At 30.3% G+C, this 54,127-nt stretch carries 58 protein-coding genes (1 of these 58 only partly in view); 32 read left to right on the top strand and 26 right to left on the bottom strand.

The genetic code is table 11. The features are described 5' to 3' along the window. On the top strand, nucleotides 1-255 hold a 255-nt coding region (locus tag AJ936_RS03720), incomplete at its 5' end, for a methyl-accepting chemotaxis protein (RefSeq protein WP_032600453.1). A gap of 42 nt (nucleotides 256-297) precedes the next feature. On the opposite strand, the gene AJ936_RS03715 is transcribed toward AJ936_RS03720, so the two are convergent. The 20 genes from AJ936_RS03715 to AJ936_RS03620 all read right to left on the bottom strand — a co-directional run bounded on the left by AJ936_RS03715 (nucleotide 298) and on the right by AJ936_RS03620 (nucleotide 20,799). Continuing rightward, nucleotides 298-2,664 carry a flagellar protein gene (locus tag AJ936_RS03715; protein WP_070274073.1) on the bottom strand — a complete coding sequence of 789 codons (2,367 nt, stop codon included), beginning with the start codon at nucleotides 2,662-2,664 and terminating at the stop codon, nucleotides 298-300. 21 nt (nucleotides 2,665-2,685) lie between these two features. Then, a complete protein-coding gene (locus AJ936_RS03710; protein ID WP_044779863.1) occupies nucleotides 2,686-4,074 on the bottom strand; it encodes an NADH-quinone oxidoreductase subunit N in 1,389 nt (462 codons plus the stop codon). Continuing rightward, entirely contained in the window at nucleotides 4,064-5,551 is a 1,488-nt protein-coding gene (locus tag AJ936_RS03705) for an NADH-quinone oxidoreductase subunit M (protein ID WP_070274072.1), read from the bottom strand. The genes AJ936_RS03710 and AJ936_RS03705 overlap by 11 nt, the downstream gene beginning before the upstream one ends. A 1-nt stretch (nucleotide 5,552) precedes the next feature. After that, nucleotides 5,553-7,343: an NADH-quinone oxidoreductase subunit L gene (gene nuoL / locus AJ936_RS03700; RefSeq protein WP_044779864.1), complete on the bottom strand. Its 1,791-nt coding sequence runs from the start codon at nucleotides 7,341-7,343 to the stop codon at nucleotides 5,553-5,555. Nucleotide 7,344: 1 nt separating this feature from the next. Continuing rightward, complete coding sequence (gene nuoK / locus AJ936_RS03695) at nucleotides 7,345-7,641, bottom strand: NADH-quinone oxidoreductase subunit NuoK (RefSeq protein ID WP_002851490.1); 297 nt, start codon at nucleotides 7,639-7,641, stop codon at nucleotides 7,345-7,347. After that, nucleotides 7,638-8,156: an NADH-quinone oxidoreductase subunit J gene (locus AJ936_RS03690; RefSeq protein WP_002856161.1), complete on the bottom strand. Its 519-nt coding sequence runs from the start codon at nucleotides 8,154-8,156 to the stop codon at nucleotides 7,638-7,640. The genes nuoK and AJ936_RS03690 overlap by 4 nt, the downstream gene beginning before the upstream one ends. Beyond that, nucleotides 8,153-8,794 (bottom strand): NADH-quinone oxidoreductase subunit NuoI, encoded by a 642-nt coding sequence (nuoI, locus tag AJ936_RS03685; RefSeq protein WP_044779865.1) that lies wholly within the window; start codon nucleotides 8,792-8,794, stop codon nucleotides 8,153-8,155. The genes AJ936_RS03690 and nuoI overlap by 4 nt, the downstream gene beginning before the upstream one ends. Before the next feature lie 9 nt (nucleotides 8,795-8,803). Beyond that, nucleotides 8,804-9,802, bottom strand: a complete 999-nt coding sequence (nuoH, locus tag AJ936_RS03680; protein ID WP_002856570.1) for an NADH-quinone oxidoreductase subunit NuoH — start codon at nucleotides 9,800-9,802, stop codon at nucleotides 8,804-8,806. After that, the gene (locus AJ936_RS03675) at nucleotides 9,795-12,257 is read right to left on the bottom strand and encodes an NADH-quinone oxidoreductase subunit G (RefSeq protein ID WP_002862214.1); all 2,463 of its coding nucleotides are present in this window, start codon (nucleotides 12,255-12,257) and stop codon (nucleotides 9,795-9,797) included. Before AJ936_RS03675 ends, nuoH begins: the two co-directional genes overlap by 8 nt. Continuing rightward, entirely contained in the window at nucleotides 12,254-12,946 is a 693-nt protein-coding gene (locus AJ936_RS03670; RefSeq protein ID WP_002862215.1) for a hypothetical protein, read from the bottom strand. Before AJ936_RS03670 ends, AJ936_RS03675 begins: the two co-directional genes overlap by 4 nt. Then, nucleotides 12,943-13,170, bottom strand: a complete 228-nt coding sequence (locus AJ936_RS03665; RefSeq protein ID WP_002824979.1) for an NADH-ubiquinone oxidoreductase subunit E family protein — start codon at nucleotides 13,168-13,170, stop codon at nucleotides 12,943-12,945. The genes AJ936_RS03670 and AJ936_RS03665 overlap by 4 nt, the downstream gene beginning before the upstream one ends. Beyond that, nucleotides 13,167-14,393, bottom strand: coding sequence for an NADH dehydrogenase (quinone) subunit D (nuoD, locus tag AJ936_RS03660; protein WP_044778690.1), 1,227 nt, complete (start codon nucleotides 14,391-14,393; stop codon nucleotides 13,167-13,169). Before nuoD ends, AJ936_RS03665 begins: the two co-directional genes overlap by 4 nt. Before the next feature lies 1 nt (nucleotide 14,394). Then, a complete protein-coding gene (locus AJ936_RS03655) occupies nucleotides 14,395-15,189 on the bottom strand; it encodes an NADH-quinone oxidoreductase subunit C (protein WP_079396964.1) in 795 nt (264 codons plus the stop codon). Next, the gene (locus tag AJ936_RS03650; protein ID WP_002777888.1) at nucleotides 15,186-15,689 is read right to left on the bottom strand and encodes an NADH-quinone oxidoreductase subunit B family protein; all 504 of its coding nucleotides are present in this window, start codon (nucleotides 15,687-15,689) and stop codon (nucleotides 15,186-15,188) included. The genes AJ936_RS03655 and AJ936_RS03650 overlap by 4 nt, the downstream gene beginning before the upstream one ends. Next, a complete protein-coding gene (locus AJ936_RS03645) occupies nucleotides 15,671-16,060 on the bottom strand; it encodes an NAD(P)H-quinone oxidoreductase subunit 3 (protein WP_002824972.1) in 390 nt (129 codons plus the stop codon). The genes AJ936_RS03650 and AJ936_RS03645 overlap by 19 nt, the downstream gene beginning before the upstream one ends. Before the next feature lie 113 nt (nucleotides 16,061-16,173). Next, nucleotides 16,174-16,839 (bottom strand): ATP-binding cassette domain-containing protein, encoded by a 666-nt coding sequence (locus tag AJ936_RS03640; RefSeq protein WP_044778688.1) that lies wholly within the window; start codon nucleotides 16,837-16,839, stop codon nucleotides 16,174-16,176. After that, a complete protein-coding gene (locus AJ936_RS03635; RefSeq protein ID WP_044778686.1) occupies nucleotides 16,832-17,542 on the bottom strand; it encodes an ATP-binding cassette domain-containing protein in 711 nt (236 codons plus the stop codon). The genes AJ936_RS03640 and AJ936_RS03635 overlap by 8 nt, the downstream gene beginning before the upstream one ends. Next, nucleotides 17,539-18,333: an ABC transporter permease gene (locus AJ936_RS03630; RefSeq protein WP_074487149.1), complete on the bottom strand. Its 795-nt coding sequence runs from the start codon at nucleotides 18,331-18,333 to the stop codon at nucleotides 17,539-17,541. Before AJ936_RS03630 ends, AJ936_RS03635 begins: the two co-directional genes overlap by 4 nt. Next, nucleotides 18,320-19,264, bottom strand: a complete 945-nt coding sequence (locus AJ936_RS03625) for an ABC transporter permease (RefSeq protein WP_053872620.1) — start codon at nucleotides 19,262-19,264, stop codon at nucleotides 18,320-18,322. Before AJ936_RS03625 ends, AJ936_RS03630 begins: the two co-directional genes overlap by 14 nt. Continuing rightward, the gene (locus tag AJ936_RS03620; RefSeq protein WP_070274071.1) at nucleotides 19,264-20,799 is read right to left on the bottom strand and encodes an ABC transporter substrate-binding protein; all 1,536 of its coding nucleotides are present in this window, start codon (nucleotides 20,797-20,799) and stop codon (nucleotides 19,264-19,266) included. Before AJ936_RS03620 ends, AJ936_RS03625 begins: the two co-directional genes overlap by 1 nt. Nucleotides 20,800-21,094: 295 nt before the next feature. On the opposite strand from AJ936_RS03620, the gene AJ936_RS10560 reads away from it, so the two are divergent. From AJ936_RS10560 to AJ936_RS03600, 5 genes are all read left to right on the top strand, one after another. Then, nucleotides 21,095-21,883: a molybdopterin-dependent oxidoreductase gene (locus AJ936_RS10560; RefSeq protein WP_250578742.1), complete on the top strand. Its 789-nt coding sequence runs from the start codon at nucleotides 21,095-21,097 to the stop codon at nucleotides 21,881-21,883. 196 nt (nucleotides 21,884-22,079) lie between these two features. After that, nucleotides 22,080-23,363, top strand: coding sequence for a molybdopterin dinucleotide binding domain-containing protein (locus AJ936_RS10555; protein ID WP_350308163.1), 1,284 nt, complete (start codon nucleotides 22,080-22,082; stop codon nucleotides 23,361-23,363). 10 nt (nucleotides 23,364-23,373) lie between these two features. After that, nucleotides 23,374-24,030, top strand: a complete 657-nt coding sequence (locus AJ936_RS03610; RefSeq protein ID WP_022552454.1) for a DMSO/selenate family reductase complex B subunit — start codon at nucleotides 23,374-23,376, stop codon at nucleotides 24,028-24,030. Continuing rightward, entirely contained in the window at nucleotides 24,017-24,883 is an 867-nt protein-coding gene (locus AJ936_RS03605) for a DmsC/YnfH family molybdoenzyme membrane anchor subunit (protein WP_052858839.1), read from the top strand. Before AJ936_RS03610 ends, AJ936_RS03605 begins: the two co-directional genes overlap by 14 nt. Further along, a complete protein-coding gene (locus tag AJ936_RS03600; RefSeq protein ID WP_052834349.1) occupies nucleotides 24,883-25,446 on the top strand; it encodes a molecular chaperone in 564 nt (187 codons plus the stop codon). Before AJ936_RS03605 ends, AJ936_RS03600 begins: the two co-directional genes overlap by 1 nt. An 87-nt stretch (nucleotides 25,447-25,533) precedes the next feature. Here the strand turns inward: AJ936_RS03600 and AJ936_RS10315 are convergent, their stop codons facing one another. Then, entirely contained in the window at nucleotides 25,534-25,734 is a 201-nt protein-coding gene (locus AJ936_RS10315) for a hypothetical protein (RefSeq protein WP_180365767.1), read from the bottom strand. 365 nt (nucleotides 25,735-26,099) lie between these two features. Between AJ936_RS10315 and AJ936_RS03590 the strand changes: the two genes are divergently transcribed. The 3 genes from AJ936_RS03590 to cgb all read left to right on the top strand — a co-directional run bounded on the left by AJ936_RS03590 (nucleotide 26,100) and on the right by cgb (nucleotide 29,864). Continuing rightward, nucleotides 26,100-27,764: a DUF262 domain-containing protein gene (locus AJ936_RS03590; protein WP_070274070.1), complete on the top strand. Its 1,665-nt coding sequence runs from the start codon at nucleotides 26,100-26,102 to the stop codon at nucleotides 27,762-27,764. A 189-nt stretch (nucleotides 27,765-27,953) separates the two neighbouring features. Beyond that, nucleotides 27,954-29,333 (top strand): DUF2779 domain-containing protein, encoded by a 1,380-nt coding sequence (locus AJ936_RS03585; RefSeq protein WP_070274069.1) that lies wholly within the window; start codon nucleotides 27,954-27,956, stop codon nucleotides 29,331-29,333. A 108-nt stretch (nucleotides 29,334-29,441) separates the two neighbouring features. Then, nucleotides 29,442-29,864, top strand: a complete 423-nt coding sequence (gene cgb, locus AJ936_RS03580) for a single-domain globin Cgb (protein ID WP_044257687.1) — start codon at nucleotides 29,442-29,444, stop codon at nucleotides 29,862-29,864. A gap of 19 nt (nucleotides 29,865-29,883) precedes the next feature. Here cgb and AJ936_RS03575 read toward each other — a convergent pair whose 3' ends face one another. Then, nucleotides 29,884-31,515, bottom strand: a complete 1,632-nt coding sequence (locus AJ936_RS03575) for a multidrug ABC transporter permease/ATP-binding protein (protein ID WP_070274068.1) — start codon at nucleotides 31,513-31,515, stop codon at nucleotides 29,884-29,886. A gap of 48 nt (nucleotides 31,516-31,563) precedes the next feature. Then, nucleotides 31,564-32,859: an MFS transporter gene (locus tag AJ936_RS03570; RefSeq protein ID WP_052776792.1), complete on the bottom strand. Its 1,296-nt coding sequence runs from the start codon at nucleotides 32,857-32,859 to the stop codon at nucleotides 31,564-31,566. A 96-nt stretch (nucleotides 32,860-32,955) separates the two neighbouring features. Here AJ936_RS03570 and AJ936_RS03565 point away from each other — a divergent pair, with 96 nt between their 5' ends. The 15 genes from AJ936_RS03565 to hisIE all read left to right on the top strand — a co-directional run bounded on the left by AJ936_RS03565 (nucleotide 32,956) and on the right by hisIE (nucleotide 43,261). After that, entirely contained in the window at nucleotides 32,956-33,753 is a 798-nt protein-coding gene (locus AJ936_RS03565) for an MBL fold metallo-hydrolase (RefSeq protein WP_070274067.1), read from the top strand. An 87-nt stretch (nucleotides 33,754-33,840) separates the two neighbouring features. Continuing rightward, nucleotides 33,841-34,059, top strand: a complete 219-nt coding sequence (infA, locus tag AJ936_RS03560; protein WP_002781436.1) for a translation initiation factor IF-1 — start codon at nucleotides 33,841-33,843, stop codon at nucleotides 34,057-34,059. Between the two features lie 171 nt (nucleotides 34,060-34,230). Continuing rightward, the gene (gene rpmJ / locus AJ936_RS03555; protein ID WP_002781429.1) at nucleotides 34,231-34,344 is read left to right on the top strand and encodes a 50S ribosomal protein L36; all 114 of its coding nucleotides are present in this window, start codon (nucleotides 34,231-34,233) and stop codon (nucleotides 34,342-34,344) included. Between the two features lie 2 nt (nucleotides 34,345-34,346). Next, nucleotides 34,347-34,712 carry a 30S ribosomal protein S13 gene (gene rpsM / locus AJ936_RS03550; protein ID WP_002800121.1) on the top strand — a complete coding sequence of 122 codons (366 nt, stop codon included), beginning with the start codon at nucleotides 34,347-34,349 and terminating at the stop codon, nucleotides 34,710-34,712. 9 nt (nucleotides 34,713-34,721) lie between these two features. Further along, a complete protein-coding gene (gene rpsK / locus AJ936_RS03545; protein ID WP_002779544.1) occupies nucleotides 34,722-35,114 on the top strand; it encodes a 30S ribosomal protein S11 in 393 nt (130 codons plus the stop codon). 27 nt (nucleotides 35,115-35,141) lie between these two features. Beyond that, nucleotides 35,142-35,768 (top strand): 30S ribosomal protein S4, encoded by a 627-nt coding sequence (gene rpsD / locus AJ936_RS03540; protein WP_002858938.1) that lies wholly within the window; start codon nucleotides 35,142-35,144, stop codon nucleotides 35,766-35,768. A 12-nt stretch (nucleotides 35,769-35,780) separates the two neighbouring features. Next, complete coding sequence (locus tag AJ936_RS03535; RefSeq protein WP_002855748.1) at nucleotides 35,781-36,794, top strand: DNA-directed RNA polymerase subunit alpha; 1,014 nt, start codon at nucleotides 35,781-35,783, stop codon at nucleotides 36,792-36,794. Between the two features lie 3 nt (nucleotides 36,795-36,797). After that, on the top strand, nucleotides 36,798-37,151 hold the full coding sequence (gene rplQ, locus AJ936_RS03530) for a 50S ribosomal protein L17 (protein WP_002851332.1): 354 nt from the start codon (nucleotides 36,798-36,800) through the stop codon (nucleotides 37,149-37,151). A gap of 172 nt (nucleotides 37,152-37,323) precedes the next feature. Continuing rightward, on the top strand, nucleotides 37,324-38,223 hold the full coding sequence (hisG, locus tag AJ936_RS03525; protein ID WP_053872692.1) for an ATP phosphoribosyltransferase: 900 nt from the start codon (nucleotides 37,324-37,326) through the stop codon (nucleotides 38,221-38,223). 7 nt (nucleotides 38,224-38,230) lie between these two features. After that, nucleotides 38,231-39,517, top strand: a complete 1,287-nt coding sequence (hisD, locus tag AJ936_RS03520; RefSeq protein ID WP_070209928.1) for a histidinol dehydrogenase — start codon at nucleotides 38,231-38,233, stop codon at nucleotides 39,515-39,517. Beyond that, a complete protein-coding gene (gene hisB / locus AJ936_RS03515) occupies nucleotides 39,514-40,572 on the top strand; it encodes a bifunctional histidinol-phosphatase/imidazoleglycerol-phosphate dehydratase HisB (RefSeq protein WP_070274066.1) in 1,059 nt (352 codons plus the stop codon). The genes hisD and hisB overlap by 4 nt, the downstream gene beginning before the upstream one ends. Beyond that, nucleotides 40,569-41,156, top strand: a complete 588-nt coding sequence (gene hisH / locus AJ936_RS03510) for an imidazole glycerol phosphate synthase subunit HisH (protein WP_002862245.1) — start codon at nucleotides 40,569-40,571, stop codon at nucleotides 41,154-41,156. The genes hisB and hisH overlap by 4 nt, the downstream gene beginning before the upstream one ends. Continuing rightward, a complete protein-coding gene (gene hisA / locus AJ936_RS03505) occupies nucleotides 41,153-41,887 on the top strand; it encodes a 1-(5-phosphoribosyl)-5-[(5-phosphoribosylamino)methylideneamino]imidazole-4-carboxamide isomerase (protein WP_070209926.1) in 735 nt (244 codons plus the stop codon). The genes hisH and hisA overlap by 4 nt, the downstream gene beginning before the upstream one ends. Further along, on the top strand, nucleotides 41,869-42,636 hold the full coding sequence (gene hisF / locus AJ936_RS03500; protein WP_070209925.1) for an imidazole glycerol phosphate synthase subunit HisF: 768 nt from the start codon (nucleotides 41,869-41,871) through the stop codon (nucleotides 42,634-42,636). The genes hisA and hisF overlap by 19 nt, the downstream gene beginning before the upstream one ends. 1 nt (nucleotide 42,637) lies before the next feature. Further along, on the top strand, nucleotides 42,638-43,261 hold the full coding sequence (gene hisIE, locus AJ936_RS03495; protein ID WP_070209924.1) for a bifunctional phosphoribosyl-AMP cyclohydrolase/phosphoribosyl-ATP diphosphatase HisIE: 624 nt from the start codon (nucleotides 42,638-42,640) through the stop codon (nucleotides 43,259-43,261). 23 nt (nucleotides 43,262-43,284) lie between these two features. Here the strand turns inward: hisIE and AJ936_RS03490 are convergent, their stop codons facing one another. After that, nucleotides 43,285-44,445, bottom strand: a complete 1,161-nt coding sequence (locus tag AJ936_RS03490; RefSeq protein ID WP_002871281.1) for a tetrahydrodipicolinate N-succinyltransferase N-terminal domain-containing protein — start codon at nucleotides 44,443-44,445, stop codon at nucleotides 43,285-43,287. Between the two features lie 25 nt (nucleotides 44,446-44,470). Next, complete coding sequence (locus AJ936_RS03485) at nucleotides 44,471-45,577, bottom strand: Mrp/NBP35 family ATP-binding protein (RefSeq protein ID WP_070274065.1); 1,107 nt, start codon at nucleotides 45,575-45,577, stop codon at nucleotides 44,471-44,473. A 122-nt stretch (nucleotides 45,578-45,699) separates the two neighbouring features. Here AJ936_RS03485 and AJ936_RS03480 point away from each other — a divergent pair, with 122 nt between their 5' ends. The 6 genes from AJ936_RS03480 to prfA all read left to right on the top strand — a co-directional run bounded on the left by AJ936_RS03480 (nucleotide 45,700) and on the right by prfA (nucleotide 50,770). Then, nucleotides 45,700-46,815: a bifunctional 2-C-methyl-D-erythritol 4-phosphate cytidylyltransferase/2-C-methyl-D-erythritol 2,4-cyclodiphosphate synthase gene (locus tag AJ936_RS03480; RefSeq protein ID WP_070209921.1), complete on the top strand. Its 1,116-nt coding sequence runs from the start codon at nucleotides 45,700-45,702 to the stop codon at nucleotides 46,813-46,815. Further along, nucleotides 46,812-47,699, top strand: a complete 888-nt coding sequence (locus AJ936_RS03475; protein ID WP_070209920.1) for a response regulator — start codon at nucleotides 46,812-46,814, stop codon at nucleotides 47,697-47,699. The genes AJ936_RS03480 and AJ936_RS03475 overlap by 4 nt, the downstream gene beginning before the upstream one ends. Then, nucleotides 47,677-48,837 carry a sulfate adenylyltransferase gene (locus tag AJ936_RS03470; RefSeq protein WP_070209919.1) on the top strand — a complete coding sequence of 387 codons (1,161 nt, stop codon included), beginning with the start codon at nucleotides 47,677-47,679 and terminating at the stop codon, nucleotides 48,835-48,837. Before AJ936_RS03475 ends, AJ936_RS03470 begins: the two co-directional genes overlap by 23 nt. Nucleotides 48,838-48,841: 4 nt before the next feature. Further along, the gene (locus AJ936_RS03465; protein ID WP_070209918.1) at nucleotides 48,842-49,342 is read left to right on the top strand and encodes a phosphatidylglycerophosphatase A; all 501 of its coding nucleotides are present in this window, start codon (nucleotides 48,842-48,844) and stop codon (nucleotides 49,340-49,342) included. 78 nt (nucleotides 49,343-49,420) lie between these two features. Beyond that, nucleotides 49,421-49,684, top strand: a complete 264-nt coding sequence (gene rpsT, locus AJ936_RS03460) for a 30S ribosomal protein S20 (protein ID WP_002856547.1) — start codon at nucleotides 49,421-49,423, stop codon at nucleotides 49,682-49,684. 18 nt (nucleotides 49,685-49,702) lie between these two features. Continuing rightward, nucleotides 49,703-50,770: a peptide chain release factor 1 gene (gene prfA, locus AJ936_RS03455; protein ID WP_002858952.1), complete on the top strand. Its 1,068-nt coding sequence runs from the start codon at nucleotides 49,703-49,705 to the stop codon at nucleotides 50,768-50,770. Between the two features lie 13 nt (nucleotides 50,771-50,783). On the opposite strand, the gene AJ936_RS03450 is transcribed toward prfA, so the two are convergent. Continuing rightward, nucleotides 50,784-51,539, bottom strand: a complete 756-nt coding sequence (locus tag AJ936_RS03450) for a HugZ family heme oxygenase (protein WP_070274064.1) — start codon at nucleotides 51,537-51,539, stop codon at nucleotides 50,784-50,786. A gap of 193 nt (nucleotides 51,540-51,732) precedes the next feature. Between AJ936_RS03450 and AJ936_RS03445 the strand changes: the two genes are divergently transcribed. Further along, nucleotides 51,733-53,856, top strand: a complete 2,124-nt coding sequence (locus AJ936_RS03445) for a TonB-dependent receptor (protein WP_070274063.1) — start codon at nucleotides 51,733-51,735, stop codon at nucleotides 53,854-53,856. Then, nucleotides 53,831-54,127, top strand: the 5' end (the start) of a protein-coding gene (locus AJ936_RS03440; protein WP_070248920.1) for an iron ABC transporter permease. The gene runs 690 nt beyond the window's last position; 297 of the gene's 987 nt are visible here — the first part of the coding sequence; its start codon is at nucleotides 53,831-53,833; its stop codon lies beyond the right edge, outside the window. Before AJ936_RS03445 ends, AJ936_RS03440 begins: the two co-directional genes overlap by 26 nt.

Raw genomic sequence — 54,127 nt, 5'->3', positions numbered from 1 at the left:
CTAGCTGAGAGAACTCAAAAGTCTTTATCTGAAATAGAAGCTAATACTAATTTACTTGTTCAATCTATCAATGATATGGCAGAAAGTATTAAAGAACAAACTGCAGGTATTACTCAAATCAATGATAGCGTAGCACAAATTGATCAAACTACTAAAGATAATGTTGAAATTGCTAATGAATCAGCTATTATTTCTAGTACAGTAAGTGATATAGCTAATAATATCTTAGAAGATGTTAAGAAGAAGAGGTTTTAACCTTAGATAACTAGCTAAAAAGCTAGTTATCTCTAAATTTACTTATTGATTTAAAATTTGATTTTTACTCTTACATAAATTCTGCCAATTTGAAACACTTTTGATTTCAAGACATTGTTTTAAACTTTCTTTTTCAGCTTGTATATTTTGCATTCTTTCATAAGTTAAAGCTTGGATATATAAAGCTCTTGCTCTATCTTCATCTGAAAGTTTTAATTTAAGCAAATCTGTTAAAACAGCTAAACTTTCTTCATTTTTATTGATTTTAGCCAAAGCATCAAGATACATAAATTCTAAATTAGGACTAAAAAGATTTATACCTTTAAAATTTTGATAGTCAATGGCCTTAGGTGCGTAAGTTAAAATAGTTGTTTGCATATTATGATCATTAGCATAAGAAAGTAAAGCATCATAGACTTCTACCATACTAAAATTCATTGGAAAACTTTCTAAAATTTGCAAAATTTTAATGGCTTGATTGTAGTCATTTAAACGCAACAAAGACAAAAATTGCAAATAATAAGCCTTAAAATTCTCATCATCGCTTTTTAAAATTCTAGAATTAGCTATATCTTTAGAAATTTTAATCACCTGAGGATATTGTTTATTATCAAAAAGAATAGATGCTTTTTGAAGACCATAAAATATAGAATCTTCGCTATAATTTTTATTTATATAATCAAGTGCTTGTTCAACATTAGAAGTTCTGATAAGACAAGCTAACATTTGTTTTTTATTATCAATTTTCTGACCTATATCATAAGCGCTAAAACGCATAAAAATATTTGCAGCATTGATACAATTATCAGCTTTTATCGCATTTTTTAAATCATTAACAGCTGCTTTCTCTAAAAATTGAGTAGCATTTGGAATTTTTTTACTTTCTATAAGATCTTTATAAGCTAAAATCGCACTAAAATTTCCCTCTTTATAATAAAGTGCAACATCTTCATCTAAAGCTTTATTTGCAATATTCTCATCTTTATTTGCATATTGCTTCATTAAATCTGTATAACGCTGATGCAAAAAGCTTGCATTATTATCACCTAAAGCAAAGAATACCTCATCACTTGCTTTTTTGATTTCATCTAAATACCTACCATCTAAATAATCATCCATATACAAATCAAGGTATTTTTTAGCATCACTAGATCTGTTAGTATGTGATAAAACTAAGGCTAAATCTTTTAAAGTTTCTTCATAACTTGGATCAAGTTTGGACATTTTAGCAAAGGCATCTTCATAAATACTTGCACTTATATCAAATTGTCCTTTTTGATTAAATAATTTAGCAAGTTCTAAGGATCTTGGAATATCTTTTCCAAAATATTCAGGATTGGCTTTTAAAATAGTGTTAATATACTCTATAGCTTTATTTACTTGCCCATTTGAAAGCAAATTCTTTGCCAAACTCATAGCTGCTCTTGCAGCTAAATCTAAATTTTTTGTATTAAAATAAGTATTTTCATAAATATTTACAGCTTTTTCTTTTTCATTTAAATTATAAATATAGTCTGCATAATCAAGTTTTGATAACTGAGTAAAATAATTATTAGGTTGTTCATTATCCAAAATCGACATTGTATATTCCACATCAGCACGCTGGGCTAAAGCGATATAAGTTCTTAACATTATATGTAAAACTTCTGAAAAATTTTTATCACTTGTAAAAGTACGCGTCCAATTTTTAGCATCATCAATCATCTTTTCTAAAATTTGTTGATCACGCATGCTTGGATCTTGGGTGTAAAGTTTATTTTGAGCTCTTAATTTATATAGTATAAATTCACTAGTAAAAATACTGCCACGATATCTATTGATAGCATTTTGCGCATCAATAGCAACCTGACTATAATTAGCCTTATCGTATTCTTTTTTGATGCGTAAATAAGTATTAATATCTGCACTTTGAGGGATAATAACAGGATCAGAATTTAAATCCAAAGCTCCAACATAAGGCAAGCTCTCGTGTGGAAAATTGATATTAAAATCAAGTCCATCATAGTCTTTAATAGGTGCTAGCTCTGGTGCAAAAATAAAAGTAAAAGCCTTACTTTTATGCGAACTTGATGAACTAAGTTCTTTATCTATATAAATATTTTGAGAAGTGTCAAACATTCTTGCTTGTATTTTTGGCAAAATGATCATTTTAATTTTTTGAGCTTCTTGTATAAATTTTAAATCAAAAGCAGAAAAACTCTGATCTTTTAATTTATTATCAACCATACCTACAATATCACATTCAAAATGAACTTTTGATTCGGTAATAAATTTTTGACATGTAAATTCTAAATCATTACTCGCATGTAAAACTGCAAAAGCTTGATTATTTTCGCGACCCGTGTTTAAAACAAGCTCAAAAGCAAAAGCATTTAAAAAACTTAATAAAATTAAAAATAATATTCTCATAAAATAATTATAGCAAAACTCTTATAACATTAACAATATAGCAAAAGTGCTTATACAAACACAAAAAGCTAAAATAAAATTTTGTATAAAACTAAACTTAATATTATAAACCCTATCATTTTTCATAAATAAAGCATGAATTAAAATCTTTAAATACGCATAAAGCATAATAACAGAAGATAAAGCCACAAAAAGTGCCAAATACCAATATCCATTTAAAATTACTGTATTTAAAATCATAAATTTACCCCAAAATACTCCAAAAGGCGGGACACCTGCTAAAGAAAGCACACTAATGCTTAAACAAAAAGCAATTAAAGGTTTTTTAACCAAAAGCCCATTTAAACTCTCATAAGAATTATTCTCATAATTGCCTAAAATCATAAATACAGCATAATTTGCAAAAGCAAATAAAGTCCAATATCCAAAAATAGCAAGCAAAATTCCATCAAAATTTTGTTCTTTTAATAAAGGAATGCAAGCTACCAAAACCAAAGAAGAATGCACTACAGAACTATAAGCAAACATTTTTTTGATATTGTTTTGACTTAGAGCCGCAAAAGCACCTATAAGCATAGAAAAAATCGCTAGAACTATTATGATATATTCAAAACCTGTATTATTTAAAAAATCAAACAAACGAATAACCACAACCAACATGGCAACTTTTGGCACAACTGAAATAAAAGCAACCAAATTTGTATGTGCTGCATAATACACATCTTTAAGCCAAAAATGAAAAGGTGCCAAAGAAAGCTTGATTGCACAAAGAACAAAAATCATCACTCCAGCACCCAAAAGCATGGGATCTTTTTGAAACTCATTTTTTAACGCTAAATTAGCAGATAAATCTAAAGTTCCTGTTTTTAAATAAATAAAAGCTACAGCCATAACAAAAAACCCAGCTCCTACAGCCGCTACACTAAAGTATTTTATCGCACTTGAAATAGCATTATTACTTCCACGCATTGCTATTAAAGTATAAAGTGCTAAAGAAGAACTTTCAAGTCCTATAAAAATAAGTACTAAATTTGAGCTTGAAACCATCAAAAGCAAAGATGCAATCACAAATAAAAATAAAGCATAAAATTCACCCTGATTTTCTTCTTTTTGCATTAAAAGATATAAAAATGAAAAACACAAAATCACCAAAGAAGCATAAAATGAAACAATATCATTATTTAAAGTAGCCAAAAAAGCTTTTGCTTCTAAACCTTGAGCATTTGCATTATTTAAAATCAAAAAAGCACTTACAATTAAAGATAAAGAACTTATACCGATATAAAACGATCGATGAAATTTCCAAAAACCAGAGCAAAGCAAAAGAACTATTGCAGTTGTAATTAAAAATAAAAATGGATAAGATAAGCTTATATTTAAAAGTTCTAAATTTAAAAAATTATTTAACATTTGCCTCTCCTATTTTAGATAAAAAATCTAAAGTATTTTGCTCAACAGCTCTAATATTCATTGTTTTTATAAGATTATCCACATCTTTTTGTATCGGCTTTAAAAGTATATTTGGCATAAGCCCTAGTCCAAAAATCATTACTACAATGCACACAAGCGCTACTATTTCTCTAAAACGTAAAGAAAAACCCTCTATAAAGCTTTGTTTTTGCATGAAAAATATTTTTCTAAATACTGCGAACATATAAATCGCTCCTAAAATAATCACCAAACCTGCCAACAAAGCGTAAAATAAATTAATCTTTGCTATACCTAAAAGAATTAAAAACTCTCCCACAAAAGAAACAGTTAAAGGCAAAGAAACGCTTGCGAGTAAAATTAACATAAAGAAAATTGAAAATAAAGGTGCTTTTTTGGCCAAAGAATGGTAAAAAGAAATATCATAGGTATGATATCTTTGGTATAAAAGTTCAACCATTAAAAATAAAGTTCCTGTTACAATACCGTGTGCAAACATATAAAAAACCGCACCACTAATACCCAAAGCATTTAAAGAAAAAATTCCCAAAATCATCACACCAAGATGTGAAATAGAACTATAAGCGATCAATTCTTTAATATTTTCTGCTCTATAAGCAATTAAAGCATTATAAACGATACTCACTATGCATAAAGCTACAATTAAAGGCATAAAATACACACTCGCATCTGGAAAAAGTGGTAAACAAAAAAGTAAAAATCCAAAAGGAGCCATTTTAAAAACTACAAGCATTACAGAAACAAGCACAGGCGAATTTGCATAAACCTTAGGTGCCCAAGTATGAAGTGGAAATAAAGGAGCTTTGATAGCAAAAGCGATAAAAAATGCTCCAAAAAGTAAAAGTTGCTCTGTGAAATTTACTGCCGAGGCATTATTTTTCCAAATTTCTAAGTCAAAAGTGAAGATGTTTAAAAGTTGATAATTTAAATAAGCTTGATAAATCAATGCCACAAGCATTAAAATTGAACCCGCAAAAGCATAGATAAAAAATTTCACCCCTGCTCTAAAATCTTTACTATAAACTCCCATAATATAAAGCAAAGGCAAAAGAGAAAATTCCCAAAAAACATAAAATAACAAACCATCTTTTGCGCTAAAAAGTCCCATAATGGAAAATTCTAAAAAGAATATACAAGATACAAGTGCTTTTTGTTCCAGCTTTAAAAATAAAAAGCTTAAAAATATCATCAAAGAACTTAAAAGCATCAATATAATTGCGATACTGTCTACTCCTACATGAAAGCTAAAAAATTTCAAAATTTTAAAAGAGAGATTATAATCAAAGCTTGCCCCTTGTAAAAAATCCGCAAAAATATCCAAATTTAAAGCCAAAATTATAAAACTTACAACAACGCTAAAAACCTTAACGCCTCCGCGATTTAAAAGCAAAACCACAAAAGCAGAAATTAAAGGAAAAAATATCAAATAATTTAGCATTTTACACCATCCATACCAAAATCAACAAAATCACAAAAGCTGCCACCAAAAATCTAAGCATTAAGTTTAAGCTGTTTGGCATAATCATTTTTTGTGAAATATTTTGAGAATAAAAAGCAATTTTTTCAACTATTCTATCAAAAATATAAAGATCACAATGTTTTAAAATCGCACATAAGCTTTCATATTTTGAAACAATAAATTGATGATAGAATCTAGGAATAAAATAATCATTACTTAAAAGTTTGTGAATTTTATTTTCTTCAATATTTTCTTTAAACCAAGAATTTTTATAAGCAAAAATAGCCAAAATTACACCCAAAATAGCTGCTACACTCGCACAAATCATTACAATTTGATTTTGCGCATCGATAAAAACTAATTTTGTGCTTAAATATTCAAAAAAACTATGTTCAAAAAATCCTGCAATAATAGCTAAAACCATCAAAGGACTCATAGCTAAAAGTGCGATTTTACTTGCTTCATGTGGATGTTCATCATGCCTTGCAGGGGTAAAAAATACCAACATTAAAAGTCTAAAGCTATAAAATGCTGTTAAAAAAGCTGCGATTAAAAGCACCAAAAAAATACCATGGTGAAAAGAAATGAAAGAATATCCTAAAATCAAATCTTTAGAGAAAAATCCTGCAAAAGGATAAATTCCTGCTAAAGCTAAAGATCCTATACACATCAAAATAGCTGTAAATTTTAAAGGTTTAAAAAGTCCACCCATTTTTTTAATGTCTAATTTATCATTCATAGCATGCATTACATTTCCAGCACCTAAAAAAAGTAAAGATTTAAAAAAAGCATGTGTAGCTAAGTGAAATAAAGCTATACCATAAGCCCCAAGTCCTGCAGCCACAAACATATATCCAAGTTGCGATAAGGTAGAATAAGCAATAATGCGTTTTAAATCCCTAGCCACCAAAGCCATAGAGGCTGCAAAAATCGCTACAAAAGCTCCAAGTAAGGCAATAATATAAGAAACCTCAGGAACTAAATCATAAAGCGTGCTAGCACGAATTACCAAATAAACCCCCGCTGTTACCATGGTTGCTGCATGGATTAATGCAGAAACAGGAGTTGGCCCTGCCATAGCATCAGCAAGCCAAGTGTGAAAAGGAAATTGTGCAGATTTTCCCATAGCCCCTATAAATAAACAAGTTGCGATTAAGATCAAAGCGTTGCGATCTAGGCTTTGTGCCATGGAAAAAACTTCATCATATTTTAAAGTTCCTGCTTGTAAATAAAGCCAAAAAATTCCTAAAAGCATACCCAAATCCGCAATACGATTCATAATAAAAGCTTCATTAGCTGCAAAAGAATAAGTATCGTTTTTATACCAAAAACCTATGAGCAACCAAGAGCAAAGCCCAACGCCTTCCCAACCTACGAAAAGTCCTAAGAAATTATCACTCATAACTAAAAAAAGCATAGAAAAGACAAAAAGCCCCAAATAAGCAAAAAATTTATTAAAACCTTCATCATGAGCCATATAAAAAATACTATAAAAATGCACACAAGTAGCTACAATACCTACAACACTCATCATAGTAAGCGAAATGGCATCTATATCAAAGCCAAAATTTACTCCAGCAAACCATTCAAACAAACTCACATTAAAAGCTTCATTGCAAAAAAGCAAATACAAAGAACAAAAAGCACTCAAAGCTATTAGAAGTGAGCAAATTATCCCTACAAATTGTTTTTTCTCACTCAAAGCAAAACAACTTGCAAACAAAAAAGCTATAAAAGGACTAAAAAGAGAAATCAAAGCCAAATTTTGCATACTAAGCCTCCACTTCTTTTAAACTTTTTAACTCTAAAGTGCCTTTTCTTCTATACCAAAGCACACACAAAGCTACACCAACAGCTACTTCACAAGCCGCTACACCCATGATAAAAAGTGCAAAAACCTGTCCATTTAAATCATTGTGCATTTTAGAAGCTGCTACCAAGGCTAAATTAGCACTATTTAATAAAATTTCACTCGAAATAAAAAGCATAATGAGATTTTGTCTTTTTAAAATCCCTACAAGCCCTATAACAAACATTAAAATAGCGACAAAAAAATACTTTTCTATCATTGTTTTTCCTTTGTAAGCTCTTTATGAGTAAGAGTGATAGCACAAACTAAAGCAATCAAAAGCAAAATAGCTATAAATTCAAAAGCTAAAAGATATTTTGAAAAAATCGCTAAAGCCAGTTGTTTATTAAAATCAAACAAAGCAGGATCATTTAAAGGCAAATCCGTGCTGATATTTTGGTATTTAAAACCTATAAGCATAGCCAAAAGTAAAATTGCACTTAAAACTACCAAAGTAAAAAAACTTTTTTTAGCTTTAAGTTGTTCTTTAAATTCTTTAGAAGCATCAAAAAACATCATCGCGAAACTATAAAGTCCAAGCACAGCTCCACTATAAACAATAATTTGTATCACGCCTAAAAACTCTGCATCAAGTAAAAAATAAAATCCCGATAAAAACACCATTCCACCCGCTAAAGCCGAAAGAGAATAAAGCATATTTTTACTTAAAACCGCAATGCCAAAAAAGCCTAAAACCACTACACTAAAAAATACAAAAGCCAAATTTTCTATCATTTATTTTCTCCTTGCTCTTGTGTATTTTGATTTTCTAAGGCTCTTTCTTGCATCACATCGTAATAATTTGGTGTTTTTACCACCAATAAATCAGCATCTTTTCTAAGGCTTCCCGCTCCTTCAAATTCAACTTGATTTTTAAGCTTATCAATAGGAGTTAAAAAATCTTGCTTATAGCCAAAATAAGACCTTTGCTCAGCTGCATTTTCATACTCTGTTCCATGCACTATAGCAAGTTCAGGGCAAACCTCAGCACAAAAACCACAATAAATGCAACGCCCTAAATTAATACTATAATTTCCTACTTTTTTACGCCCATTTTCATCTAAAGAAGTTTCCATTCTAATACAATTGCTAATGCAAATTTTTTCGCAAAGCCCACAACCTATACATCTTTCATTTTCGCTTTCTATAAAACGCATCAAACGATGAACAGCACGGTAACGATTGTCAAGCTTTACCTTTTCAAAAGGATATTTAATCGTAGCGCTATTATTTCTCTTAAGTAATTCTCTCATCATCACAAAAAGCCCTACAAAAAGCTCTAGTTTAACGCTTCTACGCAAAGCTTGTGAAATTTTCTCCCAAGTGCTAACAGGAGTTTTTCTTTTCTCATCCACTAAATAATAATTTTTCATATCAAACTCCTATAAAAGAACTGCCAAAGCAGTGATTAAAAGGTTTAAAACCGCTAAAGGGATTAAGATCAAATAGCACATTTTCATCACTTGATCTGGACGCAATTGCGGAAAAGCAGCTCTTGCCCAAAAATACCAAAAGAAAATAAAACTTGATTTTACTATCATCATAATCCAACCAGGAATAATCCAAAAGCTATTAAAACCCCCTAAAAACAAAAGAGTTACCAAAATAGCTCCAGCTATCATAGAAGCATATTCACCTATAAAAAACATACCCCATCTTAAACCCGAATACTCCGTTCCATAACCCGCTACAATTTCAGCATCATTTTCCGTCAAACAAAGCGGAGTTCTATTGGTCTCTATAAATAAAGCAATTATAAAAAGCACAAAAGCCAAGGGCTGTTTAAAAATAAGCCAAGAAAAAAATCCATCACTTTGATAATTGTTAATATCCACCAAAGAAAAAGAACCTACAAGCATTACAATAGCAATCAAAGCCAAAGCTCCTACGCTTTCATAGGAAATAATCGCTACAAGCCCTCTTGCAGCCCCTAAAATCGACCATTTATTATTACTTGCAAGTCCACCCAAAAACACCGCATAAAAGCAAAGTCCTGAAGTGCCGATGACAAAAAGCAAAGCTACATTGATATCTGCCACTATAGGCTGAATCACCCTTCCAAATAAAGTAAATTCAGGTAGCATAGGAATAGCCGCTAAAGAAACAAAAGCACAAATAGCAGAAATCAAAGGTGCTATAGCAAAAATAAATTTTTGCGAATTTGAAGGGATTATATCTTCTTTAGTAAAAAGTTTTATCATATCAGCTACAAGTTGAATAAGCCCAAAAGGCCCTACCATATCAGGCCCTATGCGTCTTTGAAAATAAGCTAAAACTTTTCTTTCAGCATAAGTTGCAAGACCTGCTAAACTCGCAAATATTGCAATGACAATAATACATTTAATCAAAGCCTCTAAAGCAAAAAAAGCAAAATCACTCATGGTTTGTTCCTAATTTTTCTAAATTCGCCACAACAAATCTTTCATCAAAAAAGCTTAGCGTGTCAAGTTTTTCATCAAAATACGGTAAGAAAGCTCCATTTTTTATATCCTTATCCACACGCACACTAAGGCTTAATTCTTTATCTTTTATTTTAAGTTTTACAAGATCTTTATCTTTTAAATTTTTCTCTTTAGCTAAATTTTCACTTACACCTAAAAAAATCACCTCATTAATCGCACTAGCACGATTTGAAAATCTACCAAATTGATAGCTAGGATTAGCACTATAAAGCAAAATTTCATCTTCTTTTGGGTTTAAATTTTCAAAATTTGGAGAGATGAATTCTTTTTTAGCAACTTGTTTAAAACATTCTAAATTAAGCTCATATCCCCTTTTACAATCGCCTGCATTGGTATAAAAATTGTCTAAATGATCAAAATCAATCGGAGAAAAACCTTTATTTATAGGGAGTCTCTTAGTATAATTTATGGTATATTCCTCATCAAAACCTAAAGCATTAGCTAAATCATTTAAAAAATATCCCTTAAATTCTAAAGCAGCGTTAGTTGGCACCACTCTTTTATCGTAATTTAAAAAAGTTCCTTCTTGCTGATTTAAACTCGCACTAGCTAAATTTGCATGCTCTTCATAAGAAAAACTAAAATCACCTTTTTCATTATAACCTAAAGTCTTGCCTTCTTGTGTGTTTTTATCCAAATCGCAAATCATGGCCACACCTAAGGTATTGGTATGTGTAGGATTTAAAAAGACTTTAAAAGGAGTGGTATTTTGGATCAAAGCAAGTAATTTAGCAAGTTTTTTCGCATTTTTATGAAAATAAAAATCACTCCCTATAACAAGAGTAAAATTTGCTTTTTTAAGCAATAAATCTTCTAATTTATCTTCATCTATGCCTAAATTTTTAGCAAAAATAGAGCGTTGCACTTCTATGATTTTTTTCACTTTCTTAGGCACGACTTTTTTTACTTCTTTTTGGATTTCATTGCCTTCTTCATCTTTTTCTATGACTTGCTCTACAACTTCTTCGTTGATACTTTCTTCTATTTCTTTATTTTCACTAACAAAAAACTCTGCTAAATGAGTTTTAATACCTTCATCTTGGCTAAATTTTTGAAGTAAAAAATATAAAATTTGCTCTTCATCGCCACTTTTATGAATGTGTGAAATAAAATTTTTAGAATATTTTGCTATACCCATATCTTCCATAGGATGAAAATAAAGCCCTGAGCCTTTATTCATCACTAAAGCATTATTGATTTTATAGCTAAGTGTTGGAGCATCATATCTTAAAAGCATTCCAGCCACAACCAAAAAATCACTTTTTGTTATATCTTGAGTATTAGCACTATAAAACTCGCCAGAATTAGCGATAAATTCTTGTAAAAATTCTTTAAATTTCAAAGCTTCTTCATTGATCAAAGAAAGATTAAATTTCTTTTTTAAATTTTGTAAAATCAAAGCTTCTTCATTGGTAATAAAACTATTAAATTTAATGTTTTTAATTTCATTTTTCTCAAAAAGCTCCACAAGTTCTTTAAAGGCTTTTTCATCTTTATCTGCCTCATTTTGCGTATCAAAAGCAAATCTTGCAGCCTTATTTAAACTCGCAAAGGCAAAATCATTACTCACACGATAAATTTTTTCTTTTTGATTGCTAATACCACTTTGCTTAATATCATAATACATCAACTCACAATCGCTTGAATGCGGATTTGAAGCAGGGATTCTTTTAAGTTCCCAAATATTTGAAGTGTATTGAAATTTCGAACCTATCAAAGCTCCTGTTGGGCATACGCTTGTACATTCCCCACAAAATGAACAATCAAGCGTGTCGCCATTTGCAGGACCTATCAAACTTTTTTGAAATTTAGTCCAAATCGCATAAGCATCTTTTCCCATGCTCTCTTTAAAGCTATTATCCACACTATCTCCGCCACGAGGAACGGTTTTTAAAGCACTTTCGCCGATTTTATCCTTACAAACTGTAATACAACGCTCACATACTATGCAAAGTGCGGGATCGTAATTAATCATTCCCCAATGTTTATGCGGTTTATGCGTGTCTTTAATCCAATGTTTTTGAACATTTACACGACTTTTATGAGTGAAATTTTGCAATTCACACTCGCCTGATTTATCGCAAACTCCACATTCTAAAGGATGATTGATACAATAAGCTTGCATGATCTCATTTCTTTCATCCCAAAGATTTTTTAAATCACTTTCTACAACCATACCCTCTTTTGCTTTAGTATTGCAAGAATATACCTTTTTACCATCAGCTTCAACCATACACATACGACAAGCCAAAGTAGGACTACAGCCTGAAAGATAGCAAATCGCTGGGATAAAAATATCATTTCTTCTTGCTATATTTAAAATATATTCGCCTTCTTCAAAGGCGCAATTTATACCATTAATCTTAACTGTCATTTTGCTTCCTTTATGCGAATTGGAGTAAAATCAAAACCATTGTTTTCATAATTTAAAAAAGCTATGGTGCCTTGTAAATTTTCATCTAAACAAAGCTTGGTTTTAAAACTAAAATCTTTAGCCAAAATTTTAACTTCACTTTGATCTTTGCATTTTGCAATTTGTAAAAATTGCTTTGAACAATGTAAATTTTTATCTTGCAAATTTGCTCTAAAAAGCACTAAACCATCATAATTATCTAGTTCTTTTAAGGTGTTTAATTTTGCCTTTTTAAAATCGCATTCTTCTTCATCGCTATCTAAAATCTTTAATTCATATTTTACGCTTAAGAAATTCAAAAAATATTTGATATTTTCGCTATCTTTATAAAAATGGATATTTTTATCTATAATTAAATACTTAGCCTCTTTTAAAAAAGCAAGCACTTCACCTGCTTCTTCCTCTCCAAAGCAAGATTCAGCACTTAAATATCCCTCATCTAAATCGCTAAATTGTCCTTCATCGCTTAATTTACAAAGCAAGGCTAAAACAAAACTCAAACTTGCAATTTCGCATTTGTAAAATTTAGCTTTTAAATTTTTATCTTCCAAACAAGAAATATTAATACTATTTACACCTATTTTTTCACATAAATTTTTGTTTTTAAGGCTTGGCATATCTAAAAAACAAAGAGCATTATCATAAATCATACCCTCTCCTTTTTTATAACAATAGTCCAATCCACTTGATTAAATTTCAAAGAATTTAAAAGCTCGCAACCTTGTTCTTTTACAAAAGAAAAACTTTTTTCAACAGGAGAAAAATCGCCGATTTCAAAAAGCACCACTAAAACCTCACCTTGTTTTGCTTCTTTTATGATTTGTGCTAAATCTTCAAAAAGCTCTTTGCTTTTTCTTAAATCTACTCTTCTCATCGATCTATCTCACCTAAAACTATATTTACATTACCCATAATGGCTACAACATCAGCCAAATAAGTACCTACAAGCATTTCTTCAAAAAACGCACAATGCCAATAACTAGGCGTTCTAGCCTTTAAACGATAAGGTCTTCCTGTACCATCACTATGGATAAAAAAGCCAAGCTCACCTTTTGGACTTTCGGTAGGCACATAAACTTCGCCTTTAGGAGGTTTTAAACCTTGAGTGATTAAAACAAAATGCTGCATTAAGGAATAATTCTGCGTTAAAATTTGTTCCTTTGAAGCACTTACATACTCAGGATGCGTAGCTAAAATTTCAGGTGGAGTATCTTTATAAAGCGTGGCACATTGCCTAAGGATTTTCAAACTTTCACGAAATTCTTGCATATAAACTTTATATCTTGCATAAGAATCCCCTTGTGTAGCATAAGGCACACCAAATTCGACTTCATTATAAAGCAAATAAGGCTCTTCTTTGCGTATATCGTATTTTATACCACTTCCTCTTAACATCACACCCGTACAACCCCAATTTAAGGCTTGTTCTTTGGTAACCACACCTACATTTTCAGTTCTTAAACGCCAAATTCTATTATCATCTAAAAGATCTTCATAATCTTTTAGATCATTTGGAAATTTGTCACAAAATGCAAGCATTTCTTCTAAATAATTCTCAGGTAAATCAAGCATAACCCCGCCTATTCTCATAGAAGAATGCGTAAGCCTTGCGCCGCAATACTTTTCTATCAAATCCAAAACATATTCACGTTCTCTAAAGCAGTATAAAAACACACTCATCGCACCAATATCAAGCGCATGAGTGGCAAGCCAAAGTAAATGCGATGCGATACGGTTTAATTCTAAAAGTATCATGCGTATGACTGCTGCACGGCGTGGAATCTCTAAACCACAAAGCTTTTCAACCGCTGCACAATAAGCATAATTATTCGCTGAAGCGGCGATATAATCCATTCTATCAGTAGTAGGAATAAATTCTTGATAAATCATATTTTCAGCCATTTTTTCCATACCACGATGCATATAACCTATACAAGGACGTGCTTTTACAACTTGCTCTCCATCAAGTTCTAAAATAAGACGTAAATTTCCATGTGCTGAAGGGTGTTGAGGGCCTAAATTGATAATCATTTTTGAGTCTTCTTGCTCAAAAGTTATATTTTCATAATAAGGTTTTAACTTGCTAGGAATTTGCATTTTAACGCCTTTTCTCTAAAATTTTTGCTTCATCACGTTTTACTTTTTTTACAAAAGCTACGCCTTCATCTTCTTGATATTCTTGTTTAAAGGAAATTTCCTTCTTTTGACCACCTTTTGACACTTCATGATAAAGTCTTGCAAAATTTAGCGTATCTTTATCATCAACAAAACCAGAATCTCTTTGTTCTTCACCCACTACTTCACGATATTCTTTACCAAAAATTTTATCAATCTCATACCATCTTGCAAACTCATCACCCTTTAAAGGATAAGTTTTTAAAAGCGGATGTCCAAACCAATCATCAGGCATTAAAATGCGTTTTAAATTGGGATGATTTATGATGAAAATTCCAAACATGTCATAAATTTCTCTCTCACTCCAATTTGCCCCTTTAAAAACATGAGCCACGCTTTGCAAACGCTCTTTTACACCTACAAAAGTTTTTATTCTCACTCTTAATTTTTTTTCTAAATTTAAAAGCTGATAAAACACTTCAAAACCATTTCTATCTGCTATAAAATCAATAGCACTTGCCTCTGTAAAACTTAAATACCCTAAAGTTTTAAGCATTTGCAAGGTTTTAACATTGTCTTCTTTTTTAATTTCTATTACCCAAAAATCAAGCTCTATAAAGGAATTTAAAATTTCTACTTGAGTTTTTAAAACTTCAAAATCATCTTTAAAAACACTTTCATTAACATCAGATTTTACAGTGTGTGGTGCGTGATAAAATCTATCTTTATAGTAATTTTGAGTTTGAGCATTTTTTTTATCGCTATACTTTCTCATCATACCAACCTTTTAGGTGCGATCTTGCGACTTGCTTTTTCTTTGCGAATCTTTTTTTGCAAAATCATCAAAGCAAACTGAAAACTTTCGGGGCGTGGAGCACAGCCTGGTACATAAATATCTACAGGTATAATTCTATCCACTCCTTGAACAGTAGAATAAGTATTAAACATACCACCTGTATTGGCACAACTTCCCATAGAAATCACCCATTTAGGATCAGGCATTTGATCATAAAGTCTTCTTGTAAATTCAGCGTGTTTTTTACATAAAGTTCCTGCGATAATCATCACTTCGCTATGACGTGGCGAAGCTCTAAAAATCGTTCCAAATCTATCAAAATCATATCTTGAACCCCCAGCCGCCATCATCTCAATCGCACAACAGGCAAGTCCATAAGATAAAGCCCATAAAGAATTACTCCTACCCCATTGAACTAGTTTATCAACGCTAGTTAAAACGACGGGCAAACCACTTGCATAATTTACTTGATGCTCTGCCATGCAAACGCTCCTTTTTTATAAGCATATAAAAATCCAACTCCTAAAAGTACGATAAAAACAAAAACTTCTAAAAGCCCAAACCAACCTAAATCTTTAAAAATCAAAGCCCAAGGAAATAAAAACACAACTTCTATATCCAAAAGTATGAAGATTAAGGCGATGATGAAAAATTGAGAGTTAATCTTGTTAGCTTGTTTAACAGGAATAGGACCACATTCATAAATTCCAAGTCCTAATTTTTTGCGATTTTTTGCGGCAAAATTATTACCAATTTTTGAAGCTAAAAAAACCAGTCCAAAAAAAATAACACTAGCAAGTACTAGCATTAAAAAAATACCAAAATAAGGATGCGAAGCATCTATATGAGACATTTATTCTCCTTTTTTAAAGCACTTTAATCACTCCACAACAAAAATTAAATTTACACTTTTCTTTATTTTACTCTAAACTTTCTATATTGAAACTTATATTAAAAAATATTTTTTTAAAGTTTTAATTTTTTATGATTAAATTTATAAAAAAGATCACTTTGATGGGTTATAAATATATAAGAAATATTATTTTTTTGCTGATAGTCATATAAAAAAGTTAAAATTTCTTTAGAAGTTTTAATATCAAGCGCTGAAGTAATTTCATCTAAAATCAACAATTTAGGATTTAAAACCAAAGCACGGATAAGACCTACACGCGTGGCTTCTCCTCCGCTTAATTCATAGGGTTTTTGTTCTAAAATTTGTTTTTTTAGACTAAAAAAATCAAAAAATTCTAAAATCAAGTCATCATTCTTTTGTAAATTAAAATTTTCCAAACCATCTTGTATAAGATTTTTGATTTTTTTATAAGGGTTTAAAGTCATTTTGTGATCTTGAAAGCAATACTGAATTTGCTTTCTTAAAAGTCTCTGTTTGTTTTTATCAAGCTTGTGTAAGTTAAGATTTTCATACCATATCTCACCCTCGCTTGGATCTTCTAAAAAACAAAGAATTCTAGCTAATGTACTTTTACCTGCACCACTTTTACCTAAAATCATTAAATTGTCATTTTCATTTAAAGAAAAATTGATATTATCAAAAACAATATGTCTTTCTTTTTTTAAATACCAATGCTTTTTAAGCTCATAAAACTTACTTAAATTACAAACTTTAAGCATTATAATACCTTAAAAACTCATCTAAACTATATAAATTTGAACTATTTTTTTCTAGCATAAGAATTTCATCTGCTAAAGAATTTACCAAATTTAAATCATGAGTGATGCAAACTAAGGCTGTAGTATTTTTTAATTCTTCTAAAATCGATATGATCTTAGAAGCGTTTTCTTTATCCAAAGAAGCTGTGATTTCATCACAAATTAAAATTTGGGGTTGATTTAATAATGCTAAAGCTAGGCTCACCCTTCTTGCCATACCCAAACTTAATTCATTAGCATAAGAATGCCATAAACGATCAAGATTTTCAAATCCTAATTTTTTAAAATAAGAAAAAGCGTAATCTTTTCTTTCTTTTTGTTTTAATTTTGTATGAGTTTTTAAAACAAGATGACATAAATTTCCGATATCCAAATAAGGATAAAGACTAAGCTCTGCATCTTGTAAAACAAGTGCCACCTTAGAACGAAAATCTCTAAGTTCTTCTTTGTTAAAATTAAAAATACAAGAATTATGAAAACTTAATTCATCAAAACTTATTGTGAAATTAGAATCTAAAAGTCTTACCAAAGCTTTTCCTAACAAGCTTTTACCCACTCCACTTTGTCCTAGTATCATTAAAGTTTTGCCTGTTTTTATATCTAAATTAATATCCTTAAGCAATAAATTATTCTTCAAACTGATATTTAAATTTCTTACCTTCAAGATCTTATACCCCAAATTTTTTGTAAAAAATTACCCAACCATAAAAGAGGTAAAAACAACAAAAGCAAGCTTAAAAGTGGAAAAAGTATCATCCACCAAGCACCTATAAAAACTGCTTTTGAAGACTCACTCAAAAGAGTACCTAAAGTTGGAATTTCAAATCCTAAGCCCAGTCCAAAAAAACTCAAAGTAGCTTCTGTGGCTATAGCATGAACAATATTAAATATAAAAAGTGTAAAAATCAGTGTTTTTAAAGCGGGTATTAAATCTTTAAAAAAAGCTCTAAATTTAGTTCTTCCAAGCACTATATTTGCTTTGTAAAAATCTAAATTTTCAAGTCTTTTTAATTCACTTTCTATAATTCTTGCTATGAAACACCAATGAATTAAAGCGATTAAAAAAATCATCAAAAACACATCAGAAGTTATCATGCTTTGAAAAAACATCATAAGTAAAAAAGCAGGCAAGGCTAAAAAAAACTCTAAAATACGCATCCAAAAAATATAAAAAAAACATCGTGCTAAAAACAAATAACACAAAGCAAAAATAATAGACAATAAAGATCCACCAACACCTATAATCAAAGAATTTCTCAAAGCAAAAAGCAAACGAGAAAACAAATCCCTGCCTAAAAAATCAGTCCCTAAAATATAAGTAAAATTAGGAGCTTGATGCAAATTTTCTAAATGAGTGCTTAAAATATCAAAAGGAGTCAAAAAAGGTGCGAACAAGGCGCATAAAAACAAAAAAATTAAAGGCGCAAGTATGATAAGAAATTTAAACAAAATCAAGCCTTCTTAATCTAGGATTTAAAATCCTAGCTACAATATCACTTAAAAATGTAAAAAATGCTGCAAGCAAAACACTAAAAAATATAAGCGCAAGCACAACAGGATAATCTTTAAAAATAATACTTTTAAAAAGTAAAGACCCAAGCCCCTCGTAAGCAAAGACACTTTCTACCACATAAGTTCCCATCATAAAACTTAAAGCACTTCCCCCAAAATAAGCCACAATAGGACTTAAAGAATATTTCAAAACTAAAAAATAAATATCTTTTTCCCTCAAAGCTCTAGCATATAAATTTTGAATAAAAATTTGAGAAAAACTTTCATTGATAAAATTTCTAGCAATCCTTAAAAATAACGCCAAATGTGATAAAACGAGCACCAAAACAGGTAAAATCAAATGCTCTAAACGATTTAAAAAATCATCTTCAAAGCCTATATCACTACTTCCCATAACAGGCAAAATTTTCCAAAAAATTCCAAAAATTAAAACAAACAATAAAGCTAAAACAAAAGGAGGTAAAGCAAAAAAATTAAAAGCTAAAAAAGTGATGATTTTATCTATAAAACTTTCTTTATAGTAATATCCTAAAAGTGCCAAAAAAACACTGAGTAAAAATAAAAGCATTAAGGCACTAAAACCCAAAATAAAAGTATTAAAAATTCTTTCTTTTATAAGCTTTAAAACACTTTCTCCACTTAAAAAAGAAACCCCTAAATCTCCTTTTAAAGCCTTAAAAAGCCAAATTTTATACTGCTCTAGCAAAGGCTTATCAAGCCCTAAATTTTGTTCTATTCTTTGAATAAATTCTTTACTTTGTGAATTAACTCCATTAACATAAGCTATACCGCCTTTACTAAAATAAAGCAAAGCAAAACATAAAAAAGTGCTAAAAAATGCTACGACAAGACTAAAAACTAAGCGTTTTAGCACTATTTACTCCACTCATAAACATTCCAAGTAAAACCCACTCCATGATGACCTAAAGTCCTTGCTTTGATACCTTTTAAATCTTTATTATAAACTAAAGCAAAATCAAGATAGGCTAAAAAGATAAAAGGAGGATTTTCATACAAAGCATCTATAAAATCTTTATAATATTTTTTTCTCTCTTCCAAATTTGAAGTATTTCTTGCTTTTTGCAAGGCTATATCCACTTTTTTATCATGATAATGTCCAAAATTCCAACCCTCATCATTTAAAGCACTATCTTGCGAACTTTCAAATACCCTAAAAGTGTGAAAATCAGGATCTAAAGGACTTCCCCAGCCTATTAAAAAACTATCTACTTTAGAATAATCAAAACTTCCAGCAGGTTTAGCCACTACCTTGCTTACAACTCCTATTTTTCTAAATTCGCTTTGCAAAATTCCAGCTAAACTTACCCTTAAAGGATCATTACTCATCGCCCAAATTTCAAATTCTAAAATTTTCCCATCTTTTTCAAAATTTCCATCTTTATTTTTCTTAAAACCTGCATTTACAAGTAAATCCTCGGCTTTTTTAGGATCATATTTGTAAATTTTAAAATTCTTAGGATTTGCCCAAGAACGCTCTAAAGGGTGATTAGCTACAAAAGCATAATCATGCAAAAGATTTTTTACTATACTTTCTTTATCAACTGCATAATTTAAAGCTTGTCTTACTTTTAAATCTTTTAAAAATTCATTATCAAAATTAAACATTAAAGCCCGATAATCAGCCGATTTTTCACGTAAAATTCCAAAATTTTCATCATTTTTAAAAATATTTAGCAAAGAAACATCGATTAAAGCTGCGTCTATCTTGCCATTTTTAAGCTCAGCACTAGCTATAGAAGGATCAAAAATGTGTTTTATAATAAGTCTTGGAGTTTTTACCTTATCAAGATAAAAATGTTCATTAGCTTTAAATTCAACATATTCACCTTTTTTCCATTTTACAAATTTATAAGGACCTGTACCTATAGGATTTTGATTAAAAGAGCTTGTGTTTAAATTCTCATTTTCAAGCAAATGTTTAGGAAGCATTCCTATGCTTAAAGCATCTAAAAATGCAGGATAAGGTTTAAAAAGTGTGATTTTTACATGAGAAGGATTTAAAATTTCCACACTTTTAATGTCTTCAAAATTGACATAAACAGAAGAATTGTTTTTAGGATTTTTAAAGGCTTCTATGCTAAATTTCACATCATCAGCACTAAATTTGACTCCATCATGCCATAAAACATCATCTCTTAAAAAAATATCATAAACAAGCCCGTCTTTACTAACATCCCAAGACTTAGCCAAATCAGGTTTTAAACTCATATTTTCATCAAAACGCGTAAGCCCTGAAAATACAAGATTAATCACTGCATCATGATCCTCACTATAAGCAGGATTTATCCTTGCGATTTCATTTTCAACTGCTATAATAAGTGTATCTTTTGGGATTTTTGCTTCTAAATTCACAAACAACAACATTGCAAAAATTAAAAATCTCAACATAAAAAACCTTTTTATTTTAATAACGCACAAAATTATAAAACAAAAAAACTCAACTCGCAAGCCTATACGGGGGATAAAGTTATATTTTAGTTATAAATTTATATTTAAATACTATTTTAATAAATTTTTATCATTATATTATTCAAATTTTTATTTTTTGAAGTTAAATTCATAAACGAAAAATCCATTATAAAGCCTATATTTAGGAGTTTTAAAGTCTTAATTTTAATTGAATAAAATTATTATTTGTATTATAATCGCAATTACTTTTGTCACATAAATGTAAGGAGATAACATGGAACAAAATCGTAGAGATTTTTTAAAATGGAGTTCTTTGTTTGGCGGCTTAACCTTAAGTCCTATAAGTCTAAGTGCAAATTTATTAAAAACTCCACCATTGATCAGCAAATGGGCTGGATGTAATGTAAATTGCGGAACAAAATGTCCTGTAAAAGTGCATACTCAAGATGGAATTATTAAATATGTCAGTACTGATAATGAAGGTGATGATAGCTTTGATAATCGTCAAGCAAGAGCCTGTATTAGAGGTAGAAGCTCAAGATATAAAGTTTACAATGCAAATCGCTTAAAAAGACCATTAAAAAGAGTGGGAAAAAGAGGTGAAGGTAAATTTATGCCTATTTCTTGGGAACAAGCTTTTGATGAAATTTCTGCCAAAATGCAAGAAATTAAAGAAAAATACGGCAATGAAGCCTTTTATATAAATTATGCAACAGGAACAATAATTAATCGCTGTACACAAGGTCCATGGGCTAGACTTTTAAGTCTTTATGGTGGTTATTTAAATTATCATAATTCTTATTCTACGGCTCAAATTTCAAATGCTATGAATTTTTTCTATGGTGGATCTCCTGCTAGCGATATATACACTTTACGCTCTGCAAAATTAGCTATATTTTTTGGAGCAAATCATGTTGAAACTAGAATGGGAGGTGGTGGAGTAGGCTATGCTTATCAAAAAGCCTTTAGCACCAGGAACCGATGCAGCTTTGATTGCTGTGCTAACTTATGTGATGATAAAAAGATTTACTTGATAGAACTTTTCTTGATAAATACACCATAAGCTTTAGCGAAAATACTCTGCCACAAGATACAACCAAAACTCAAGCTATGAAAGCTATGTTTTAGGACTAAACGATGGAGTAGAAAAAACTCCTGATTGGGCTAGCAAGATTACAAAAATTCCAGCACGCCGCATAGTTCAACTTGCAAGAGAAATTGCCACCATAAAGCCTTGTTTTATAGAACAAGGTTGGGGAGTGCAAAGACATTCAAATGGAGAACAAAATGCAAGGGCGATAGCAACTCTAGCTTGTATTACAGGAAATATTGGCATAGAAGGGACAAATACAGGATGTCGAACAGGGTCAAGTAAAACATATGATATAATGGGTATGCCTTTTAAAAATCCAATAAAAGATTCTATTCCTTGTTTTTTATTTACAGAAGCTATTTATCGCGGAAAAGAAATGACAGATATTAGTGATGGGGTGCGTGGCACAACACAATTAAAACAAAATATCAAATTTATTTTCAATACAGCAGGAAATTGTCTTACAAATCAGCACAGCGCCATTAAAGAAGTGCATGATATTTTAAGCGATGAGAATTTGTGTGAGTGTATAGTAGATGTTAATGTAACTAGAACTCCGTCAAATAACTACGCAGATTATATCTTACCTGATGCAACTATGCTGGAGCAAGAAGATTTTATAAGACCTAGCGCAGGATATTATAGCAATAAGCCTTATATTATTTATTGTCAAAAAGCTATCGAGCCAGTTGGCGAAGCAAAACCTATTTATGAAATGTGTCTTGAACTTGCTAAAAGACTTGGCATAGAAAAAGAATTTAGCGAAGGAAGAACACAAAAAGATTGGCTAAAATACCTTTATGAAGAAAGTATGAAAAAAAATCCACTTTTGCCTAGTTTTGAAGAAATGTGCGAAAAAGGACTTGTAAAATTTGAGCCTGTAAAACCTGTAGTGGCATTACAAAGTTTTATAAAAGATCCTATCAATAATCCTTTAAAAACTCCTAGCGGAAAGATAGAAATTTATAGCACAAAACTTGCACAAATGCAAAAAACTTGGAAATTAAAAGAAGGACAACAAATAGTGCCTATTCCTGTTTTTGAAAGCCAAAGAGAAGGGATTTTAGATCCATTAAAACAAAAATATCCTTTGCAATTTTTTGGCTATCACTACAAAGGTAGAACACATTCTAGCTTTTGGGAAATTCCACAAATTAGAGAAGCTAATCCACAAGAAATTTGGATAAATACCATAGATGCAGAGCAAAGAAGTATCAAAACGGGCGATGTGGTGCAAGTAAGAAATGACTTAGGAATCATACAAGGCATTGCAAAAGTTACTCCAAAAATCATACCAGGTTGTGCAGTAACACCACAAGGTGCATGGGCAAAATATGAAAATGGTATCGATGTAGGAACTTGTGTGAATTCTTTGGCAAGTATAGTGCCAACTGCTATTTCTAAAGGAAATGGACAACATTCTATTTTAGTTGAAATTGCAAAAGTTTAAGGAGAAAAAGATGAAATTAGAAGAAAATTCACAATTTGGTTTTATGCTAGATCAAAGCAAATGCGTAGGCTGTAGGACTTGCTCACTTTCTTGCAAGGATTATAAAAACATGCCTGTGGGGGTTAATTTTCGCCGTGTGTTTGAGACTGAAGGGGGAAATTGGACCTGTAAAGAAGATGGAAGTTTTGAGCAAAGTGTTTTTGCTTACTACACTTCTATTTCTTGCAATCATTGTTCTAATCCATCTTGTCTTAAAGCTTGTCCAACTGGTGCAACAATGAAAATAAAATGGGGAATAGTAGCAATCGATGATAGTATGTGTATAGGCTGCAAAGCTTGTGCTATGGCATGTCCTTATGGCGCACCTCAATTTAATCATGAAAGTGGTCATATGAGCAAATGCGATGGGTGTTATGAGAGATTAAAAGAAGGTAAAAATCCAATTTGTGTGGACTCTTGTCCTTTTAGAGCATTAAAAGCAGGCGATATAACAAAACTGAGAGAAGAACATGGAAATTTAGCCTCTATCACACCTTTACCTGATGCTTCTATCACGCATCCAAATTTATGTATAGTGCCTGAAAAACATAGTTTGCCTTCAGGTAATAAAAGCGCAATTTTTCATCTACCTCAAAACTACCAAGGAGTTAAAAATGACATCATTTAATCACATTTTAAGCGAAATACCTTTGGTATTATTTACTATTTTAGCACAAGCTGTAATTGGACTTAGTTTGGTTTATGCACCTGCATTTATAAATGGTTACAAAAATTATGCAAATTTAAAGTCTTTTGGATTAGCCTTAGGAATTGCAATGATAGCTGCTTTTATCCCTTCATTTTTTCATTTAAATGATATTACACACATTTTTAATGTATTAAATAGAATGGGTGTTTTTTATGCAAACAATGAATGGCACATAGGCTGGATGAATAATGAAATTTTATTTGTATCTCTTGTGTGTGCTTTGGGCTTTTTGCTTTATCTAAAAACTTCAAATTGGGTGTTTTATCTTACGCTAATATGTGGAATTCTAGGACTTTTCTTTATGAGTGGAGCTTATGGCTCCATGCAAGAAAGTGTACCTACTTGGGATTTTAAGATCACTTTGCTTTATTTTTTTGCTAGTGCTATATTTTTAGGTGCTATTGTTTATTATTGTTTTTTTGAAAATAGCGAACATGAAAGAAAAATGTCATTTTTTACAGGACTTATAGGCATAGGGCTTTTAAGTACTGCTATAGTTTTACAAACCCTACATGTAGGACAAACTTGGATTATGGGGCTTGTAAATCCTTTTGAACTTTTAGGTGGAACCTATGATTGGTTTATATCGCTTTCTTTTGCATTCTTAGGACTTGGGATTGTTACTTGGTATTTGCATAATTATTTACATGAAAAATTTAAAAGTAAATTTTTTGCTTATTTTGCCCTACTTTGTGCATTTTTAGGGGTGTTTACCACTAGAATGCTATTTTATGGACTTATAAGTACTCAAATCATGTTGGGACATTCTTAATGCAAAAATTGGCAATAGATATATTTATCAATTTTTTGCAAAATCCACCTAATCATTTTTTGCTAGAAAAACTTAAAAAAGAAGAATTCTGGCAAAATTGGTTTTTAAAAAATAATAGCAAATTACAATGCACCGCTTTAAAGCTTTTATCATCTTCAAACGAAGATGATAAATTAATAGCAAGTGATTTTACATCTTTGTTTTTAAGCGATGTTGATTATGTAAAAGCACCGCCTTTTGCCTCTTTTTATCTTGATGAAAATAAAGAAATTTATTCAGATAATTCTGACAAAGTTAAGCAAATTTTTGCGCAAAATAACTTTTTTTCTTTTTTTAATGAAGAACCTGCAGATAGCTTGATAAATGAATTATTATTTATTAGTTTTTTAATCAAAAAACAAGATGATATAACTTTGCAAAAATTCTTAAAAGAAGAATTTTTTACTTGGTTTAATATGTGGAGTTTTGATGTTTATAATAAATCAAAATCTGATTTTTACAAAGCTTTAATAATGCTAATGAAAGATTTTTTTAAAAGACTGAATAAACCTTGCTTATTCTAGCAAGGTTTTATATTTTAAGCATTTTCTACAATATCATTTATGATATTTTATAATTTTAAAAAATTTCTTTATATTTATACAATGTTTTTAAAAATTATCAAAATCAAATTTTCTAGCTTCGTATAATTCTTGCGCTACTTCAAGGCTCATTTCCCAAAAAACAGCACCCATAGATTTTGGAATATGATTTTCATCTTCGTATTTACTATTTATAGCTTGATAAACCTCATCTCCTTCTTCGCAATCGACAGCAATACTTCCTAAATAAGGATATACTAAAACCCCCAATTGGAGCAGTATCAAATATCTTATATAAGCCAACTTTAGGAAAATTTTCTTTCATAAAAGCTAAAAATTCATTTCTAGCTTTATAATCTGTCTTATTTTTATCAAAATAATTATCATATTTTGTTTCATTGATACAAAAATCATTATTTGGGATATTAAAACACATCCAAAAAGATTTTTTACCTCTTTTAATAGTATATTCTTGTATGCTACTAAGTGCTAAAGCCATTCTAATCCTTTATTTTGGCGTTTTAATAATTCTTTGTCTTTACAATTTAAGTTTTACTTAATATATGTTTATTTATAATTAAAGTGTTAAAAATTATATACAACGTATATTAAAATTTAAATTAAGGAGAATATCTATGGAAATAAAAGCCAATATAAGTAGCTTGGAAGATATATTAGCAGATAATCGTAAATTCTATCAAATACCAGACTATCAAAGACCATATTCTTGGGATAAAGAAAATTTATCAGATTTAATTGATGATTTATTTAATGCATACACAAATAATAAAAATGAAAATTATTTCTGTGGTTCTTTGGTTTTAGTGAATAATGAAAAAGATCAAAGGTTTGATATTATAGATGGTCAGCAAAGAATGACTACCTTCATAATTTTATCTTGTGTTTTTAAAGCCTTATATTGGGAACAAATAAATGATAAAGCAAAAGATTTTATATTAAAATCCATTCAAGACAGATACGAAGAAACAAAAAGGAAATTAAGATTTTTAACAAATGAATACAATCAAAATGGTTTTGAACAAAATATTTTACAAGGTATAAAATTTGAAGAATTTAAAAATATTAAAAAAATAGAAAATGACTTAAAAAATGATAAATATATTATAAATGCTTATTATTTTAAAAGCCTTTTACAAAATAAACTAAATGAATATAAAGAAATAAAGATAAATGATTTTATAATTTGGATATATGAAAAAGTAGTATTAACAGTTATAATTTGTCCATCTCAAGATAGTGCTATTAAAATATTTAATGTTTTAAATGATAGAGGTATGCCACTAAGCCCTGTTGATATATTAAAATCATCATTAATGTATGAGTTAGATAATGAAGATAGAAAAATATTTAAAGCAACTTGGAATTCTATAAATGACAATATTAAAAATAATGGGCTAGAGCTATTTTCCTTGTTAAATACATATTTATATTACACCATAACTTCAAATCCTAAAACTAGATTGGATAAAGAATTATTAGATAATTTTAAAAAAAATAATAAAAATTCATTAGAAATAATTAATGATATACAAAAATTTTCAAAATCATATATAGATTTATTGAAAATGGAAGATAAGTATATTTACCTATTAAGATATTTAAGACATGAAATATATTGGACTAGTATTTTAACAACAGCTTTATTTAATAATTATGAGTATTTTGATGAGCTTAAAAAATTATTACTATCTTATTATTATAAAAATTGGATTGCTGGAAATACCATTGCCACAATAAAACAAACAAGTTTTAGAATTTTAAAGCTAGTAAAAGAAAAATCTAATATTCAAGAAATAAAAAATGAAATATTAGAAAATATAAAAAATAATAACATGGAAGAAAATTATATAGAAAATTTAGAATATTATTATGTTTATGGCAAAAAATGGGATAAACCTATTTTATTAATGCTAGAATATTTTGCTACAGATAATAATCATCATAGTTTTATACCTTTGGATGCAAATATACAAATAGAACATATATTGCCTATAAAATATAAAGAATATAATTGGGATAAAATATTTACAGAAGACGAAAGAGAAAAATGGACTAATTCTTTAGCAAATTTAACATTAATATCTATGAAAAAAAATGTACAAGCATTAAATTATGATTTTGCTAGAAAAAAAGAAATTTATGCAAACAAAGATAAAGTTAAAACTTGCTACACAATAACCCAAGATGTAATACATAACTATAACGAGTGGGATGTAAATTCTCTTGAAAGAAGAAAAAAAGAACTAATAGAAAAAATTACAAATATTTTATCTTTTTAAGCTATGATTTTCATAGCTTAAAATTAGATACTTTTACTCTATAAATTTTTATATAATTTCCAAAAAATTTCCAAAAGGCAAATAATGTTTTTATCAAAATCAAAATATACAAAAGGCATACAATGTGCTAAATCTTTATGACTAAACACTTATAAAAACGAAGTATTAAGTACTCCGAATGAGAATACTTTGGCTAAATTTAGCACGGGCAATAAAATAGGTGAATTAGCCTACAAACTTTTTCCAAGCGGTGTAAAGATAAAATTTGAAAACAGTTCTTTTGATGAGAAATGTGAACAAACTAGACAATTATTAAAGAACAATCAAGAAATTATTTATGAAGCTACTTTTTGCTATAACGATATTTTGGTTATGATAGATATTTTGCAAAATACCAAAGAGGGTTTAATTATAAATGAGGTTAAAAGCTCTACTTCTTTAAAAAATATTTATACAGATGATTGTTCTTTGCAATATTATGTTTTATCAAATTTAAATTATAAAATCAAACAAGTAAATTTAATCTACTTAAACAATGAATATATTAGAGAAGATTTTCTTGATATAAATAAACTTTTCATAATCAATGATATCACAAAAGAAGTTTTATTATATCAAGAACAAGTCAAAGAAAATTTAAAATATTTTGAAGAAATTTTAAACAAAAAAGAAGAGCCAAATATTGACATAGGAACACATTGTTTTAATCCTTATGAGTGCGAAAGCTATGAATACTGCTGGAATAAACAAAGAAATTTATGTGAAAATGAAAATATTTTTAATATTTCAAGACTTAATACAAATAAAAAATTTGAATTTTATTATAAAAATATAATCGATTTAAAAGATATCAAAGATCTATCGAACTTTAATGAAAATCAGCAAATTCAAATCAAAGCTTCGCTAAATAAAGAAATTTATATAAACAAAGATAATATTAAAAAATTTTTAGATACTCTAAATTATCCTATTTATCACTTAGATTTTGAAACTTTTATGCAAGCTGTACCTGAATTTAAAGGTATAAAACCTTATATGCAGATTCCCTTTCAATACTCTTTACATATAGATCATAAAGACAAACTAGAACATAAAGAATTTTTAAGTGAGTGTGGAGTTGATCCAAGATATGAACTTGCAAAAAAATTAATCAATAATATTCCAAAAGATGTTTGCGTGCTTGCTTATAATGCTAGCTTTGAAAAAGGCGTGATAAGAAATTTAGCAATTACTTATCCTGAATTGAGCGAGTATTTGCTAAATATAGAAAAAAATATCAAAGATCTTATGCTTCCTTTTCAAAACAAAGATTATTATCATTATAAAATGCAAGGGAGTTATTCTATAAAAAAAGTTCTACCCGCTTTAATTCCTGATATGGAGAAAGCTTACAAAGACTTAGAATTGATCCACAATGGAAACGAAGCCATGCAAAGCTTTGAACTTATGCAAAATATGGATCAAAACACACAAGTTAAGTATCGTAAAGCCTTGCTTGAATATTGCAAATTAGATACCTTAGCAATGGTAAAAATTTTAAAACATTTAGAAGAAATTACAAAATTTTAAAAATATTTAAATTAAAATTTCTTATAAATATCTCAATTTTAACACAAGTCAATTTTTTTCTCCTTTTTAAGATATAAAATATCTCTTTTACAATAAAAAGGAGAAATTATGACAAAAGAACAAATTCAAATCATCAAAGATTGTGTGCCTATTTTGCAAAAAAATGGAGAGGATTTAACTAATGAGTTTTATAAAATAATGTTTAATGATTATCCTGAGGTAAAACCTATGTTTAATATGGAAAAACAAATTTCAGGAGAACAACCAAAAGCTTTAGCGATGGCGATTTTAATGGCAGCCAAAAATATAGAAAATTTGGAAAATATGAGAAACTTTGTTGATAAAGTTGCCATAACTCATGTTAATTTAGGGGTTAAAGAAGAGCATTATCCTATAGTTGGAGCTTGCCTTTTAAAAGCTATTAAAAATCTTTTAAATCCTGATGAAGCCACCCTTAAAGCTTGGGAAGTTGCTTATGGAAAAATTGCTGAATTTTATATCGATATAGAAAAAAAGCTCTATGATAAATAATATAAGCCCATTTTGGGCTTTAATCAAATTTTTCTACTAAATTTTTAGCTAATTCCTTTATATTCTCACCCTTTAATTCGCCGATTTCACCATTTTGAGCCAAGAAAATTCTATCAGCACTATCAAAATATGCATCATCATGTGTGATAGCAAAGATTGTTTTACCTTGCTCTTTTAGCAAAGGTAAAAGTTTTTTATAAAAAAATCTTCTAAAAACAGGATCTTGATCAGCCGCCCATTCATCAAGCACTAAAATATCCCTTTCTTCAAGCAAGGCTATAAGCATAGCTAAACGCTTTTTTTGCCCTGTAGAAAGTTTGGTTAAGGTCAGTTCATTATCTTTGACACTTGTTTTATCTTTAAGTTCTAAAAACTCCAACCAAAAAGCAATTTTTTCTTCGCTTGCAAAATTTTCTTTATTTAAGGTTTTAGTAAAAAGATGAAAATCGCTAAAAACAGCAGAAATAAGAGATCTATACTCATCTAACTTTTTATCATCTATAAGCGTATCATCAACATAAATTCCGCCTTTGCTTGGCTTAAAAAGTCCTGTCAAAAGCATACAAAAAGTGGATTTACCACTTCCATTTTTACCTATTAAAAATACCAATTCACCTTTTTTAAGTTCTATATTTACAGGATTTAAGTGAAAATTTTCTTCATAAGCAAATTGAGTATTTCTAAAAGAAATTTTTTTCCATTCACTAATATAATGTGTTTTTTTAAAACCTTCTATATAATCATCTAATTCCAATTTTGCGATCTTATCCAAAGCGATTTTTGCCAAAAGCAAAGTAGGAAAAGATCCTATCATAGATACTAAAGGGGTTCGTAAAAACAAAATAGAAAGAGCTATAGTTGTAGTATCTGCAACACTTGCCCATTCAAATTTTAAAGCTAAGTAAAACTCTACGCCCACTAAAGCCAAAAGAGTTACATTTGTCCAGTTGTTTGAGAGATTGTTAAAAAGATTGCCTAAAGTACTATTTTTCTTTTTCAATCTTGCATTATTTTCAAATTCATCTTCATAGTAAAGCTTGGCTCTATCGCGATTGATCAAAAGTTCTTTATGTCCATCTAGTATATTTTGGTAATTATTTTGTAAAGCATCATCATTTTCCCTTGCCTTTCTAAAATACTGATATACTTTCATCATCAAAAAATTATTAGTAATAAAAATAACCATAATCCATACCACACACAAAGCAAAAATTTGTGGTGAAAGATAACATAAATAAACACTAGTGCATAAAATCAATATACTTGATTGTAAAAAATCAGGCAATCTTAAAAGCCCAAAAGATATATTTCTCACATCACTTCCCAAAGAAGCTAAAATTCTAGCCTTACCTACTTTAGCCACTCTTAATAAAGGAGTGTCTAAGATCTGCTTTACTACGCGCCTTTGCATTTTAAAAATAAAATTTTGTCCAAAAACACTAAGTCCAAGTTCAACTATGGTAGAACTTATAAAAAATATCAAAAGCAAAACAATAAAATAAAAAATAGGAATGTTTTGTGCATTTTTAAGCAAATAATCATTGATAAAAACAAGAGTTAAAACTCCAACAGCACTTGTAATAAAAGAAAAAAGCAAAAAAGAAATCAACTTTAATTTATTTTGCTTAAGTAATTCGATAATAAAAGGCATTTATAAACTCCAAAATATAATTTTAATTATAACATTTTAGAGTGATTATCAAAATTTTATTTTATCTTTTACTATAAAAACAGCACAAATAGCCAATAACGCTAAAAAAATCATATATATACTCATACCATATAAAAATGGATTTTCATTTTTACTCGCGAGTGTATTAAGCCAAAAAACGAGTTGCGGAGTAATACCGCCTGAAATTGCATAAGCAATATTATAAGAAAAAGAAATTCCTGAAAATCTTATTTTAGCTCTAAAAACTTCACTCATTAAAATAGGTGCAAACACATTAATCCCACCTAAAAAACAAACAATCGAATACAAAATACACACCAAAACCAAATTTTTAAGCTCGTATAAAGCATAAAAATATAAAAAAGAAAAAAATACAAAAGTTAAAGAAAAGAAAATGCAAATTTTAAATAAACCAAATTTATCTACAAGATAACCCATAAAAGCCCCGCCTAAAGCTATTCCCAAAATTCCTAATATCTGTAAATAACTTCCTTCAACCCCACTTAAATTTAAAATATTAGGCATAAATTTAGGCATCAATAAAACAAGCACAATAACACAACCTGTTAAAACCCAAGTCATCATCATTGATGAAAATAAATTTTTTACAATATCCTTTTCTTTAAATAAATCTTTAAGTGGAAAAGAACTAAGCGATGATTCTTTTTTCATTTGTTTAAAAACAGGAGTTTCTTGCAAAAATCTACGCAAATAAATAGAAATAATCCCAAAAATTCCACCTACAAAAAAAGCAATACGCCATGCATAAGCAGCAATTTCTTCTATACTAAAAAAAGCATTAATGATTAAAAATACTATACTTCCTAACAAAATTCCTAAAGCCATAGCTGAATTTAAACAGCTTAAAAAGAAAGCTTTTTGTTTTTCTTGACAATGCTCTCTTACAAAAACCCAAGCTCCAGGCAATTCTCCACCTATAGCTATGCCTTGAAAAATTCTTATAAGTATCAATAAAACAGGAGCTAAAAACCCAAGAGTTTCATAACCTGGAATAAAAGCTAAGACAAAGGTAGGAAGAACCATTAGTAAAATACTTAGCATAAACATATTTTTACGCCCAAATTTATCTCCAAAATGTGCCATAACTATACCACCTAAAGGACGTGCTAAATATCCAGCTGCAAATGCTCCATAAGTATTTAATAAAGCCCAAAATTCACTCATATCTTTAGGAAAAAATACATTGGCTATATATTCAGCAAAAAATACAAAAATAATAAAATCATAAAATTCTAAAGTTCCTCCTAGTGAAGAAAGTCCTAAGATCTTAATTTCCTTTGTTCCAAATTTTGATTTTCTCATTGATTAATTACCTTAAATTTTAAAAACATTGTTTTTATTATACTATAATCATTTCCAAAATATTATCTAAAAAATTTAAGGATAAAAAGGATAAATATGTTTAATTTTATAACCACCCTTTTAAAAACCAATCTTTATTTTTTAGAAGAAAAAACCACAAGCAAAAGTTCAAATCAAACCCATATAATCTCACTTAAACAATCTGATGATGAATTTTTAAATTTATTATTTTCTTTTTTAGTGCCGCAAAACGATGAAGATAAGAATTTTATAGAAAAAACTCGCACAAAAATCAAAAGAAATGAGCATAATATTGCTCTGATAAAAAATCCAAATTTTAATGCTTTAATAGACACAGGGTTTTTAGATACTATTGATACATTAAAAGAAAAATTACATATCCACAAAACCGATTTTAAAGATATCACTCATATTATCTTAACACACGCGCATCCTGATCATATAGGAGCTTTAATGAGCGAAGAAAATCTTTTTCCAAAAGCTCAAATTTTAATCGATAAAAAAGAATATGATTTTTGGATCAAAAGCGATAGACAAGAAATTAAAAACACCTTGCTTAAACTTAAAAATATAGAATTTATTAACCACTCTAAAGATTTGATCTTTCAAAATTCAGGCATTAAAGCCATACCTGCTTATGGACATACCCCAGGACAAAATGCTATCATAATTGATGATAAAATAGTCTTTTGGGGAGATTTACTTCATCTTTATGATATACAAATCCCAAAACCTAAAATCGCTATAAAATTTGATATAGATCAAAATGAGGCTATACAAACAAGGGAAAAACTACTTAAAGAATTTAAAGAAAGAAAACTCAAAGTTATAGGGACTCATGCATCTTTTATCGAACCTGAATTTTTAGATTAATTACTTAAAAATTACTAAAAATTAAGTAAAAATTTTAATAATTTTTGCTAAAATTATAGCCTTTTTATTTCATGAAAGGAGAAAATTTTGGCAAAAGATGATGTAATTGAAATTGATGGCACCGTACTTGAAGCATTGCCTAATGCAAATTTCAAGGTTGAACTTGACAACAAACATGTAATTTTATGTCATATTGCAGGAAAAATGCGTATGCATTATATAAGAATAATGCCAGGTGATAAAGTAAAAGTAGAACTTACACCTTATAGCCTTGATAAAGGGCGTATAACTTTTAGATATAAATAATCTAAGTTATTTAAAAGCTAATTTTAGATAAAATTAGAGTTTTTGCGACAAATTACATCGAACTATATGAAGAAGTATTTTTAAAATCCACCACTTATTTTGAAAATAGTTGGTTATTCATAAAACCTGATGTAGTCGTAAATCAAGTGGAATTCATTCAAGGAGACGCTCATGAAAGTGAGACCATCGGTTAAAAAGATGTGCGACAAGTGCAAAGTAGTTCGCCGTAAAGGCGTGGTTCGCATTATTTGCGAAAATCCAAAACATAAACAAAGACAAGGATAAACATGGCTCGTATTGCAGGTGTGGATTTACCAAAGAAAAAAAGAATTGAGTATGGACTAACCTATATTTATGGTATAGGACTTTTCACTTCAAGAAAAATTCTAGATAAAGTAGGAATTTCTTATGATAAAAGAGTTCATGAGTTAAGTGAAGATGAAGCAGCAGCTATCCGTAAAGAAATTCAAGAAAACTATATGGTTGAAGGGGACTTGAGAAAACAAGTTGCTATGGATATTAAAGCACTTATGGATTTAGGAAGCTTTAGAGGCTTAAGACACAGAAAAGGCTTACCAGTTCGCGGACAAAAAACAAAAACAAACGCAAGAACTAGAAAAGGTAAGAGAAAAACTGTTGGTGCAAAATCATAAGGATAAATCATGGCAAAAAGAAAAATCGTAAAGAAAAAAGTAGTTAAAAAAAATATAGCAAAAGGTATTGTTTATATCAGTGCGACTTTTAACAATACTATGGTTACAGTGACTGATGAAATGGGAAATGCTATCGCTTGGAGTAGTGCAGGTGGTTTAGGATTTAAAGGTTCTAAAAAATCAACTCCTTATGCAGCACAACAAGCAGTAGAAGACGCTTTAAATAAAGCAAAAGAACACGGAATTAAAGAAGTAGGCATTAAAGTACAAGGACCAGGAAGCGGTAGAGAAACTGCTGTTAAGAGTGTAGGTGCTATGGAAGGAATCAAAGTAACTTTCTTAAAAGATATCACTCCATTAGCTCACAATGGTTGCAGACCGCCTAAGCGTCGTCGTGTCTAAGATATAAGAAAAATTTAGGAGAATATTATGGCAAGATATAGAGGACCAGTAGAAAAATTAGAAAGACGCTTTGGTGTTAGCTTAGCATTAAAAGGAGAAAGAAGACTAGCTGGCAAAAGTGCACTAGACAAACGCCCTTATGCGCCAGGACAACACGGAGCAAGAAAAGGTAAAATTAGTGAGTATGGACTTCAATTAAGAGAAAAACAAAAAGCTAAATTTATGTATGGAGTAAGCGAAAAGCAATTCCGTCGTTTATTTGCTGAAGCAGCAAGAAGAGAAGGAAATACAGGGGTATTACTTATCCAACTTTTAGAACAAAGATTAGACAATGTGGTATATAGAATGGGTTTTGCTACAACACGTCGTTTTGCAAGACAACTTGTAACACATGGACATATTTTAGTAAATGGTAAAAGAGTGGATATTCCTAGCTTTAGAGTAGAAGCAGGTGCTAAAATCGAAATCATCGAAAAAAGCAAAAACAATCCTCAAATAACAAGAGCTATCGAACTTACAGCACAAACTGGAATCGTTGCTTGGGTTGATGTTGAAAAAGATAAGAGATTTGGAATTTTCACAAGAAAACCTGAGAGAGAAGAAGTTGTCATTCCGGTTGAGGAAAGATTTATCGTTGAGCTTTACTCTAAGTAATAGGGGCTAAATATGAGAAATATTACAACATCTGCTTATACGCCAACAGAATTTACAATAGAAAACATTAGTGATACTGTGGCTAAAATCAGTGCTTGGCCTTTTGAGATCGGCTATGGAATCACCCTAGCCCATCCTTTACGCCGTTTGCTTTACACTAGCACCATAGGATATGCTCCAACTGCGATCCATATTGATGGCGTAGCTCATGAATTTGATAGCATGCGTGGTATGCTTGAAGATGTAGCACTTTTTATCATTAATCTAAAAAAACTACGCTTTAAAATTAAAGGCGAATCAAATAAAGAAATAGTAGAATTTAGCTTTAAAGGCTCAAAAGAAATTTACGGCAAAGATCTAAATAATGATCAAGTAGAAGTAGTAAATAAAGACGCCTATCTAGCAACAATTAACGAAGATGCTGAACTCAAATTCACATTGATCGTTGAAAAAGGTATTGGCTATGTACCAAGCGAAGAAATTAAAGAGCTTATAAATGATCCTAAATTTATAGCTTTAGATGCTTTCTTTACACCTGTAAGAGAAGCAACCTATGATATTGAAAAAGTTTTATTTGAAGATAATCCTGATTATGAAAAAGTGGTTTTAACCGTAACAACTGATGGACAAATCACTCCAAATGAAGCTTTTCAAAATGCTCTAGAAGCTATGTATAAACAATTATCAGTATTTGATAAAATTACCAATGTTAGAAGTGTAATTAAAAATCAAGCAACAAGCAATGAACTAGAAAATACTAAATTATTGCAAAACATTACAGATTTAAATTTAAGTGCTAGAAGTTATAATTGTCTTGAAAAAGCAGGAGTGGTTTACATAGGCGAGCTTGCTTTGATGAGTGTAAGTGAACTTGCAGGGCTTAAAAATTTAGGTAAAAAATCTCTTGATGAAATTAAAAACATCATGGAAAGCATAGGTTTTCCTGTGGGAACTTCTAAGCTTAGCGATAATAAAGAAATACTTAAAAATAAAATCGCAGAATTAAAAGCACAAAACGAAGGATAAAGAATGAGACATAAACATGGATATAGAAAACTTGGCAGAACTTCATCTCATCGTGCTGCCTTATTAAAAAATTTAACTATAGCTTTAGTAAATAGCGGAAAAATTGAAACTACTCTACCAAAAGCTAAAGAATTAAGAGGTTATGTAGAAAGATTGATTACTAGAGCAAGACTTGGAGATTTTAACGCTCATAGAGCAGTTTTTGCTTCATTACAAGATAAAAACGCTACTAATAAATTAGTAACTGAAATTGCTCCAAAATTCAAAGATCGCAATGGCGGATATACAAGAATCATCAAAACAAGAATTCGCCGTGGTGATGCCGCTGAAATGGCTTTCATCGAATTTGTAGCTTAATCAAATCCTAGCTTTTGCTAGGATTAATACTTCAATTAAATATCCTAAAAATAAAAAGTTTTAAATAATTATTTTAAATAAAATTAAATTTATTTATTTTCTAAAACCCTTGCTAAAAATTCAACTACTTATGCTAATATAAGTTTTTAATTTTTAATTTCAAGGATATGTTATGCAAGAAAACACTCGTTTACGCATTGCGATACAAAAATCAGGTAGACTTTCAAAAGAATCCATAGAGCTTCTTTCAGAATGTGGTGTTAAAATGCATATCCATGAACAAAGTTTGATCGCTTTTTCTACAAATTTACCCATAGATATTTTACGCGTTAGAGATGATGATATCCCTGGGCTTATTTTTGATGGGGTTGTAGATTTAGGCATTATAGGGGAAAATGTTTTAGAAGAAAATGAACTTGAACGCCAGTCTTTAGGAGAAAATCCAAGCTATAAGCTTTTAAAAAAGCTAGATTTTGGATATTGCCGTCTTTCTCTTGCCTTACCTCAAGAAAATAAATTTCAAAATTTGAAAGATTTTGAAGGCTTAAGGATAGCTACTTCTTATCCACAACTTTTAAAGCGTTTTATGAAAGAAAATGGGATTAATTATAAAAATTGTATGCTTACAGGTTCTGTTGAAGTAGCCCCTAGGGCAAATTTAGCCGATGCAATTTGCGATCTTGTTTCAAGCGGGGCAACTTTACAAGCAAACAATCTTAAAGAAGTTAAAGTCATTTATGAATCTCGTGCTTGTTTGATTCAAAAAGAAAATGCTTTAAGTAAAGAAAAACAAGCCTTAGTGGATAAAATTATGTTGCGTGTAGCAGGAGTAATGCAAGCAAGAGAATCTAAATACATTATGCTTCATGCTCCAAAAGAAAAGCTTGATAAAATTCAAGTCCTACTTCCAGGAGTTGAAAGACCGACTATCTTACCTTTAGCACACGATGAAAAAAATGTAGCTTTACATATGGTAAGTAAAGAAAATCTTTTTTGGGAAACCATGGAGGCTTTAAAAGAAGAAGGTGCGAGTTCGATTTTAGTTCTGCCTATAGAAAAAATGTTAAAGTGAGTAAAAAATGCAAATTTTAGTATATGATAATTTGGATGAAAAACAAAAAGAAGAAGCGTTAAAACGCCCTGCTATAAGTGCGAAAGATGAAATTTCAAAAATAGTAAGTTCTATCATTAAAGAAGTGCAAGAAAAAGGCGATGAAGCTTTGATAGAACAAGCTTTGAAATTTGATAAGGCTGAAATTTCAAAGATTAAAATCACTCAAAAAGAAATCACTCAAGCAAGCAATCGTTTAGATAAAGATTTACAAGAAGCTATTTTAGTGGCTTATGAAAATATCAAAAAATTTCACGAAGCCCAAATCCCACATGAAATCGCTCTTGAAACTACAAAAGGCGTTAAATGTGAAGTTTTAACACGCCCTATAGAAAAAGTAGGACTTTATATACCAGGGGGTTTGGCACCTTTGTTTTCAACGGTTTTAATGCTAGCTATTCCTGCAAAAATTGCAGGTTGTGAAAAAATCGTTTTAGCAAGTCCTGCAAAAATCAATGATGCTGTGCTTTTTTGTGCTAAGCTTTGTGGCGTGGATAAAATTTATCAAATGGGCGGTGCAGGAGCTATAGCAGCTTTGGCTTACGGTACCCAAAGTGTTTTAAAGGTGGATAAAATTTTTGGCCCAGGAAATGCCTTTGTAACCGAAGCAAAACGCCAAGTAAGTAGCGATATAAACGGAGCAGCTATTGATATGCAAGCAGGACCTAGTGAAGTTTTAGTCATAGCTGATGATTTAGCTAATGAAAAATTTGTAGCTAGTGATTTGCTTTCACAAGCTGAACATGGTGCAGATTCTCAAGTGATTTTAGTGTGTTTAAGTCAAGATTTTGCTAAAAAAGCAAGTGATGAAGTCCAAAGTCAATTAGAACTTTTACCTCGTAAAGAACTTGCAAGCAAAAGCATTGCTAATTCACGCATTATCATAGCTAAAGATTTAAATCAAGCCTTGGAAATTTCAAATCTTTATGCCCCTGAACATTTGATCATACAAACTCAAAATCCACGTGAACTTTTAAAAGGTGTAAAACACGCAGGATCAGTATTTTTAGGAGCTTATTCCCCAGAGTCTATGGGTGATTATGCAAGTGGGACTAATCATGTTTTACCTACTTATGGACTTACTAAAACGCATTCTAGTTTAGGTTTGGCAGATTTTAGTAAAAGAATGACCGTTCAAGAGCTAAGCAAAGAAGGCTTTCTAGCTTTAGGTAAAAGTGTTGAAATTTTAGCACAAAATGAGCATTTAGACGCACACAAAAACGCTGTAACTTTTCGTTTAGAGAGCTTAAAATGAGTCAAAAAATCCTTTTTATAGATAGAGATGGCACTTTAATAGAGGAGCCAAAAAGCGATTTTCAAATCGATACTCTTGAAAAATTGCGTTTTGAAAAAGATGCTATTCCTACTCTTTTAAAACTAAAAAATTTTGGATTTAAATTTATCATGGTAAGCAATCAAGATGGTCTTGGAACGCCGAGTTTTCCAAAGGAAAATTTTGAAATTGCTCATGAAAAAATGCTTGATATTTTAAAAAGTTGCGGTATAGAATTTCAAGATATTTTTATTTGTCCGCATTTTGAAAATGAAAATTGTACTTGCAGAAAACCTAAAACTGCTATGTTAGAAGAATATATCAAGCACGAACTTTATGATAAGGAGCAAAGTTTTGTTATCGGAGATCGTGAGAGTGATATGATCTTAGCTTCAAATTTAGGTGTGCGTGGTTTAAGATACGGCGAACTTTCTTGGAAAGAAATAGAAAATGAAATTTTAAGTTCTTTTAGAAGTGCGAGTTATCAAAGAACTACTAAAGAAACAGATATAAAAGTAAAAGTGTGCTTAAATGGGGGCAAGGTTAGCATTAAAACAGGTATTGATTTTTTTGATCACATGTTAGAGCAAATCGCTGTACATGGAGGTATAGGGCTTGAAATTTCTTGTAAAGGGGATTTAGAAATCGATGAGCATCATAGCGTTGAAGATGTAGCCTTAGCACTTGGAGCTTGTATCAAAAAAGCTTTAGGGGATAAAATCGGCATTGCAAGATATGGTTTTGCTTTACCTATGGATGAGTGTTTGGCAAGTTGTGCGATGGATTTTTGCAATCGTCCTCATTTAGTCTATAAAGCCAAATTTAAAAAATCTCATTTAGGAGCTTTAAGCACAGAAATGATCGAACACTTTTTTTATTCTTTAAGCTATGCTATGGGCGTGAGTTTGCATTTAAAAGCTAAAGGCAAAAACGATCATCATAAAGCTGAAGGACTTTTTAAAGCCTTTGCAAAAGCTTTAAAAATGGCAGTGAAAATAGAAGGTGAAAATTTAGCCAGCTCTAAAGGAGTGATATGAAAATCATCATCATCGATACAGCCTGTGCGAATTTAGCATCTTTGAAATTTTGTTTGGATAGATTAGGTTTTAATGCAACTATCAGTAGGGATTTAAAAGAACTTGAAAGTGCGGATAAGCTTTTTTTACCTGGAGTGGGTACTGCAAAAGAAGCGATGAAAAATTTAGAACAATTTAATCTTATTGATTTTATTAAAAATACCAAAAAACCTTTACTTGGTATTTGTTTAGGTATGCAAATTTTAGGAAATTTTTCCGAAGAATTAAATCAAGAAACCTTAAAACTCATAGATTTTACAACTCAAAAATTTAAAGCTAAAGAAGGCTTTACTTTTCCACATATGGGATGGAATCAAGTTCATAGCTCTCATGCTTTGTTTAAAGGTTTAGAAGGGGCTTATTTTTATTTTGTGCATAGTTATTGTGTAGGACTTGGAGAATACACTATAGCAGATTGTGAGTATTCGCAAAAATTTAGCGCAAGTGTAATGAAAGATAATTTTTACGGGGTGCAATTTCACCCTGAAAGAAGCAGTGAAGCGGGAGAAATTTTAATTTCAAATTTTATTAAGGATATAGGATGACTCAAATCATACCCGCACTCGATCTTATAGATGGCGAAGTGGTGCGTCTTGTAAAAGGGGATTACGAACAAAAAAAAGTATATAAATACAATCCCTTAAAGAAATTTAAAGAATACGAAAAAGCAGGAGCGAAAGAACTTCATCTTGTAGATCTTACAGGCGCAAAAGATCCTAGCAAAAGACAGCTTGTTTTGATAGAAAAATTAGCTAAAGAAGTCAGTGTCAATCTACAAGTAGGTGGAGGCATACGCTCTAAAGAAGAAGTTAAAGCTTTGCTTGATTGTGGAGTAAAAAGAGTAGTGATAGGATCTATGGCGATTAAAGATGCGACTTTATGTCTTGAAATTTTAAAAGAATTTGGTAATGAAGTTATAGTTTTAGCCTTAGATACGATTTTGAAAGAGGATTATGTTGTGGCTGTAAATGCTTGGCAAGAAGCAAGCGATAAGAAGCTTATGGAAGTTTTAGATTTTTATAGCAATAAAGGCTTAAAACACATACTTTGCACAGATATTTCAAAAGATGGCACCATGCAAGGAGTAAATATAAGACTTTACAAACTTATCCATGAAATTTTTCCTAATATTTGCATTCAGGCAAGTGGTGGAGTAGCAAGCTTAAAAGACCTTGAAAACTTAAAAGGAATTTGTAGTGGGGTTATCGTAGGAAAAGCTTTATTAGACGGAGTTTTTAGCGTAGAAGAAGGGATAAGATGCTTACAAAACGCATAATTGCATGTTTAGATGTCAAAGATGGCAGAGTAGTAAAAGGAACACAATTTAAAAACCATAAAGATATGGGAGATATCATAGAACTTGCTAGGTATTATTCTCAAAATGGCATTGATGAGCTTGTTTTTTATGATATTGCTGCAAGTGCTAGAAAAGAACGCATATCAAGAGAATGGGTAAGTGAAGTAGCAAAAAATATCAATATTCCTTTTTGTGTTGCAGGGGGTATTAAAAGCGAAGAAGATGCAGCTGAACTTTTGGCTAATGGGGCAGATAAAATTTCTATCAATTCTCCTGCTTTAAATGATCCAAGTTTAATCACACGCCTTGCTAAAAGCTTTGGTGTGCAATGCGTAGTAGTAGGGATTGATAGTTTCAAAGATGAAAATGGAAATTTAAAAGTATTTCAATACACAGGCGATGAAAAAACAAGCAAACATAGTGGAAAAAGCACTTTAGAATGGGTTAAAGAAGTGCAAGATCTAGGCACAGGCGAAATTGTTTTAAATATGATGAATCAAGATGGCGTTAAAAATGGCTATGATTTAGAACAATTAGAAGCTGTATATAAAATTTGTAAAATACCTTTGATCGCAAGCGGGGGAGCGGGAAAAATGGAGCATTTTTTAGAAGCTTTTAAACTAGGTATAGATGGGGCTTTAGCTGCTTCTGTTTTTCATCAAAAACTTATAGACATTAAAGAATTAAAAATTTATCTTAAAAATCAAGGCTTAAGTATAAGGATATAATATGCAAAATTTCAAAGAACTTAATGAAAAAATCGCTTGGCAAAAAGTGGATTATCTTTTACCTGTCATCGTCCAAGATGCAAAAACTTGCGAAGTTTTAATGCTAGGTTTTATGAATAATGAAGCCTTAGAAAAAAGCTTAGAAAGTGGCAAAGTAGTCTTTTTTTCACGCACAAAACAGCGTCTTTGGATGAAAGGTGAAGAAAGTGGAAATTTCTTAAATATTATAGATTTAAGCTTAGATTGTGATAATGACACGCTTTTAATTTTAGCAAATCCTGTAGGGTCTACTTGTCATACGGGCGATATTTCTTGTTTTGAAAAAAATTCTAAAAATGCGGATTTTGTTTTTCTAGCCAGACTTGAAAAACTTATTAATGCACGCAAAAATGCCGATGAAAATACTTCTTATACAGCAAAACTTTTCAAAAGTGGTACAAAACGAATCGCACAAAAAGTTGGTGAAGAAGGTATAGAAACAGCTTTAGCAGCGACAGTAAAAGATAAAGAAGAGCTTATTTGTGAAGCAGCGGATTTAATGTATCATTTAAGTGTTTTACTTGCAGATGCAAATCTTAGTTTCTCAGATGTGATTTCAAAGTTGAAAGAAAGGCATAAAGCTTAAAGCTTTATGTAAATGAATTTATATCAATGCAAGGCTTCGTTAAGTTTGACTGCTTTTTTATTTAAAGCTACTATCATAGCACCACTTATAGAATCTTGACGGAAATGTAGTCCATTTAAACCTTTAAGCTCTAAGCCTTTGTAAATTTCTTTATCAAAATTAAAATAAGGATTAAGTTTAGCAAGTTCTTCGGCATCTTTGAGTAAAAATTTCGTTCCTTCTAGCACCGCAATACCTGCATCAACTATACAATTATCCCCTAAAGGAATTCCTGTCACTGAATTAGCCCCTAAAAGACAAGCCTTGCCTACGCTTATAGCATTACCACTTGTTCCACTTAAAACACCTAAAATCGAAGCTCCGCCACCTACATCAGAACCTTCTCCTACTATAGCACTTGAACTAATACGCCCTTCAACCATACAAGCTCCTGTTGTGCCTGCATTAAAATTCACATAACTTGCCCCTGGCATGATGGTTGTTCCCGCTGCTAAAGACGCACCCATTCTTACTTTAGAACTTTCTAAAATTCTTGTATTATCCTCAGGGATAATATGTGCTAAAAATCTTGGGAATTTATCAACAAAATCGATTTTTGGATATTGATTGCTCATTTTTAAACGCATTTCATTTGCTCTTAAATACTCAAGCTCGATAGGCTTATCATCACTCCAAGCTACATTGCTTAAAAGTCCAAAAGCTCCATTTAGATTGATACTTCTTAAAGGCACTTTTTTAGTAGAAAGCAAATAAAGTTTTAGATAAACACTTTCTACACTTAAAGGTTCTTTATCTTCAAAAAGACAAACAAAAGCAAACTCATCGTCTTTAAATTTATCTTTGATAATCTTTAATAAATCAATATTTTGATGCCCCTCTTCTTCTAAAAAAGGTTTAAAACAAGAAAGTGCAAAATCAATATCTTCTAATTTCAAAGTTTGTACAAACTCACTCGCATTAAAATCAATCTCCACACTCCTTTGCATAAAAGCTTCAAGCATAATTGCTGCTGAGCCAAAATTTTGCTCATAATTAATTAAAGCAAAACTTGCTTGTAAGATTTTATTTTTATTTAACTGTCCTCTATCAAGCCTTGCTATACCAAAAGCTTTAGGTTTTTTATAACCACTTTTTTGCTCAATTTGTTTGATTAAAAGTAAAAAATCTTCTTTAGTATTAATCATTTTCTTTTCCTTATCCACTTAATTTTTAATGCGAACACGCACTTTTTCCATTCATCACAGGTTGTATAGCAGAATTATCCCCACCGCCTTCATTGTTAATCTTTTCTATAAAGCTCCAAATTTTTTCAGCCGCCATTAAATAACGCTTTGAACTCACACTTTCAGGGTGATAAAAACTCACAGGCTTGCCTTCATCTCCACCTTCTCTTACTATCATTTCTATAGGAATTTGTGCTAAAACTTCACTTTTATAAGCTTTTGCCATATCCTCAGCTGTTCCTTTGCCAAAAATATCATACTCTTTACCATTATCAGGACATAAAAATCCACTCATATTTTCAATCACACCCGCTATAGGAATGTGAAGTTTATTAAACATATCTAAAGCTCTTTTACTATCGTCTAAAGATACGGTTTGAGGTGTGCTTACGCAAACTCCTGCAGTAATAGGAATACTTTGTGCAGAAGTAATTTGCGCATCACCTGTTCCTGGAGGCATATCTAAAAATAATACATCAAGTTCAGGCCAAATCACATCAGCTAAAAGTTGCTCGATTGCTTTCATAATCATAGCTCCACGCCACATAAGACCTTGACCCTCTTCGATCAAAACCCCCATACTCATCATATAAACACCATGAGTTAAAATAGGCTTTAATCTCTGCCCTACTACTTCAGGCTGAGTTTTGGTTTCACCTAGCATTCTTGGAATATTTGGCCCATAAATATCCGCGTCTAAAATACCTACTCTTTTTCCCATTTTAGCCATGGAAATTGCTAAATTTACTGTAGTTGTAGATTTACCCACACCACCTTTTCCACTTGAAACCATGATGAAATTTTTTACTTGTGGAGCGATATTTTTTCCACTTCTTGAATTACTTTTTTCTTCAGGAATTTTTGGAGTGATGATATTAAGTTCGATATTTTTTAAAGCCAAACTCGATAAAGCTTCAGTAGCATTTTTACGAATTTCATTGGCTACTTCAGGATTTGCTGAAACGATTTCTATATCAATGAATACACCATCATCTTGAATTTTAATATCTTTTACAAAGTTAAAACTCACTATATCCTTTTCAAAACCAGGATATTTTACAGTTTTTAATTTCTCTAAAATTTGTTCTTTCATATTTTTTCCTTGTCTTTTAAAAAAATCAATTTTACTAATAAAATGATAAAATTTAGCTTTTTATAAGTGTATAATATGGTAACATTATAAAAACCAACAATATTAAAAAGAGGAATGAAAAAATGAGTGAAATTAGCCTCATTATGTTAGCAGCTGGAAATTCTACTCGTTTTAACACAAAGGTAAAAAAACAATTTTTACGACTTGGAAATGACCCTCTTTGGCTTTATGCAACAAAAAATTTAAGCTCTTTTTATCCTTTTAAAAAAATAGTTGTTACCTCTAGTAATATCGTTTATATGAAAAAATTTACTAAAAACTATGAATTCATAGAAGGTGGTGATACCAGAGCAGAATCCTTAAAAAAAGCCTTAGAGCTCATAGATAGCGAATTTGTTATGGTAAGTGATGTAGCAAGGGTATTGGTGAGCAAAAATTTGTTTGATCGTTTGATTGAAAATTTAGATAAAGCAGATTGTATTACCCCTGCTTTAAAAGTTGCAGATACAACACTTTTTGACAATGAAGCCTTGCAAAGAGAAAAAATCAAACTCATTCAAACCCCGCAAATTTCTAAAACCAAATTGCTTAAAAAAGCCTTGGATCAAAACCTAGAATTTACAGATGATAGCACAGCTATAGCTGCGATGGGTGGAAAAATTTGGTTTGTTGAAGGTGAAGAAAATGCAAGAAAACTAACCTTTAAAGAAGATCTTAAAAAGCTTGATTTGCCTACACCTAGCTTTGAAATTTTTACTGGCAATGGTTTTGATGTGCATGAATTTGGAGAGAATCGCTCTTTGCTTTTAGCAGGAGTGCAAATTCATCCTACTATGGGGCTTAAAGCACACAGCGATGGAGATGTTTTAGCTCACTCTTTAACCGATGCGATTTTAGGTGCTGCAGGACTTGGAGATATAGGAGAGCTTTATCCTGATACTGATATGAAATTTAAAAATGCCAACTCCATGGAGCTTTTAAAACAGGCTTATGATAAAGTCAGAGAAGTAGGTTTTGAACTCATTAATATAGACATTTGCGTCATGGCACAAAGCCCTAAACTTAAAGACTTTAAACAAGCTATGCAAAGCAATATAGCTCATACTTTAGACTTAGATGAATTTAGAATCAATGTTAAAGCCACAACAACGGAAAAATTGGGTTTTATTGGAAGAAAAGAAGGTATGGCGGTGCTTAGTAGTGTAAATTTAAAATATTTTGATTGGACAAGATTATGAAAGTTTTAATTATTGAAAATGAAATTTATCTAGCGCAAAGCATTAGCATTAAACTAAGTGATGCTGGATATAGCTGTGAAATTATAAACTCGTTTGATGAATACAATGGTGAAAAATACTATGATATTGTACTGCTTTCTACAAATACTAATAATTTTCTAAAAGCCGTAGGTCAGTTTAAGCATAGTATTATTATTTTGCTTATTTCTTATATAAGCACAGATACAGTTTCAAATCCTTTGAAATTAGGTGCTAGTGATTATATTCAAAAACCCTTTATGATAGAAGAGCTGATTAGAAAAATAAAGCATTATCAAGATTTTAGAAAACTTTCAATCCTTAATAAAGCTTATCAAAGCTATATCAAATCAAGATTAGAAACAATCAAAATTCCAGAGTATAATTATAAAAAATTAAAACTTCCATTGATATTAAAATCCAACAAGCAAAGCAGTGCTGATGCTTTTGTTTTTAATTATGCAAATGAATGTGACATTACTCTTTCTTTTATTGATTTAACATCTACAAATTCAGTTGAAAAAGTTATGAAACTTCCCACAGAAAACAATCTCTTATTTTTGAGTAATTTTCAAGCATTAAAAGCAGCAGAAAAGGAAAAACTCCTAGATTTTATACAAAACAAAAATATTATTTTGCATACCAATTCAAATACAGATGATTTAAAAATAAACTGCATTAATTTAAATGATAATGAAAAAAATATCGATAGCAATGAAATTTTAACCATAGATGAGTATGTAAAATATGTTATTATAAACTACCAAAATATATTTCCTGATACTGATCTTTCAAAAAAATTAGGCATTTCACGTAAATCTTTATGGGAAAAAAGGAAGAAATATGAAATCAGCAAGAAAAAATAAAAACATTACCATAGATCAAAATGAATTTGGCATCTTATCACTTATTAAAGAAGGTTTGCTAGGCACTTGCACTCATTTAATGAATGAAAAAGAAGTCAATGAAATCATTAAATCAGGAAAATTTAAAGGAGAAAGTTTTCCCTATCCCTTAAGCTTTGCACCGAAAAATGCTGAAGAAGCACTAAATGATATAAAATCTGGCGATAGAATCGATCTCATACTAGACGAAAAAGTAGTAGGACATATAGATTTTAAAAGCCAATTTAAAAATAATAAAAATTTTTCTGATATTTTCAGTCCTAACACTTGCTCTTTAGAAGATATGGGAACAACTTGTATAAGTGGAAAAATAGAAATTTACAATTCTCAAATTAAAAAAATAAAAGAAAATTTTCAACAAATCAAAAACAATCTTAATGCACAAAAAATTACCGCTATAGTTTCAAGTTTTGATCCTTTGCATCGTGCCCATGAAAGAATGTTTCGTTGGACTATTGATAAAGCAGATTTAGTTGTAATTTTTCTTGTAGAATCTTTTGATGCAAATGGGTTTGAATTCGAACTTAAAGAAGCTTATTTGAAAAAATTTATTCAAAACTATCTTCCACCGGATAGAATTTTCATTTTTCCATTAAAAAATATTAATATTTTTCACGCTCATTTAAATCCTGGCTTAGAAAGCATTATCGCAAAAAGTCTAGGTTGTACCAAACTAGTAGTAGGACAAAATCATACAGGACTTGGAATGTTTTATGATGATAATCAACCAAAAACCATACTTGATGATTTTTCCAAGGATTATGGCATAGAAGTGATTGTTTTGCCTGAATTTGTATTTTGCGATCAATGTCGCATGATTGTTAGCACAAGATCTTGCCCTCATGGTTGTCATCACCATTTGCACTATAATTCTCAGTCTTTAAAAGATTTACTAAGAGCGGGTATCATTCCTCCAGCAATTTTCATGCGCAAGGAAGTATCTAGTATTATTTTAACTTCTCTTTTTCCAAATAGATTAAAAAATATGCAAAAAATTTATAATGAGCTTTTTCCAACTGATGGAATTTTAGAATACAAAAATGATGAAGAATTTTATCAAAAACTTTTAGAAATTCATCAAATGTCTTATATGGTGTAACAAAATGCAAAAATTATTTTTAACTTTTTTTTATTCAGGTTCTATAAAAAAGGCAAGTGGGACTTTTGGTACTATCGCTGCTTTAACACCTGCTTTTTTTATACTTAAATATCTCGGGATTAATACTTTGTTTTTACTAAGTATTTTAATTTTTGTTGCAAGTATTCGTGTTATAGATGATTATGAAAAAAAAACAGGAATTCACGATGACAAACACATAGTTATCGATGAAGTTGCTGGGGTTTTTCTTGCTTGTGCTATTGCAGCAAGTGTTGAAAACTCGATAGTCAATTTTATTTTGGCTTTTGTTTTATTTAGACTCTTTGACATTACAAAACCTTCTATTATTGGCAAGATAGATAAAAAAGTCAAAGGCGGACTAGGTGTAATGCTTGATGATATGCTAGCAGGATTGTTTGCTGGACTTTTAAGTGCGGTAATTTATGGATTTTTACTTAAATTTAATTTAGTTTTTTGGGATATAAATTTAAAGGATTTATTTTGAAATTTTGCTTAAATTAATTAAATTTTAAATTTTATTCTTATATAATTTAGTCTTTAATTTCAAAAAAGGAAAATATAAATGGCAAACCATAAATCTGCTGAAAAAAGAGCAAGACAAACTATTAAAAAAACAGAAAGAAATAGATTCTATAGAACAAGACTTAAAAATATAACTAAAGCCGTAAGAGAAGCTGCAGCAAATGGAGATAAAAATGCTGCTAATGAAGCTTTAAAAGTAGCTAATAAAAGCATTCATGCTATGGTAAGTCGCGGTTTCATTAAAAAACAAACTGCTTCTCGCCGTGTAAGCCGCTTAGCCCTTTTAGTAAATAAAATCGCATAATTTTCTATATAGTTTTTAATGTTAGCTAGCAAACTAGATCCTTTTTTAAAACGCTTTGAAGAGTTAAATTCTCTTCTTAGCAGTTCTGATATACTCAACGATATCAGTAAAATGACTACACTCTCTAAAGAACAAAAAAATTTAGAACCTATCGTTTTAAAAGCTAAAGAGTATTTAAAAACTTTAGACAATATAGAAGAAAATAAAGCTTTGCTAAACGATCCAGAACTTGGGGAACTTGCAAAAGAAGAACTAAAAACTTTAGAAGAATTAAAACCAAAACTTGAAGAAGAGATTAAAATTTTACTTCTTCCTAAAGATCCAAATGATGAAAGAAATATTTTTCTTGAAATTCGTGCAGGTACAGGTGGCGATGAGGCATCTTTATTTGTAGGAGATCTTGTAAAAGCTTATGCAAGATATGCTGAAAATCGCGGCTATAAACTTGAGATTGTAAGCTCTAGTGAAGGAAGTGTAGGTGGATTTAAAGAAATCATCATGCTTGTTAAAGGAACAGGGGCTTATTCAAGACTTAAATATGAAGGTGGAACGCACCGTGTTCAAAGAGTTCCTCAAACAGAATCCCAAGGACGCGTGCATACTTCTGCTATCACCGTGGCAGTAATGCCAGAAGTTGATGATATAGAAATCGAAATCAATCCAAACGATCTTAAAGTTGATGTTATGCGATCTTCAGGACATGGTGGACAAAGTGTAAATACTACTGATTCAGCTGTTCGTATCACTCATATCCCCACAGGTATAGTTGTAGTCAATCAAGATGGAAAAAGCCAACACAAAAATAAAGAAAGTGCGATGAAAGTCCTAAAAGCAAGGCTTTATGAAATGCAAGAAAGTGAAAGGCTAGCAAAAGAAAGTGAAGCAAGAAAATCACAAGTAGGAAGCGGAGATAGAAGCGAACGCATTCGCACTTACAATTTTCCACAAAATCGTATCAGCGATCATAGAATAAATCTTACTTTATATCGCTTAGATGCCATTATGCAAGATGGGCTTTTTGATGAAATCATAGAACCTTTAATCACTCATCATCAAGCCCAAGCTTTACAAGAACAAAATTTATAAGATTTTATACAAATTAATGCTTATGTGGGAATTTATGTGGATTTCCACTAGCACCTACATGTGCAACATTTCCATTTTCTATATCATAAGCTTGACCAAAACCTTTTACAAAGCGTCCTTTTTTAAATTCAAGCTTTACCAGATGAAAATCAAGCATCTTGCGTATAGTTTTAATGCCTCCTTCTCCTCCGGTTTGTTTTTCAAACTCATCATAAATTTGATCAAATCTTTCACCTCTCTTTAAAAAGCTTGCATTTACTCTATAGCGCAATCTTTTGCGAAGTATAACAGAAGCAGCTTTACTCTCATCCTCTAAAAACATTATTTCTATATTGTTTGGATTTACTTTGATGTTGTTAAAATGTTCGCTTACTTCACTTATATAAATATAATTTCCCCATTGTGTGCTTACAAAAGGTGCATACGAACAAACAACTTCTCCATTTGCATTTAAAGTCGCCAAGGCTACAGAATTAAAACTTAGCATAAATTCATTTAATTCTTTTTCTACGCCACTAAAATTTTGCTCGCTCTTTGCACTCATGCAAAGAGATATTATAGTATCTTTAATTGTGTTTTCATCGGCTTTTTTAGGAAATTCCACTCGTAAATTTTCTTTATCATTGTAAACAAGATCCAAGCCATTAAAATCAACACTTTTTAGAAAAACATCTTGCACTTGCTCAATACCACCAAATTTTTTACAAAGATCAACTAAATTTGATTTATGATGATCATTCATATGAGAAATAATGCTTTCAAAATTCATTTTTATCCTTTCTTGACTTTAAAATAAAATATTAAAAAAAATGGTATCAATTATCAAATTAAAAAGCACTTAAAATATAAAAATTATCTATTTTAACAAAAATTTATACCAAATTAAGTTAATAAAGGATAAATTTCGTTCTAAATTATTATGATATAAATTATCATTATTTATTTTATTTAAGGAGTAAAATTTGCACCCAAATAAAAAAGCTTTTAAATTATCTTTATTTGCATTATTGCTAATAACTAATTTAAATGCGCAAGAATCAAATGAAGCCATCAATCTACAAAAAGTTGTTGTTAGTGCAACAGGTTTTGAGCAAGATGCGGACTCAAATTTACGCAATGTAATCAGCATAGAAGGCAAAGATCTACAAAATAAAGGTTATGTTTCCTTAGAACAAGCCTTAGAAAGAATTTCGGGCATTAGTTTTGTAAATTTTGGACTTGGACGCAATATAGATATGCGTGGACAAGGAGATAAGTCTAATATAGCTGTAAAAGTTATGATCGATGGGCGTGCTATTAATGTTCTTGATAATTCCCATGGTGTAACCCCGTTAGATAGTATCAATTTAGATAATGTAGAACGCATAGAAATCATACCTGGGGGTGGATCTGTGCTTTATGGAAGCGGTACTAGAGGGGGCGTGATTAATATCATTACAAAAAAACAAAAATCAGATGCTTTTGCTATAAATTTAAAAAGCAGTGCTTATGATCATGGTGGACTAGGTGGAAATTTAGGTATCAATGGCGCCAAACAAATAAATGAAAATTTAGCTTTTAGCTTTGATATACAAAGTTTTAACCTTGATGGATATCAAGAAGGTTATAATGAAAAAGGTTATTTTATCAACACAAAAACCTATATTGATATAAATGATAATAGCGATTTAACTTTGGGTTATAATTATTTTAAAAGCAAAAATACCAGCAGTGGCTATCTAACAAAAGCACAAGCTCAAAGCGATCCAACTCAAAAAGGCAATAGTGACAATATCACACAAATCAATCGCCCTGAAATTTCTTTGGACTATCATTACTATTTTGATGATATATGGGAATTTAACCTAGAAGCTTTTTGGCAAAATCAAAAGATCAATTATCTAAAAGATGTTTCTACAATGAGCTACATGAATATGAGTCTTCCTGTATATCAAAATGGAAGTGGTTTTGAAGACACACTTACAGGGATAAGCTTAAAAAACAAACTAAATTATGCAAATAATTCTTATTTTATTTTTGGTTATGAATTTACAAACCATGATGCAAAAAGAACAAGCATTATTCATTATGATGTAAATAGCCCTAAGTTTCAAATGAGTCATACTATGACAACGCTTATGGATATGACTAAACAAAGCCATTCTATTTTAGCTCTTAATTCTCATGAATTTAACGATATTTTTAGTATTTCAGGTGGAGCAAGATATGAATATAGTCTTTATGGCACAAATAGAAATTACACTAGCAATATGATTATATCAAACATTCCTAAACCAAGCACTCCAGAACTTTTTTCAACCGATGATACAAGTCATAACTTCGCCTTTGAAATCACTCCAAATTTTAAATACTCAAACACAGGAAAGCTTTATATCAAATACGAAAGAGGTTTTGTCTCTCCAAGTCCAGCACAATTTGTCAATAAAGATAAAAATTCACAAAAGTATTATTCTGCAAATTTAAATCCTGAGATCTTTGATACCTTCGAACTAGGAATTGATGATTTTTGGTGGGATTTTTACGGCTTTAATCTAACTTTATTTTACACCCTAAGCAAAGATGAAATTTCTTATCTTGGAAACCCTCATGCAACAGGTGGAGGATTTTGGCAATATTATAATATAGATCAAACTCGCCGTTTAGGAGTAGAATTAAGTCTGAGTCAAAATTTTTTAGATGATGATTTAATCTTTAGAGAAAGTCTAACTTATCTTGATGCTAAAATTTCTAAAGGTGTTAATGACGGCATGAGAATTCCTTATGTTTCAAAAATCAAAGCCACAGCTGGGCTTGAATACGCTTGGAATAAAAATTTCTCAAATTTTATTGATTTAACCTATTTTTCTAGAGCAAAAGATGGTGGAACTATAGATGAAAATACAGGAAAAATGTCTAAAAATTCTTGGATAAGGGATTATTTTTTAACAGATATTGGCATGAAATATAATTATAAAAAATTACAAATTTTAGCAGGAATTCGCAATCTTTTCGATAAAAGATACTACACATACCAAGACAGTATAAATGATCAATACCTAGTTGGGAATGGCAGAAACTACTATGTTGAATTTAAATACGCATTCTAAAATTTTAGTGATTATAGGGCTTTTGGTAGCTTATATAATCGCTTCTTTTACAGCACTTTGCTTAGGAGATAAGAATTTAAACCCAAAAGAACTTTTTTCATATATCTTTAGCCAAGATGAAATTTTAAGACAAATCATCATAGATGGACGCTTGCCACGGATTATAATGGCGATTTTAATCGGTATGCTTCTAGCTAGTAGTGGGGCTATCACTCAAAATGTATTTTCAAATCCTATAGCCGATCCTTATATTATAGGTATAGCTTCTGCA

This window comes from Campylobacter sp. BCW_6877, from assembly GCF_001762445.1.
Classification (GTDB): Bacteria; Campylobacterota; Campylobacteria; order Campylobacterales; family Campylobacteraceae; genus Campylobacter_D; species Campylobacter_D jejuni.
The sequence above is the reverse complement of the archived record's forward strand: the minus strand, read 5'-3'. Positions and strand labels throughout refer to the sequence as shown.

Bases quoted from the DNA above. Each gene is read 5' to 3' on its own strand.
- AJ936_RS03565 (WP_070274067.1), top strand. From the start codon at position 32,956: ATGTTTAATTTTATAACCACCCTTTTAAAAACCAATCTTTATTTTTTA.
- rpsD (WP_002858938.1), top strand. From the start codon at position 35,142: ATGGCAAGATATAGAGGACCAGTAGAAAAATTAGAAAGACGCTTTGGT.
- hisH (WP_002862245.1), top strand. From the start codon at position 40,569: ATGAAAATCATCATCATCGATACAGCCTGTGCGAATTTAGCATCTTTG.
- hisG (WP_053872692.1), top strand. From the start codon at position 37,324: ATGCAAGAAAACACTCGTTTACGCATTGCGATACAAAAATCAGGTAGA.
- AJ936_RS03535 (WP_002855748.1), top strand. From the start codon at position 35,781: ATGAGAAATATTACAACATCTGCTTATACGCCAACAGAATTTACAATA.
- rpmJ (WP_002781429.1), top strand. From the start codon at position 34,231: ATGAAAGTGAGACCATCGGTTAAAAAGATGTGCGACAAGTGCAAAGTA.
- prfA (WP_002858952.1), top strand. From the start codon at position 49,703: ATGTTAGCTAGCAAACTAGATCCTTTTTTAAAACGCTTTGAAGAGTTA.
- AJ936_RS03670 (WP_002862215.1), bottom strand. From the start codon at position 12,946: ATGATTTATGATAATGCTCTTTGTTTTTTAGATATGCCAAGCCTTAAA.
- AJ936_RS03665 (WP_002824979.1), bottom strand. From the start codon at position 13,170: ATGAGAAGAGTAGATTTAAGAAAAAGCAAAGAGCTTTTTGAAGATTTA.
- AJ936_RS03715 (WP_070274073.1), bottom strand. From the start codon at position 2,664: ATGAGAATATTATTTTTAATTTTATTAAGTTTTTTAAATGCTTTTGCT.
- AJ936_RS03465 (WP_070209918.1), top strand. From the start codon at position 48,842: ATGCAAAAATTATTTTTAACTTTTTTTTATTCAGGTTCTATAAAAAAG.
- AJ936_RS03470 (WP_070209919.1), top strand. From the start codon at position 47,677: ATGAAATCAGCAAGAAAAAATAAAAACATTACCATAGATCAAAATGAA.
- AJ936_RS03690 (WP_002856161.1), bottom strand. From the start codon at position 8,156: ATGATAGAAAATTTGGCTTTTGTATTTTTTAGTGTAGTGGTTTTAGGC.
- rpsK (WP_002779544.1), top strand. From the start codon at position 34,722: ATGGCAAAAAGAAAAATCGTAAAGAAAAAAGTAGTTAAAAAAAATATA.
- nuoK (WP_002851490.1), bottom strand. From the start codon at position 7,641: ATGATAGAAAAGTATTTTTTTGTCGCTATTTTAATGTTTGTTATAGGG.
- AJ936_RS03485 (WP_070274065.1), bottom strand. From the start codon at position 45,577: ATGAAAGAACAAATTTTAGAGAAATTAAAAACTGTAAAATATCCTGGT.
- AJ936_RS03710 (WP_044779863.1), bottom strand. From the start codon at position 4,074: ATGTTAAATAATTTTTTAAATTTAGAACTTTTAAATATAAGCTTATCT.
- nuoH (WP_002856570.1), bottom strand. From the start codon at position 9,802: ATGAGTGATTTTGCTTTTTTTGCTTTAGAGGCTTTGATTAAATGTATT.
- nuoI (WP_044779865.1), bottom strand. From the start codon at position 8,794: ATGAAAAATTATTATTTAGTGGATGAGAAAAGAAAAACTCCTGTTAGC.
- AJ936_RS03620 (WP_070274071.1), bottom strand. From the start codon at position 20,799: ATGTTGAGATTTTTAATTTTTGCAATGTTGTTGTTTGTGAATTTAGAA.
- AJ936_RS03575 (WP_070274068.1), bottom strand. From the start codon at position 31,515: ATGCCTTTTATTATCGAATTACTTAAGCAAAATAAATTAAAGTTGATT.
- AJ936_RS03650 (WP_002777888.1), bottom strand. From the start codon at position 15,689: ATGGCAGAGCATCAAGTAAATTATGCAAGTGGTTTGCCCGTCGTTTTA.
- cgb (WP_044257687.1), top strand. From the start codon at position 29,442: ATGACAAAAGAACAAATTCAAATCATCAAAGATTGTGTGCCTATTTTG.
- AJ936_RS03655 (WP_079396964.1), bottom strand. From the start codon at position 15,189: ATGATGAGAAAGTATAGCGATAAAAAAAATGCTCAAACTCAAAATTAC.
- AJ936_RS10560 (WP_250578742.1), top strand. From the start codon at position 21,095: ATGGAACAAAATCGTAGAGATTTTTTAAAATGGAGTTCTTTGTTTGGC.
- hisF (WP_070209925.1), top strand. From the start codon at position 41,869: ATGCTTACAAAACGCATAATTGCATGTTTAGATGTCAAAGATGGCAGA.
- rpsT (WP_002856547.1), top strand. From the start codon at position 49,421: ATGGCAAACCATAAATCTGCTGAAAAAAGAGCAAGACAAACTATTAAA.
- AJ936_RS03605 (WP_052858839.1), top strand. From the start codon at position 24,017: ATGACATCATTTAATCACATTTTAAGCGAAATACCTTTGGTATTATTT.
- rplQ (WP_002851332.1), top strand. From the start codon at position 36,798: ATGAGACATAAACATGGATATAGAAAACTTGGCAGAACTTCATCTCAT.
- hisB (WP_070274066.1), top strand. From the start codon at position 39,514: ATGAGTCAAAAAATCCTTTTTATAGATAGAGATGGCACTTTAATAGAG.
- hisA (WP_070209926.1), top strand. From the start codon at position 41,153: ATGACTCAAATCATACCCGCACTCGATCTTATAGATGGCGAAGTGGTG.
- AJ936_RS03705 (WP_070274072.1), bottom strand. From the start codon at position 5,551: ATGCTAAATTATTTGATATTTTTTCCTTTAATTTCTGCTTTTGTGGTT.
- rpsM (WP_002800121.1), top strand. From the start codon at position 34,347: ATGGCTCGTATTGCAGGTGTGGATTTACCAAAGAAAAAAAGAATTGAG.
- AJ936_RS03570 (WP_052776792.1), bottom strand. From the start codon at position 32,859: ATGAGAAAATCAAAATTTGGAACAAAGGAAATTAAGATCTTAGGACTT.
- AJ936_RS03675 (WP_002862214.1), bottom strand. From the start codon at position 12,257: ATGACAGTTAAGATTAATGGTATAAATTGCGCCTTTGAAGAAGGCGAA.
- AJ936_RS03450 (WP_070274064.1), bottom strand. From the start codon at position 51,539: ATGAATTTTGAAAGCATTATTTCTCATATGAATGATCATCATAAATCA.
- hisIE (WP_070209924.1), top strand. From the start codon at position 42,638: ATGCAAAATTTCAAAGAACTTAATGAAAAAATCGCTTGGCAAAAAGTG.
- hisD (WP_070209928.1), top strand. From the start codon at position 38,231: ATGCAAATTTTAGTATATGATAATTTGGATGAAAAACAAAAAGAAGAA.
- nuoL (WP_044779864.1), bottom strand. From the start codon at position 7,343: ATGCAAAATTTGGCTTTGATTTCTCTTTTTAGTCCTTTTATAGCTTTT.
- AJ936_RS03645 (WP_002824972.1), bottom strand. From the start codon at position 16,060: ATGTCTCATATAGATGCTTCGCATCCTTATTTTGGTATTTTTTTAATG.
- AJ936_RS03480 (WP_070209921.1), top strand. From the start codon at position 45,700: ATGAGTGAAATTAGCCTCATTATGTTAGCAGCTGGAAATTCTACTCGT.
- nuoD (WP_044778690.1), bottom strand. From the start codon at position 14,393: ATGCAAATTCCTAGCAAGTTAAAACCTTATTATGAAAATATAACTTTT.
- AJ936_RS03490 (WP_002871281.1), bottom strand. From the start codon at position 44,445: ATGATTAATACTAAAGAAGATTTTTTACTTTTAATCAAACAAATTGAG.
- AJ936_RS03600 (WP_052834349.1), top strand. From the start codon at position 24,883: ATGCAAAAATTGGCAATAGATATATTTATCAATTTTTTGCAAAATCCA.
- AJ936_RS03590 (WP_070274070.1), top strand. From the start codon at position 26,100: ATGGAAATAAAAGCCAATATAAGTAGCTTGGAAGATATATTAGCAGAT.
- AJ936_RS03475 (WP_070209920.1), top strand. From the start codon at position 46,812: ATGAAAGTTTTAATTATTGAAAATGAAATTTATCTAGCGCAAAGCATT.
- AJ936_RS03640 (WP_044778688.1), bottom strand. From the start codon at position 16,839: ATGCTTAAAGTTTGTAATTTAAGTAAGTTTTATGAGCTTAAAAAGCAT.
- AJ936_RS03610 (WP_022552454.1), top strand. From the start codon at position 23,374: ATGAAATTAGAAGAAAATTCACAATTTGGTTTTATGCTAGATCAAAGC.